At 74.4% G+C, this 57,041-nt stretch carries 47 protein-coding genes and 1 riboswitch (1 of these 48 only partly in view); of the genes, 27 read left to right on the top strand and 20 right to left on the bottom strand.

All coding sequences use genetic code 11. From position 1 onward, the window contains the following. From GD880_RS13665 to GD880_RS13655, 3 genes are all read left to right on the top strand, one after another. On the top strand, positions 1–370 hold the 3' end of the coding sequence (locus GD880_RS13665; RefSeq protein WP_405002755.1) for an ATP-dependent DNA helicase RecG. The gene continues 1,928 nt to the left of window position 1, outside the view; only the last 370 of its 2,298 coding nucleotides appear in the window; its start codon lies beyond the left edge, outside the window; its stop codon occupies positions 368–370. A gap of 101 nt (positions 371–471) precedes the next feature. Further along, positions 472–1,164: an ABC transporter ATP-binding protein gene (locus tag GD880_RS13660; RefSeq protein WP_152232167.1), complete on the top strand. Its 693-nt coding sequence runs from the start codon at positions 472–474 to the stop codon at positions 1,162–1,164. Continuing rightward, entirely contained in the window at positions 1,161–2,687 is a 1,527-nt protein-coding gene (locus GD880_RS13655; protein ID WP_152232166.1) for a DUF6297 family protein, read from the top strand. The genes GD880_RS13660 and GD880_RS13655 overlap by 4 nt, the downstream gene beginning before the upstream one ends. Before the next feature lie 188 nt (positions 2,688–2,875). Here the strand turns inward: GD880_RS13655 and GD880_RS13650 are convergent, their stop codons facing one another. After that, entirely contained in the window at positions 2,876–3,859 is a 984-nt protein-coding gene (locus GD880_RS13650; RefSeq protein WP_152232165.1) for an LLM class flavin-dependent oxidoreductase, read from the bottom strand. Positions 3,860–4,079: 220 nt separating this feature from the next. Here GD880_RS13650 and rsmD point away from each other — a divergent pair, with 220 nt between their 5' ends. The 7 genes from rsmD (at position 4,080) to GD880_RS13615 (ending at position 9,210) form a co-directional block, all read left to right on the top strand. Then, positions 4,080–4,712: a 16S rRNA (guanine(966)-N(2))-methyltransferase RsmD gene (gene rsmD, locus GD880_RS13645; protein ID WP_152232164.1), complete on the top strand. Its 633-nt coding sequence runs from the start codon at positions 4,080–4,082 to the stop codon at positions 4,710–4,712. A 33-nt stretch (positions 4,713–4,745) separates the two neighbouring features. Beyond that, a complete protein-coding gene (gene coaD / locus GD880_RS13640; protein ID WP_152232163.1) occupies positions 4,746–5,240 on the top strand; it encodes a pantetheine-phosphate adenylyltransferase in 495 nt (164 codons plus the stop codon). Further along, a complete protein-coding gene (locus GD880_RS13635; protein WP_152232162.1) occupies positions 5,237–5,746 on the top strand; it encodes a hypothetical protein in 510 nt (169 codons plus the stop codon). Before coaD ends, GD880_RS13635 begins: the two co-directional genes overlap by 4 nt. A 152-nt stretch (positions 5,747–5,898) precedes the next feature. Then, positions 5,899–6,465 (top strand): YceD family protein, encoded by a 567-nt coding sequence (locus GD880_RS13630; protein ID WP_152232161.1) that lies wholly within the window; start codon positions 5,899–5,901, stop codon positions 6,463–6,465. Positions 6,466–6,490: 25 nt separating this feature from the next. Further along, positions 6,491–7,327 (top strand): ribonuclease III, encoded by an 837-nt coding sequence (rnc, locus tag GD880_RS13625; RefSeq protein ID WP_152232160.1) that lies wholly within the window; start codon positions 6,491–6,493, stop codon positions 7,325–7,327. Positions 7,328–7,335: 8 nt separating this feature from the next. Next, entirely contained in the window at positions 7,336–8,361 is a 1,026-nt protein-coding gene (gene mutM / locus GD880_RS13620; protein WP_152232159.1) for a bifunctional DNA-formamidopyrimidine glycosylase/DNA-(apurinic or apyrimidinic site) lyase, read from the top strand. 234 nt (positions 8,362–8,595) lie between these two features. Then, positions 8,596–9,210, top strand: a complete 615-nt coding sequence (locus GD880_RS13615; protein WP_152232195.1) for a response regulator — start codon at positions 8,596–8,598, stop codon at positions 9,208–9,210. Between the two features lie 36 nt (positions 9,211–9,246). Here the strand turns inward: GD880_RS13615 and GD880_RS13610 are convergent, their stop codons facing one another. Genes GD880_RS13610 through GD880_RS13590 form a run of 5 tightly spaced genes read right to left on the bottom strand, consistent with a single transcriptional unit; the run spans position 9,247 to position 17,570 of the window. Further along, positions 9,247–11,235 (bottom strand): GAF domain-containing protein, encoded by a 1,989-nt coding sequence (locus GD880_RS13610; RefSeq protein ID WP_226909655.1) that lies wholly within the window; start codon positions 11,233–11,235, stop codon positions 9,247–9,249. Next, entirely contained in the window at positions 11,232–13,190 is a 1,959-nt protein-coding gene (cydC, locus tag GD880_RS13605; protein WP_152232158.1) for a thiol reductant ABC exporter subunit CydC, read from the bottom strand. Before cydC ends, GD880_RS13610 begins: the two co-directional genes overlap by 4 nt. Beyond that, complete coding sequence (gene cydD / locus GD880_RS13600) at positions 13,187–14,980, bottom strand: thiol reductant ABC exporter subunit CydD (RefSeq protein ID WP_152232157.1); 1,794 nt, start codon at positions 14,978–14,980, stop codon at positions 13,187–13,189. The genes cydC and cydD overlap by 4 nt, the downstream gene beginning before the upstream one ends. Positions 14,981–14,984: 4 nt before the next feature. Then, positions 14,985–16,043, bottom strand: coding sequence for a cytochrome d ubiquinol oxidase subunit II (cydB, locus tag GD880_RS13595; protein WP_152232156.1), 1,059 nt, complete (start codon positions 16,041–16,043; stop codon positions 14,985–14,987). A gap of 21 nt (positions 16,044–16,064) precedes the next feature. Beyond that, entirely contained in the window at positions 16,065–17,570 is a 1,506-nt protein-coding gene (locus tag GD880_RS13590) for a cytochrome ubiquinol oxidase subunit I (protein WP_152232155.1), read from the bottom strand. Between the two features lie 473 nt (positions 17,571–18,043). Between GD880_RS13590 and GD880_RS13585 the strand changes: the two genes are divergently transcribed. From GD880_RS13585 to GD880_RS13575, 3 genes are all read left to right on the top strand, one after another. Further along, on the top strand, positions 18,044–21,670 hold the full coding sequence (locus GD880_RS13585; protein ID WP_226909654.1) for an Rne/Rng family ribonuclease: 3,627 nt from the start codon (positions 18,044–18,046) through the stop codon (positions 21,668–21,670). A gap of 136 nt (positions 21,671–21,806) precedes the next feature. Further along, positions 21,807–22,409, top strand: a complete 603-nt coding sequence (locus GD880_RS13580) for a DUF6318 family protein (RefSeq protein WP_152232153.1) — start codon at positions 21,807–21,809, stop codon at positions 22,407–22,409. Continuing rightward, positions 22,390–23,184, top strand: coding sequence for a hypothetical protein (locus tag GD880_RS13575; RefSeq protein ID WP_152232152.1), 795 nt, complete (start codon positions 22,390–22,392; stop codon positions 23,182–23,184). The genes GD880_RS13580 and GD880_RS13575 overlap by 20 nt, the downstream gene beginning before the upstream one ends. Before the next feature lie 107 nt (positions 23,185–23,291). On the opposite strand, the gene GD880_RS13570 is transcribed toward GD880_RS13575, so the two are convergent. Together GD880_RS13570 and GD880_RS13565 are read right to left on the bottom strand one after the other, a co-directional pair. Then, positions 23,292–24,335, bottom strand: a complete 1,044-nt coding sequence (locus GD880_RS13570) for an L-idonate 5-dehydrogenase (RefSeq protein WP_152232151.1) — start codon at positions 24,333–24,335, stop codon at positions 23,292–23,294. Positions 24,336–24,367: 32 nt separating this feature from the next. After that, a complete protein-coding gene (locus GD880_RS13565) occupies positions 24,368–25,795 on the bottom strand; it encodes an Nramp family divalent metal transporter (RefSeq protein ID WP_152232150.1) in 1,428 nt (475 codons plus the stop codon). 456 nt (positions 25,796–26,251) lie between these two features. Here GD880_RS13565 and GD880_RS13560 point away from each other — a divergent pair, with 456 nt between their 5' ends. From GD880_RS13560 to GD880_RS13545, 4 genes are all read left to right on the top strand, one after another. Continuing rightward, positions 26,252–27,634: an extracellular solute-binding protein gene (locus GD880_RS13560; RefSeq protein ID WP_152232149.1), complete on the top strand. Its 1,383-nt coding sequence runs from the start codon at positions 26,252–26,254 to the stop codon at positions 27,632–27,634. Then, on the top strand, positions 27,606–28,547 hold the full coding sequence (locus tag GD880_RS13555) for a carbohydrate ABC transporter permease (RefSeq protein ID WP_152232148.1): 942 nt from the start codon (positions 27,606–27,608) through the stop codon (positions 28,545–28,547). The genes GD880_RS13560 and GD880_RS13555 overlap by 29 nt, the downstream gene beginning before the upstream one ends. Continuing rightward, positions 28,544–29,362, top strand: a complete 819-nt coding sequence (locus GD880_RS13550; protein ID WP_152232147.1) for a carbohydrate ABC transporter permease — start codon at positions 28,544–28,546, stop codon at positions 29,360–29,362. The genes GD880_RS13555 and GD880_RS13550 overlap by 4 nt, the downstream gene beginning before the upstream one ends. A gap of 125 nt (positions 29,363–29,487) precedes the next feature. Further along, positions 29,488–30,144: an SDR family oxidoreductase gene (locus tag GD880_RS13545; RefSeq protein WP_152232146.1), complete on the top strand. Its 657-nt coding sequence runs from the start codon at positions 29,488–29,490 to the stop codon at positions 30,142–30,144. Here GD880_RS13545 and GD880_RS13540 read toward each other — a convergent pair. Then, on the bottom strand, positions 30,092–30,592 hold the full coding sequence (locus GD880_RS13540) for a hypothetical protein (protein WP_152232145.1): 501 nt from the start codon (positions 30,590–30,592) through the stop codon (positions 30,092–30,094). The genes GD880_RS13545 and GD880_RS13540 overlap by 53 nt on opposite strands. A gap of 266 nt (positions 30,593–30,858) precedes the next feature. Here GD880_RS13540 and rplU point away from each other — a divergent pair, with 266 nt between their 5' ends. The 7 genes from rplU (at position 30,859) to GD880_RS13500 (ending at position 37,580) form a co-directional block, all read left to right on the top strand. Next, positions 30,859–31,179, top strand: a complete 321-nt coding sequence (gene rplU / locus GD880_RS13535) for a 50S ribosomal protein L21 (RefSeq protein WP_152204231.1) — start codon at positions 30,859–30,861, stop codon at positions 31,177–31,179. 58 nt (positions 31,180–31,237) lie between these two features. After that, a complete protein-coding gene (rpmA, locus tag GD880_RS13530) occupies positions 31,238–31,495 on the top strand; it encodes a 50S ribosomal protein L27 (RefSeq protein WP_152204232.1) in 258 nt (85 codons plus the stop codon). A gap of 212 nt (positions 31,496–31,707) precedes the next feature. Further along, positions 31,708–33,231, top strand: coding sequence for a GTPase ObgE (gene obgE / locus GD880_RS13525; protein WP_152232144.1), 1,524 nt, complete (start codon positions 31,708–31,710; stop codon positions 33,229–33,231). 156 nt (positions 33,232–33,387) lie between these two features. Beyond that, positions 33,388–34,800, top strand: coding sequence for an ABC transporter permease (locus GD880_RS13515; RefSeq protein ID WP_193314511.1), 1,413 nt, complete (start codon positions 33,388–33,390; stop codon positions 34,798–34,800). Positions 34,801–34,931: 131 nt separating this feature from the next. Beyond that, entirely contained in the window at positions 34,932–35,132 is a 201-nt protein-coding gene (locus GD880_RS13510; protein ID WP_152232141.1) for a hypothetical protein, read from the top strand. Between the two features lie 91 nt (positions 35,133–35,223). Then, positions 35,224–36,573, top strand: a complete 1,350-nt coding sequence (locus GD880_RS13505; RefSeq protein WP_152232140.1) for a cytochrome ubiquinol oxidase subunit I — start codon at positions 35,224–35,226, stop codon at positions 36,571–36,573. Further along, positions 36,570–37,580: a cytochrome d ubiquinol oxidase subunit II gene (locus GD880_RS13500; protein WP_152232139.1), complete on the top strand. Its 1,011-nt coding sequence runs from the start codon at positions 36,570–36,572 to the stop codon at positions 37,578–37,580. The genes GD880_RS13505 and GD880_RS13500 overlap by 4 nt, the downstream gene beginning before the upstream one ends. A gap of 91 nt (positions 37,581–37,671) precedes the next feature. Here GD880_RS13500 and GD880_RS13495 read toward each other — a convergent pair whose 3' ends face one another. Continuing rightward, positions 37,672–39,093, bottom strand: coding sequence for an FAD-binding oxidoreductase (locus tag GD880_RS13495; protein ID WP_226909653.1), 1,422 nt, complete (start codon positions 39,091–39,093; stop codon positions 37,672–37,674). Between the two features lie 356 nt (positions 39,094–39,449). Between GD880_RS13495 and proB the strand changes: the two genes are divergently transcribed. Both proB and GD880_RS13485 read left to right on the top strand, forming a co-directional pair. Beyond that, positions 39,450–40,595, top strand: a complete 1,146-nt coding sequence (gene proB / locus GD880_RS13490; RefSeq protein WP_152232138.1) for a glutamate 5-kinase — start codon at positions 39,450–39,452, stop codon at positions 40,593–40,595. Positions 40,596–40,710: 115 nt separating this feature from the next. After that, a riboswitch (SAM riboswitch) is annotated at positions 40,711–40,836 on the top strand. Between the two features lie 291 nt (positions 40,837–41,127). Then, positions 41,128–42,210 carry an LLM class flavin-dependent oxidoreductase gene (locus tag GD880_RS13485; protein WP_152232137.1) on the top strand — a complete coding sequence of 361 codons (1,083 nt, stop codon included), beginning with the start codon at positions 41,128–41,130 and terminating at the stop codon, positions 42,208–42,210. 111 nt (positions 42,211–42,321) lie between these two features. Here GD880_RS13485 and GD880_RS13480 read toward each other — a convergent pair whose 3' ends face one another. Together GD880_RS13480 and GD880_RS13475 are read right to left on the bottom strand one after the other, a co-directional pair. Further along, complete coding sequence (locus GD880_RS13480) at positions 42,322–43,689, bottom strand: HNH endonuclease signature motif containing protein (protein ID WP_193314510.1); 1,368 nt, start codon at positions 43,687–43,689, stop codon at positions 42,322–42,324. A gap of 238 nt (positions 43,690–43,927) precedes the next feature. Further along, on the bottom strand, positions 43,928–45,922 hold the full coding sequence (locus tag GD880_RS13475) for an ABC1 kinase family protein (protein WP_152232135.1): 1,995 nt from the start codon (positions 45,920–45,922) through the stop codon (positions 43,928–43,930). A gap of 155 nt (positions 45,923–46,077) precedes the next feature. Between GD880_RS13475 and GD880_RS13470 the strand changes: the two genes are divergently transcribed. Continuing rightward, complete coding sequence (locus GD880_RS13470; RefSeq protein WP_152232134.1) at positions 46,078–47,073, top strand: TIGR03557 family F420-dependent LLM class oxidoreductase; 996 nt, start codon at positions 46,078–46,080, stop codon at positions 47,071–47,073. 204 nt (positions 47,074–47,277) lie between these two features. Here GD880_RS13470 and ku read toward each other — a convergent pair whose 3' ends face one another. The 8 genes from ku to GD880_RS13430 all read right to left on the bottom strand — a co-directional run bounded on the left by ku (position 47,278) and on the right by GD880_RS13430 (position 56,964). Further along, positions 47,278–48,465: a non-homologous end joining protein Ku gene (gene ku, locus GD880_RS13465; protein ID WP_152232133.1), complete on the bottom strand. Its 1,188-nt coding sequence runs from the start codon at positions 48,463–48,465 to the stop codon at positions 47,278–47,280. A gap of 415 nt (positions 48,466–48,880) precedes the next feature. Beyond that, a complete protein-coding gene (locus GD880_RS13460; protein WP_152232132.1) occupies positions 48,881–49,378 on the bottom strand; it encodes a CoA-binding protein in 498 nt (165 codons plus the stop codon). After that, positions 49,375–50,853: an O-acetylhomoserine aminocarboxypropyltransferase/cysteine synthase family protein gene (locus GD880_RS13455; RefSeq protein WP_152232131.1), complete on the bottom strand. Its 1,479-nt coding sequence runs from the start codon at positions 50,851–50,853 to the stop codon at positions 49,375–49,377. The genes GD880_RS13460 and GD880_RS13455 overlap by 4 nt, the downstream gene beginning before the upstream one ends. Then, positions 50,853–52,064 carry a dimethylsulfone monooxygenase SfnG gene (gene sfnG, locus GD880_RS13450; protein WP_152232130.1) on the bottom strand — a complete coding sequence of 404 codons (1,212 nt, stop codon included), beginning with the start codon at positions 52,062–52,064 and terminating at the stop codon, positions 50,853–50,855. The genes GD880_RS13455 and sfnG overlap by 1 nt, the downstream gene beginning before the upstream one ends. Next, the gene (locus tag GD880_RS13445) at positions 52,061–54,097 is read right to left on the bottom strand and encodes an AMP-binding protein (protein ID WP_152232192.1); all 2,037 of its coding nucleotides are present in this window, start codon (positions 54,095–54,097) and stop codon (positions 52,061–52,063) included. Before GD880_RS13445 ends, sfnG begins: the two co-directional genes overlap by 4 nt. An 8-nt stretch (positions 54,098–54,105) precedes the next feature. Then, a complete protein-coding gene (locus GD880_RS13440; protein WP_226909652.1) occupies positions 54,106–55,023 on the bottom strand; it encodes an ABC transporter permease in 918 nt (305 codons plus the stop codon). After that, positions 55,020–56,048, bottom strand: coding sequence for an aliphatic sulfonate ABC transporter substrate-binding protein (locus GD880_RS13435; RefSeq protein WP_405002753.1), 1,029 nt, complete (start codon positions 56,046–56,048; stop codon positions 55,020–55,022). Before GD880_RS13435 ends, GD880_RS13440 begins: the two co-directional genes overlap by 4 nt. Positions 56,049–56,139: 91 nt before the next feature. Next, entirely contained in the window at positions 56,140–56,964 is an 825-nt protein-coding gene (locus GD880_RS13430) for an ABC transporter ATP-binding protein (protein WP_152232129.1), read from the bottom strand. Positions 56,965–57,041 lie beyond the last annotated feature (77 nt).

Genomic DNA, 57,041 nt, shown 5'->3' with positions numbered 1-57,041 from the left:
CCAGCTGCGCGGGCGCATCGGGCGCGGCGCCAAGCCCGGGGTGTGCCTGGCGGTGACCACCGCCGAGCCGGGCTCCCGGGCGATCGAGCGCGTCGAGGCCTTCGCCGGCACCACGGACGGCTTCCGCCTCGCCGAGCTCGACCTGGAGCAGCGCCGGGAGGGCGACATCCTCGGCGCCGCGCAGGCCGGCCGGGGCTCTTCGCTGCGGCTGCTGCGGGTGACCAAGGACCTCGACATCATCGCCGACGCCCGGGCCGCCGCCCGCGAGCTCGTCGCCCGCGACCCCGCCCTGACCACCGAGCCCGACCTCGCCGAGGTCCTCGCCGAGAGCCTCGACGAGGAGACGGCGGAGTACCTCCAGCGCTTCTGAGCCGGAGCCGCCGCCTGGGCCGCCGCCCCGTCCGGCAGGCCGCCGCCCCGTCCGGCGGGGCGGCGGAGGGCGCCCCGGCCACGGCGCCTAGGCTCGTCGGCGTGACCCGTGCCGCGGCCCAGCCGCTCGTGCGCGCCGCCGGACTCGCCGTCGGCTACGGCGCCGCCGTGTGCCCACCGCTGACCTTCACCGTGCGCGCGGGGCAGGTCCTCGCCGTCGTCGGCGCCAACGGCACGGGCAAGTCCACCCTGTTGCGCACCGTCGCCGGGCAGCTCGAGCCGGTCAAAGGCCGCGTCGAGGTGCTCGGCCGGCCGGTGGACGAGCGCAGCGCGGAGTTTCGCGCCGCGGTGGCCGCCGACCTGGGCGACGACGTGTTCTTCCCCGCGCTCACCGCCCGCGAGCACCTGCTGCTGACCTGCCTGGGCCACGGCGTCGCCGAGGCGCCCGACGTCGTCGAGGACCTGCTCGAGGAGTTCGGGCTCACCGCCCGCGCCGACGCGCTGCCCCAGGCGCTGTCCTCCGGGCAGCGGCGCCGCCTGCTGCTGGCGGCCGCGTTCAGCCGGCCGCGCTCGCTGCTGCTGCTCGACGAGCCCGAGCAGCGCCTCGATACCCGGATGCGCGCGCACCTGGCCGGGCGGCTGGTCGAGGAGCGCGAGAGCGGCGGGGCGGTGCTCCTCGCCACCCACGACCCCGGCCTCGTCGCCCGGGTGGCCACCGCGGTGCTCCTGATCACCGAGGAGGCGGTGCGCCTGCTCGCGGCCGCCGACGGCGCGGACGCCGTCGCGCGGCTGTGAGGACCGGGCGGGCGGTACGCCGCTGGACCCGGCTCCGCACGGGCGGCCGCGCCGCGGGCAGCGTCACCGACCTGCTCGCCGACGTCTACACCGCGGCGCTGGCGCTCGTCATGACGGTGGCGGTCGCCCTGACGGCGGCCACGCACCTCGGGGCCGAGCTCGCCGCGGCGCCCCCGACGGTCAGCGCCGGCGTCGCCCTGGCCCCCGGGTGGCTGGCGGTGCTCGCCGCCGTCGCGGCGCTCGGCGGGCTCGCCGGGCTCGCCGCCCGGCTCGGGCCGGTCGCACTGTCGGGCCCGCAGGCCCGCTGGTGGCTGCCGCTGCCGGTGGACCGGCGCTCCCTGCTCCGCCCCGCCGCCGCGCGCTGGCCCCTGCTCGCCGTCGTGCCCGGGGCGCTGCTCGGGGCGGCGGTCGCCCTCGTCGTCCGGCCGCGGCTGGGCGCCGGCGCGCTGGCGGCGGCGGCCGTGCTCGGCGCGGCGGCGGCGGTCGTCGCGGTGCTGGCCACCGCGCTGGCGCAGGTCTCCGCCGCGGCCCACCGGCGCGCCCGCCGCGCGGCGGACCTGCTCGTCGCGGCCGTGCCGGTCCTCGGCCTGCTCCTGGCCGTGGCCGCCCCCGCCGCGCCGCGGCTGCCCACCGCGCTGCCGGCCCTCGCGGCCGCCGTCGTCGCGCTCGCGGTGGCCGCCGCCCTGAGCCTGGACGCCCGGCTCGGGCGCCTGCGCGACGCCGTCGTGCGCGAGCGGGGCGCCGCGGCGGGCGAGGCACTGGGCGCGCTGCTCGCCCTCGACACCCGCGCCCTCGGCCGGGCGCTGGGGCAGGCCGCCGCGCCGGCGGCCCGGGCCCGCTCATCGCCCATGCGGTGGCTCGTCCGGGTCCCGGTGCGCCGCCGCGCCGCGGCCGCGCTGGTCACCGCCGACGCCCTGCTGCTGGCCCGCAGCCCGCGCCACCTGGTCCAGCTGCTCGCGGCCGCGTGCCTGCCGCTGCTCGCGCTCGCCGTTCCCCAGCCCGTCCCCGTGGTCACCATCGTCCTGCTCGTGGTCGGGGCCTACGTCGCGGCCCTGGCGACGGCGGACGGCGCTCGCCAGGCCCACGTCGCCCCGGCGCTGGACGCCCTGCTCCCGCTGGCCCAGAAGCACGTCCGCCTGCTGCGCCTGGCGGTGCCGACCGGGGTGCTGGTGGCGTGGTCGCTGGTGGTCTTCGCAGCCCTGGGATGGCGGTACGGCGACGCGGGGTCGTGGCTGGTCCTCGGCGTGCTTGGGGCGCCGGTGTGGGCGGCGGCGGTGGTGCGGGCGGCCTACCGGCCGCTGCCGGACTTCTCCGGCCCCCTGGTCCACACGCCCATGGGCGCGCTGCCGCCAGGCATGACCTCCGTGGTGGCCAAGGGCCCCGACATCGCGAGCCTCGGCGCCATCCCGGTGCTCGTCGCGCTGCTGCTGGGCGCGGTGCCGCCGGCGCTGCTCGCCGCCCAGGCGGTGCTCGCCGTCATCGCCGTGGCGGTCGCGGCCCGGCCGGGCCGGGCGGCGACCTAGTCGCGGATCGCGCCGCAAAGTCCGGCGCCACCTGAGCGACACGCCGACGACACGCCGTCCCCGATGCGCGCCCGGAGGGTGGCGGGCCGACTTTGTGGCGCGTTTCCGCAAGGGCGCCGACCGCGCGGCGGGTTGCGCGAGACGCTGCGCCCGCCGGCCGGGAGCACACCGGCGTCGGCCGGCGCTGATCAGCCGGTCAGCTCCCAGGCCCGGGCGAGCAGCTCGTACGAGCGCAGCCGCTGCGCCGGGGCGGCCGAGGTGGCGATGATGAGCTCGTCCGCGTCGGCGTGCTGGGCGAACTCCGCCACCCGGGCGCGGACCTTCTCGGGGGTGCCCACCGCGGAGTGGCGCAGCATCTGGCGCACCTGCTGGCCGGCGGGGGAGGCGAGCAGCGCGTCGGCGTCCTGCGGCGAGACCGACGCCCCGGGGCGGACCAGCCCGATGACGCGCTGGCGCAGCGTGTCCTCGAACACCGCCTGCGCCGCCGCGTCGGTGTCCGCGGCGAAGACGTTCATCGCGGCGATGACGTACGGCTCCGGGTGGTCCTCGGAGGGCCGGTACTCGCGGCGGTAGGCCCGCACCGCGTCCTCGAGCGCGGCGGGCGCGAAGTGCGAGGCGAACGAGTACGGCAGGCCGAGGGCCGCAGCCAGCTTCGCCCCGAACAGGGAGGAGCCGAGGATGATCAGCGGCACCCGGGTGCCCTCGCCGGGGATGGCGCGGACCAGCTGGTGCGGCGCCGGGTCCCCGAGCAGTGCCTGCAGCTCGACGACGTCCTGCGGGAAGCGCTCGGCGGACGCCCGGTCGCGGCGCAGGGCGACCATGACGTTGGGGTCCCCGCCCGGGGCGCGGCCCAGCCCCAGGTCGATGCGGCCGGGGTAGAGGCTGGCCAGCGTGCCGAACTGCTCGGCGATGACCAGCGGGGAGTGGTTGGGCAGCATGACGCCGCCGGCGCCCACCCGGATCGTGCTCGTCGCCCCGGCGATGTGCCCGATGAGCACGCTCGTCGCGGAGGAGGCGATGCTCGGCATGTTGTGGTGCTCGGCGAACCAGTACCGCGTGTACCCCCACCGCTCGGCGTGCCGGGCGAGGTCGACGCTGGCGGCGAAGGTGTCGGCGGCTGAGCCGCCGGGGGCGATGGTGGCCAGGTCGAGGATGGACAGGGGGACGGGCATGGCGCTCCCTCGGGGACGACGGCGACGCCGCCTTGCGGACGGCAGGATGACCTATCCCCACCGTACGTCGTGCGCGGAGCGGCCGGGATGTCGGAGGTGTCACCCCGGGCCCTGGGTGAGGTCGCGACGGCCCGGCCGGGTCGGGTCCCGCTGAGGCCCCGGGCAGGGCCCGCGCCCGCCCGGGTCGGGGCCCGCGCCGGCGGCTGTCTACGCTGGCCCCGTGACCAGGATCGTCGCCGGGAGCGCCGGCGGGCGCACCCTCCAGGTGCCGCGCAACGGGACCCGCCCCACCTCCGAGCGCGTCCGCGAGGCGCTGTTCTCCCGCCTCGAGCACCTCGGGGTCGTGAGCGGCGCGCGCGTGCTCGACCTCTACGCCGGCTCCGGGGCGCTCGGTCTCGAGGCCGCCTCGCGCGGGGCCGCCCGGGTCACCCTCGTCGAGTCCGCCAAGGCCGCCGCCCAGCTGTGCCGCCGCAACGCCGGGGCCCTGGGGCTGGGCGAGCGGGTCGACGTCGTCGCCGCGAAGGTGCACACCTACCTCGCCGCCCCGCCCCCGGCGGGCACCGCACCGGCGGACCTGGTCCTGCTCGACCCGCCCTACGACGTCACCGAGGAGGACCTCGCCGCCGTCCTCGCCCTCCTCGCCGGGGACGCCGGCACGGCGGGGACTGCGCCGCCCGCCGGCGCCGCCGGCACGGCCGGCGCCGGGTGGCTGGCCCCGGACGCCGTCGTCGTCGTCGAGCGCTCCAAGCGCAGCCCCGAGCCCACCTGGCCGGCCGGCCTCGCCCCGGTCGACGACCGCGGCTACGGCGACACCGCGGTGTGGTTCGCCGAGGCCGTGGAGAACCGGGGCTAACGTGTCGGCCATGCGCAGCGAGGAAGGACCGGCATGAGCCTGGCCGTCTGCCCGGGCTCGTTCGACCCCATCACCTACGGGCACGTCGACGTGGTCCGCCGGGCCCGCGCGATGTTCGACGAGGTGGTGGTCGTCGTCGCGCACAACCCCGCCAAGCGGTACCTCTTCGACGCGGAGCAGCGCGTGGCCCTGGCGCGCGCCGCGCTCGCGGACCTGCCCGGGGTGCGCGTCGAGCTCGTCGACGGCCTGCTCGCGCGCTACTGCGCCGACGTGGGCGCGGTGGCGATCGTCAAGGGCCTGCGCGGCGCCGCCGACTTCGACTCCGAGCAGGCGATGGCGCTGATGAACCGCCACCTGGTGGGCATCGAGACGGTCTTCGTCATGGGGGACCCCACCCTCGGGCACATCGCCTCGTCCATGGTCAAGGACGTCGCCGGCCACGGCGGCCCCATCGACGACCTCGTGCCGCCCGCCGTCGCCGCCGCGCTGCACCAGGCCCTGTCCACACCCGCAGGAGAACAGAGATGACGGCACCCACCACGCAGCAGCGCGCCGACGACGGCGCCTCGCTGATCTCCATCCTCGACGAGCTCGCCGCGATGCTCGAGCGCGCCCGGGCGATGCCGATGTCCGCCTCAGTGCTGGTCAACAAGGCCGAGGCGCTCGACCTGCTCGACGCCGCCCGCGCCGTCGTGCCCGCGGAGATCCACGCCGCGGACGACATCGTGGCCGACGCCGACGCCGTCCTGCGGCGCGCCCGCGAGCAGGCCGAGCGGATCGTCGCCGACGCCGAGGCGGAGGCCGAGCGGCTCGTCGCCGGCGAGCGGGTGGTGGCGCTGGCCAACGAGCGCGCCGAGCGGATCGTCGCCGAGGCCGAGGAGCAGGCGGCCAAGCTCGCCGCCGACGCCGACGACTACTGCGACCGCCGGCTCGCCCAGTTCGAGATCGACCTCGGCGCGATCACCGCCCAGGTGCGCGCCGGGCGCGAGGCGCTGGCCGCCCGCGGCGACCGTTCGCCGGGCGGGCAGGGGTAGCACCCCGGCGTTCGCCCAGAGGGAGCACGCACGCTGCCCGCGCCGGGGCGCGGGTAGCATCGAAGGCCGGTCCCGACCACGGGCGCGCCGCGGCCGGCGACCACCCGGCCGGCGCCCCCACCGGGCGACCCCACCCCACCCAAGGAGCCTTGATGGACCCGCGATCCCCCCTGGTGATCAGCACGCACGACCTCGGCCGTCGGGCCGGGGCGCTGCGCGAACTGACCCGCACCATGCCCGCCCCGGCGGACATGGGCACCGAGGTCATCGGGGTGCCCGCCAGCAGCGACATGGACCTGGACCTGCGCCTGGAGGCGGTGTCCGACGGCGTGCTCGTCACCGGCACGGTCGGCGTCGGCCTCCACGGGGAGTGCTCGCGCTGCCTGCGCGAGGTCGACGACGACCTCAGCGTGGGCGTCTCGGAGCTGTACTACTACCCGGGCAAGCGCGCCGAGCTGGCCGCCGACGGCGACGAGGAGGCCGAGGACCTGCCCGAGCTCGCCGGCGAGCTGCTCGACCTCGAGCCGACCCTGCGCGACGCCGTCGTGCTGGCCCTGCCGTTCCGGCCGCTGTGCCGGCCCGACTGCCCCGGGCTGTGCCCCGAGTGCGGCGTGCGGCTCGACGACGCCGAGCCGGGCCACCACCACGAGCAGCTCGACCCGCGCTGGTCCGCCCTCGGCTCGCTGTTCCCCGACGCGGAGAAGCAGGCGGAGCAGTGACGGCGGGCACGACGGGGGGAGCGGCATGAGCAAGAAGAAGCGCGGCCAGGTCGCCGAGGCGCCGGCCCGCCAGGACGTCGAGGCGCTGCTGCAGGCCCTGGGGACGACGATCGACCCCGAGCTGCTGGTCCTCGCCCTGACCCACCGGTCCTTCGCCCACGAGGCCGGCGGCATCCCCACCAACGAGCGGCTGGAGTTCCTCGGCGACTCCGTCCTCGGCGTCATCGTCACCGAGTACCTCTACCGCCACCACCCCGGCGTGCCCGAGGGCGACCTCGCCCGCATGCGCGCGGCCACGGTCAGCCAGCGCGCGCTGGCCGAGGTGGCCCGCGACCTCGCGCTGGGGGAGTTCATCCTCCTCGGGCGCGGCGAGCTCGTCACCGGCGGGCGGGAGAAGGACTCCATCCTCTCCGACACCGTCGAGGCCCTCATCGGCGCCACCTACCTGTGCCACGGCCTCGAGCACACCCGCGCCGTCGTCGAGCGCCTCGTCGGGCACCTGCTCAGCCAGGCCGAGCGGCTCGGTGCCGGGCTGGACTGGAAGACCTCCCTGCAGGAGCTCGCCGCCGCGCGCGGCCTGGGCGGCCCCGCCTACGTCGTCACCGGCACCGGGCCCGACCACGCCCGCACGTTCACCGCCGTGGTCGAGCTGGCGGGGGCCGAGGCCGGCTCGGGCGTGGGCAGCTCGAAGAAGGTCGCCGAGCAGAACGCCGCCGAGGACGCCTACGCCCGGCTCGAGGCCGCGGGCGTCGAGGCCGCGGCCGCCGCTCCCGCCGACGGTGCGCCCGGCGCCGGTGCGGACGACGGCGGGCCTGCCGCCGCGACCGGCGCGCCCGACGACGCGGCCGCCGCACAGGCCTGACCGCGCCGATGCCGGAGCTGCCCGAGGTCGAGACCGTCCGCCGTGGCCTGGCCGCCCGCGTGGTGGGCCGCACCATCGCCGACGTCGACGTGCTGCACCCGCGCGGCGTGCGGCGCCAGCCCGGGGGAGCGGCCGAGCTCGTCGCCCGCACCCGCGGCCGCGCGGTCACCGGCGCCGTCCGCCGCGGCAAGTACCTCTGGCTCACCCTCGGCGACGGCGCCGACGACGCCCCGCACGAGGCGCTGCTCGCCCACCTCGGCATGAGCGGCCAGCTGCTCGTCCAGGAGCCCGACGAGGCGCGGCGGAACGTCGCCGAGGACCTCGGCGGCCCCGCGGAGCCCTTCCTCGCCCCGGCCGGGGACCGCCCGGCCGACCTCACCGCGCTGCGCCCGCCCAGCCTCGTGCGCACCGTCCCGGCCACCACCGCCCACCTGCGCGTCCGGCTGCGCCTCGCCGACGGCGGGCAGCTGTGGTTCGTCGACCAGCGCACCTTCGGCCACCTCATGGCGGTCGACACCGTGCCCACCGACGACGGCGCCCCCGGCGGGCAGGGGTCCGACGCGCCGGTGCTGCCCGCGCCCGTGGCGCACATCGCCCGCGACGTGCTCGACCCGGCGCTGGACCGGCCCGCCCTCGTGCGCCGCCTCCGGGCCCGGCGCACCGAGGTCAAGCGGGCGCTGCTGGACCAGTCCCTGGTCTCCGGGGTCGGGAACATCTACGCCGACGAGGCGCTGTGGCGCGCGCGGCTGCACGGCACCCGCCGCACCGACCGGCTCCGCCCGGCCGCGGTCCGCGAGCTGCTCGACGCCGCCGCGGAGGTCATGGGCGAGGCCCTCGCCGTCGGCGGGACGAGCTTCGACGCCCTGTACGTCGACGTCGAGGGCGCCGCCGGATACTTCGCCCGCTCCCTGGCAGTCTACGGCCGCGCCGGCCGGCCGTGCCCCCGCTGCGGCGCGCCCGTGCGGCGCGAGCAGTTCATGAACCGCGGGTCGTTCTCGTGCCCGCGCTGCCAGCGCCGCCCCGCCGCCCGCTGACGCCGCACCCGCCCGGGCGACGTGGTCTGGCCGGGCGACGTGGTCTGGCCGGGCGTCGTGGTCTGGCCGGGCGTCGTGGTCTGGCCGGGCGTCGCGGTGCCGGCCGCCACGGAACCGGGCGCCGTCGTCCTGGAAACGCCGAAATCGCCGGAATCGTCCCACCCGCGCCGCGGGTGCCTTCGATAGGCTCGGGCCGTGTCGTACGAACAGCAGACCGGACGCGACATCCGCGTCATGATCATCGATGACCACGAGATCGTCCGGCGGGGGATCGCCGAGATCGTCGACCGCGCCGACGGGCTGACCGTCGTCGCCGAGGCGGGGTCCGTGGCCGAGGCCGTGCGCCGCGGGGAGCTGGTGCGCCCCGACGTCCTCCTCGTCGACCTCCAGCTGCCCGACGGCACCGGCATCGACATCATCACCACCCTGCGCGAGAAGATCCCGGACGCCCGTTCCGTCGTGCTGACCTCCTTCGACGACGACGACGCCCTGGCCGCCGCGCTCAACGCCGGCGCCAAGGCCTACCTGCTCAAGACCGTCCGCGGCGCGGAGATCGCCGACGTCGTCAAGGCCGTGGCCGCCGGCCGCACGCTCCTCGACGAGCGCACCGTCACCCGCCGGCGCGCCGACCACGACGACCCGACGGCGGAGCTCACCCCCTCCGAGCGCAAGGTTCTCGATCTCATCGGCGACGGGCTGTCCAACCGGGAGATCGGCGAGAAGCTCGGCGTCGCCGAGAAGACGGTGAAGAACCACATCACCGCGCTGCTGAGCAAGATGGGCCTGCAGCGGCGCACCCAGGTCGCCGCCTGGGTGGCGGGCCAGCGCGCCGCCGGCTGGCGCCAGTAGCGAGCGAGGACGCGGCGGGCGTCGCGGGGGCCCCGGTCAGCTCAGCGGCGCCTGCCAGCTCATCAGGCTGCCCTGGCCGCGCTCGTTCGCGCCCAGGGCGAAGGTGCCGCCGTGGCGGCGCGCCCGCGCGGCGAGGTTGGACAGGCCGGAGCTGCGGGTGACGCTCGGGTCCACGCCGGTGCCGTCGTCCTCCACGTCCACGACCACCCGCCCGGTCGGCCCGTGGCCGAGCACGCTCACGCGCACCTGCACCGAGGACGCCTTGGCGTGGCGGGCGGCGTTGGACATGCCCTCGCGCACCACGGCGACGACGTCGTCGGCGATGTCGGCGTCCACGCGGTTGTCGACCGTGTCGACGAGGTCGCTGTCGTCGTCGTCCCCGGCGATGACCACGCCGTCGACGTCGATGAGGAGCGAGGGGGCGTAGCCCAGCGCGGTGCGGGCCAGCGAGGCCTCGCGGCGCAGCCGCTCGACGAGGACGACGGCGGTGTCCGGCTGGCGCAGGGAGTGCACGATGGCGCGGATCTGCTTGACGGACTCGTCGACGCTGCCCAGCGACTGCTCGAAGAGGGTCGCCAGGGCCGCCTCGCCGCGCTCGGCCAGGTGCGCGCGGGCCGACTCCAGCTGCATGCCGGTGGCGAACAGCTGCTGGATGGCGAGGTCGTGCAGGTCCCGGCCGATGCGGGCGCGCTCGTCCAGGAGAGAGGCGACGTCCTGGGCGTGGCGGGCGGCGGCCAGCTCGAGGGCGAGCGCGGCCTGCCCGGCCACCGACTCGGCCATGGCGAGGTCGGACAGGTCGAACTCCTCGGCGCCGATGCGTCGCAGCAGGAGGATGACGCCGCGGCCCTCCCCGCGCAGCATCATCGGGGCGTACAGCGCCGGGCCGAAGCGGGCGAGCTCGCGCAGCCGGAGGGTCCGCAGCCGGGTGAGGGAGTCGACGATCATGCCGGACCCCTCCTTGAGCACCGTCATGGCACGCCCGTCCGGCGGGAAGACCAGCCCGATGAGCTCGTGGGCGTCCACGCCGTCGGCGATCTCGCAGGCCCACGCGTCGCCCACGGAGGGCAGGACGATGAGCGCGGTGTCGGCCTCGGCGACCTCGCGCAACCGCGCGGCGATCATCTCGAGGGCCTCCTCCTCCTCGGTGCCCTCGAGCAAGGTGGTGGTGATGTCCTGGCTGACGGCGATCCACCGCTCGCGGTTGCGCGCCTCGGCGTACAGGCGCGAGTTCTCGATCGACACCGCGGCCGCCTCGGCCAGGCTCATCATGTCCTCGGCGTCGTGCTGCGAGAAGCCGCCGGGCTTCTCGGAGAGGTACAGGCGGCCGAAGACCTGGTCGCGCACCCGCACCGGCACCCCCAGGAAGGAGTACATCGGCGGGTGGCCGGGCGGGAAGCCGCCGAAGTCGGGGTGCTGGGTGAGGTCGTCGAGGAGCAGCGGGCCGTCGACGGGGATGGCGCCGAGCACGCCGTGCCCGCGCGGCGGGTGGCCGAGGATCTCGACCTCCTCCTCGGTCACGCCCACCTGGACGAAGGCGGTGGTGTTGCCGCGGCTGTCGAGGACGCCGAGGGCGGCGTAGCGGGCGCCGGTGAGGCGGGCGGCGCGGTCGACGAAGTTGCGCAGCGCGTCGGTCGTGTTGAGGTGCGAGGCGACGTTGATGGCCGCGCCGAGCAGCGAGGAGGTGTCGGTGGCGATGGTGTGCCGGTCGCCGTCGGCGTGGGTGGGGCCCGTGCCCGCGTGCGGGTTGACCAGGCGGGGGTAGGTGAGGGCGTCGTGGAGGTCGGCGAGGTCGACGCCGTCGGTGGGTGTGCCGTGCGGGTCGGTGCGGCCGACCCCGGCCGGTGTGCCGTGCGGGTCGGTGCGGCCGACCCCGGCCGGTGTGCCGTGCGGGTCGGGGCGGCCCATCCCGCCGGCGGCGCGCGCGCCGTCGCCGTGCCCGGCCGTCTCGCCGTCGCCCGCGCCCGGCGTCATGCCGTGGGGGAACGGGCACCCGGGTGCCGTGCCGCGCTGGCCCTCGTCCGTCATCGTCGCTCTTCCTGCTCTGCCGCCCACCGGTAGGCGGGCATGGTGGCCAGGAGCTCCCGGTGCGAGCCCCTGGCCAGCACGGTAGCCGGTGCGCGCGCCGGGCCGGGTGCGACGTCGTCGTTCACCTCCTCGGGCCTGCCGAGCACGATCACCTCGTCGGCGGCGTCCAGCGCCGCCAGCCGGTGGGTGACGAGGACGACGCCGCGCCCCGGCCCGGACTCTGCGTCGCGGCCGGCCCGCAGCAGGTCGGTGACGAGCCGGTCGGCGGTGGCGGGGTCGAGGTGTTCGCCGGGCTCGTCGAGCAACAGCAGCGGCGCGGGGCTGGCCAGCGCGCGGGCGAGCAGGATACGGCGCCGCTCGCCGCCGGAGATGGTCGTGGCGTCCGTGCCGAGCATGGTGTCCAGGCCCTGGGGCAGGCGGGCGAGCCAGTCGCCCAGGCCGGCGCGGCCGAGCAGCGCGGCGGCCTCCGCCCGGGTCACGCTGCCGCGGGCCACGCGCAGGTTCTCCAGCACCGTGGTCGCGAAGACGTGCGCGTCCTCGGCGGTGAGCACCACCTGGTCGCTGACCGCGCCCCGGTCCATGCCCCACGCCGGCGCGCCGTCGAGGGTGGCGGCGCCGGCGCGCGGGGGCAGCAGCCCGGCGAGGGTGAGCAGCAGCGTCGTCTTGCCGATGCCGCTGGGGCCGACGACGGCGACCGCCCGGCCGGGGGAGAGGTCGAGGTCGAGCCCGGCGGCCACCACGGCTCCGCCCGGCCAGCCCACCGCGAGGTTCCGGGCGCCCAGGTGCGGGCGCGGGCCGGGGGTGACCTCGGCCGCCGGGATCGACGGCCCAGCGGCGGGGGCCGGGACCGCGTTGGCGGGTGCGGGAGCCGGCGTCTCGCGACGACCGGGACGGCCCGCGGCGACGGTGACGTCTCGCTGAGCTGACCTCTCGCCGCCGGGAGCGGCGGCGTCGAGCAGCTCCATGATCCGCAGCGCCGACCCGCCCGAGCGGACCAGCTGGATCGCGGCCGGGCCGAGCAGCGCCGTGCCCTCGAACGCCGCCAGCGGGGTGAGCACCACCACGGCGAGCTCGACCGGCGCCAGCGCCCCGGCGGTGGCGGCCGGGATGCCGAGCACCAGCGCCCCGAGGACGGCGACGCCCATCGCCAGGTTGTCCACCCCGGCGGCCAGCGCGGCCGGCCGGGCCGCGGCGTCCTTGGCGCGGGCCAGCGTGGCCTCGGTGCGGCCCAGGTGCGCGAGCAGCCGGGTCAGCCGGCCCGAGACGGTCAGCTCGGCGGCGCCGTCGACCAGGGTCTGCGCCGTCGCGGACAGGTCCGCCCGGGCGAGGAGCTGGGCACGCTCGGACAGCCGCGCCGCCCGCATGCTCAGCCACGGGCCCACCAGCCCGGCCACCAGCAGGCACACCGCGAGCAGCGCGCCGATTCCCGGGTGCAGCCAGCCCACGAGCGCCACCGAGCCGACGCCGACGACCGCCGCGACGGCGGCGGGCAGCAGGGCGCGCACGACGACGTCGCCGACCGCGTCGACGTCGGCGCCGGTGCGCGCGAGCAGGTCGCCGCGGCGCAGCCCGGCGACGGCGTCGACCGGCCCGGCGGCGAGGGTCTGGTAGACGTGCTGGCGCAGCGAGGCCATGCCGCGCAGGGCGACCTCGTGGGAGGCGAGGCGCTCGAGGTAGCGCATGAGCGCCCGGGAGATGCCGAAGGTGCGCACCGCCACCGAGGCGACGCCGAGCTCGAGGATCGGGGGCATCTGCGAGGCGCGGGCGATGAGCCAGGCGGCGGTCGCGCTCAGGGCGACCGCGCTGCCCAGGCCCGCGCTGCCGGCGAGCACCGCCCACAGCAGGCGCACCCGGTCGAGGTCGAGCAGGGCGACGGCGCGGCGCAGCGCCCGCCGTTCGGCGGCCGGCAGCACGCCGGCGCCGGGGCGGACGGGCGCGGCGGTGGTCGCGGTCACCGGGCCACCTCCTCGGGGGTCGCGGCGGCGTCCTGCGCGGGCGCCGCCGGCCCGCGGGCCGGCGCGTCGGCGGCGGTCGCGGCGGCGGCGGTCGCGGCTGCGTCCAGCGCGGCCGCCTCGGCCGCGGTGGCCGTGCGCGCGCGGACCGCCACGACGTCGTCGGCCAGGGCCACCACCGCCTCCCGATGGGCGATGACCAGCACGGTGCGCCCCGCGGCGCGCAGCGCGGCGAGGGAGTCGAGCACCTGGCGCTCGGCCGCGGCGTCCAGGTGCGCGGTGGGCTCGTCCAGGACCACCAGCGGCTCGGCGCCCAGCAGGGTGCGGGTCAGGGCCAGGCGCTGACGCTGGCCCACGGACAGCCCCGCGCCGCCGTGACCGAGGACGGCGTCCCAGCCCTCGGGCAGCGCGGCGAGCACCCGGTCGAACCCGGTGGCCGCCGCGGCCGCCTCCGCGCGGGCGTCGACCGGGGCGTCGGCGGCCCCGAGCACGTTCGCGCGCACCGTGCCGGGCAGGATGATCGGGCGCTGGGGCACCCAGGCGACCTGGGCGCGGTAGGCCGCGGGGTCGACGTCGGCCAGGTCGAGCGGCGCGCCCGCGGCCGGCTCGAGCCGCACCGCGCCGGCGTCCGGGCGCAGCAGCCCCAGGACGACGGCGGCGGCGGTGGTCTTGCCCGCCCCGGACGGGCCCGCCAGGGCCACCAGCCGGCCGGGCCGGACCCGGGCGTCCAGGCCCGAGGGCGCCCAGGTGGCCCGCCCCGGCGCGGCGACGCTCACGCCGTCGAGCACCAGCGTGGTGCGGCGCAGGTCGGGGGCGGGGGCGCTCCCGGCCGGCGGGGCCGGCCGCTCGAGGACCGCGAAGGCCTGCTCGGCGGCGGCCACCCCGTCGGCGGAGGCGTGGAACTGCGAGCCGACCTCGCGCAGCGGCTTGTAGATCTCCGGGGCGAGCATGAGCACGGCCAGCCCGGTGGTGAGGTCCAGGTCGCCGGCCACGAGGCGGGTGCCGATGACCACCGCGACCAGCGCGACGGAGATGGAGGCCAGGAACTCCAGCACCGCGCCGGAGAGGAACGCCACCCGCAGGGTCGCCATGGTGGTGGCCGCGTAGGCGCGGCCGAGCTCGCCCACCCGCCGGCCCGGGCCGCGCTCGCGGCCGAGCGCCTTGAGGGTGCTCAGCCCGGCGAGCAGGTCGAGCAGCTGGGCGCCGAGCCGGGTCATGACCTCGAGCTTCTCGGCGGCGTACTTCTGCGTGAGCAGCCCGATGAGCCACATGAACACCGGGATGAGGGGCAGCGTGGCCGCGATGATCAGCGCCGAGACGAGGTCGAGGCCGACCACGACCACCAGCGCCGCCGGGGTGACGGTCGCCGCGAGCAGCAGCTGGGGCAGGTAGCGCACGAAGTACGGCTCGAGGTCGTCCAGGCCGCGGGTGGCCAGGGTGACCACCTGCTGCCCGTGGCCCGCGGCGAGCCAGCGCGGCCCCTGGGCGACGGCGGCGGTGAGCACCTGCGCGCGCAGGTCGGCCACGACGTCGCGCGCGGCGCGGTGGGCGAAGGCCTCCTGGACCACCAGCACCAGGAACCGGCCCGCCACCACCGCCGCGAACGCCCACACCAGGCCCGCGACGTCGGCCCAGGCGGCCCGGCCCTCGATGACGGGGGCGACGGCGTGGGAGATCAGCAGCGCCTGAGCGACCACGAGGGCCGCGGTCGTGAAGCCCGTCGCGGCCGTCAGGGCGATGTAGCGGCGGGCGGCGCGGGCGTGACGGAGGAGGCGGGGGTCGAGCGGCTTCACCTGATCAGTGTGCGGTGGGCTCGAGCGGCCGGCCCTCGGTGGGCAGCAGGCCCTCGTCGCCGCCGATCTGGTCGGTGGTGATGCGCTTGCGGAACACCCAGTACGTCCAGCCCTGGTAGGCCAGCACGACCGGGACGATGAGCAGCGCGACCACGCTCATGACCTGCAGCGTCGCCTGGGAGGAGGCGGCGGCGTCGATCGAGAGGGAGAAGGCGGGGTCGATCGAGGACGGCATGACGTTGGGGTACATCACCCCGAAGATCAGCACGACGGCGGCCACGATCGCCACGGCGTTGAGCGTGAAGGCCCAACCCTCGCGCCGGGCCCGGGTGGCCACGACGACGCCCACCAGCGCCAGGGCCGCGGCGGCCAGCGGCACCCAGGTCAGGGTGTGCGCGGAGAAGGCCAGCTGGGCCCACACCGCCCAGGCGCCGGCCACCACGAGGGAGACCACCGACAGCCGGGCGGCCAGCTTCCCGGCCCGCTCGCGCACCTCCCCGCCGGTCTTCAGCGCCAGGAAGACCGCGCCGTGGGTGAGGAAGACGACGGCGGTCATCACCCCGCCGAGCAGGGTGAACGGCGTGAGCAGGGAGAAGAACCCGCCCACGAGCTGGTGGCGGCCGTCGACGAGCCGGATCTCGGTGCCCTGGACGAGGTTGGCGAAGGCCACGCCCCACAGCACCGCGGGCACCCAGGACCCCACGGTGTGCGCCCAGTCCCAGCGGTTGCGCCACGCCGGGTCGTTGATCTTCGCGCGCCACTCGATGGCGCAGACCCGCACGATGAGCGCGAGCAGGATGAGCAGCAGCGGCAGGTAGAAGCCCGAGAACATGGTGGCGTACCACTCGGGGAAGGCGGCGAAGGTGGCGCCGCCGGCGGTGAGCAGCCATACCTCGTTGCCGTCCCACACCGGGCCGATCGAGCGCAGCAGCACCCGGCGCTCCTTCTCGTCGCGGGCGAAGGGCTTGAGCAGCATCCCCACGCCGAAGTCGAAGCCCTCGAGGACGAGGTACCCCGTCCACAGGACGGCGATGAGGAGGAACCACAGCAGGGGGAGATCCATGGGGACGTCTCCAAAACTCGGTCAGTAGGCGAAGGACAGGGTGGGCTCGAGCTCGCCCGGCGCGCCGGTGTCGGTGGGGCCGGCGGCGCCGTCCCCGGGCAGGGGCTCGATGCCCTCGCGGACGTAGCGGCGGATGAGCAGGAACCACACCACGCCCAGCGCGGCGTAGAGCAGCGTGAAGATGACGAGGGAGGTGATCACCGAGCCGGCTGAGACGACGGTGGAGACGCCGTGCTGGGTGAGCAGGTAGACCTGGTCCACCGGGTTGGCGGGGTTGGGGTGGACCACCCAGGGCTGGCGGCCCATCTCGGTGAAGATCCAGCCGAAGGACGAGGCGAGGAACGGCATCGGCAGCGCGACCAGGCACAGCCGGGAGAACCACACCGAGTCCGTGACCCGGCCCCTGCGCAGCACCCACAGCCCGGCCAGGGCCAGGGCGGCGGAGAAGCCGGCCAGCCCGATCATGAGCCGGAAGCTCCAGTACGTCACGGCGAGGTTGGGCACGTAGTCCACGTCGGGGCCGAACTGGTCGGCGTAGCGCTCGGTGTACTCGCGCTGGACGTCGTTGACGCCCGGCAGGTAGCTGTCCGCGCCGGCGAAGTGGCCGGTGCCGAGGAAGGAGGTCAGGCCCGGGATCTGGAGGACGTGGTGCACGCCCTCGCAGGAGTTGGACAGGTCCCCGATGGTCAACAGGGAGAACGCGGCGCCCTCCTCGCCCTCGCACAGCGCCTCGGCGGCGGACATCTTCGCGGGCTGCTGCTCGTACATGAGCTTGCCCTGGAAGTCGCCGGAGATCCCGACGCCGACGCCGGCGATGAGCATCGTGATCAGGCCGACGTAGGCGCCGCGCCGCCACACCTGCCCGGCCTCGTGCTCGCGCCCGGCGCGCACCGAGCGCACGATCCACCAGCCGCAGATGCCGGCGACGAAGGTGCCGCCGACCAGGAACGCGGCGCTCACGGTGTGGGAGTAGGCGGCGATGAGGGTGTTGTTGGTCATCACCTCGAAGAAGCCGCGCACGCCGTCGAGCTCCGCGCGGCCGGTCTCGGGGTTGTACACCGCCCCGACCGGGTGCTGCATCCAGGAGTTCGCCGCCAGGATCCAGTAGGCGGAGAGGTTCGTGCCGATCGCCACCAGCCAGATGCAGGCGCTGTGCAGCCACTTGGGCAGCTTGCCCTCGCCGAAGATCCACAGGCCCAGGAACGTCGACTCGAGGAAGAACGCGGCCAGGGCCTCGATGGCCAGCGGGGCGCCGAAGATGTCGCCCACGAACCGGGAGTACTCCGACCAGTTCATCCCGAACTGGAACTCCTGCACGATGCCCGTGGCCACGCCGAGGGCGAAGTTGATGAGCAGGACCTTGCCGAAGAACTTCGTCAGCCGGTGCCAGCGCTCGTTGCCGGTGCGCACCCACGCGGTGTGCATGATCGCCACCAGGGGGGACAGGCCGATCGTGAGCGGCACGAGGATGAAGTGGTAGACGGTCGTGATGCCGAACTGCCACCGAGCGAGGTCGAGGGATTCCACCGGGGCGCCCTTCGTGATGAGAAGCGTGCGAGCAGCCGAAAACCGCGGCTGTCGTGCAGCCAACGTACGAGCGGCGTCTCGGGGCGGGCCGGGACCAACGTCCCGGAAGATGACGGCCCGTCACGATCGCCGGCGCGTCCGCGGGGCCGGTCGCGAGGCACTGTGAGATACTTCTTCCGGCCGGAGGGCAGCACCACACCCCGTTCTCCGGTCCGACGACGTCGCGACCGCACCGGTCCTGGCTCACCTCGCGCCGCCCCGCCTCACGGTGGGTGCGCTGCAGCAGGGGTCAGGGTGCCCGTGGCCGAGCAGCCATGAGGGCAGGTCGGCAGGCCGACCGCCGTCGGCGTCAGGTTTGCGCTTCACGGCGCGCCGGGCGTACCACATGGACTTCCGTCCGCCTCGTGCGGACGACTGAACCGCCCGCGGGCGCCGTGGGTGTGGGCGGCGGCCGGGGGCAAGGGGAGTACCCCGTGAACGACGAGACGATCGACTCCGGCGCGGAGACCGCAGCGGAAGACCAGAAGCCGGCGCGTCGCACCCGCTCGCGCCGCGCGACGAGCCCGGCGACGGGGCCTCAGGCGTCCGGCGAGGGCGCGCCCGAGACCGCCGGCACGCCGGCGGACCAGGGCACGTCCGAGGCAGCGCCCGCGCCCAAGGCGGGCACCGCGCCCGAGGCGGAGTCTGCGAAGGCGGACGCCGCCGAGACGGCCCCCAAGAAGCGGGCCACCCGTGCCCGCAAGGCGCCGGCGAAGAAGGCCGCGCCGGCCGACGGGCAGGCCCCCGCCGGCCAGGAGGCCCCGGCCGCGGCGGCCCAGGAGGCCCCGGATGCGGCCCCGGCCCAGGAAGCGGCGGCGAAGAAGGCGCCGGCCCGGCGCACCGCCACGCGCCGCGCCACCACGAAGAAGACCGACAAGACCGCCCAGGCCGCGGAGAGCGCCACGGCCGAGAACGCCGGCGCACCGGCCGAGGCCGCTGATTCCGCGGCCGCACCCGCCGACGCCGACCGGACGACGCCCACCGAGGCCGCCGGGGCGGCACCCGCCGCGACCGAGCCCGCCGAGGCGCCCGCGCCGAAGAAGACCCGCACGCGGCGCACCACCAAGAAGTCCATCGAGGAGCAGGTGGCCGGCCCGTCCACGGGCACCGGCAAGGAGATCCCCGGCCCGGCGCTCACCGGCGACACCGGCGAGGTCAAGGCCGAGGACACGACGGCCACCGCCGCCGAGGACAGCGCGCCGGAGACCCCCGCCCGCGAGCTCCAGGGTCCGGCGCTCGGGGAGGACACCACCGGCCTGGCCGTCGAGGACGCCTCCGACGGTGCCGGCGAGGCGGAGCAGGCCTCCAAGCGGCCCGCCCGTCGCAGCCGCCGCGCCACCGCCCCCGTCCGGTCTCCCGAGCAGAAGCTCGACGTCCTGGCCGAGCTCGGCGTCCGCCCTGCCGCCGAGGCCGCGGGGGAGCCCGAGGAGGAGGCGGAGGAGGAGCCGACCGACGAGGAGCTGGCCGAGGCCGCCTTCGAGGACGTCGCGGCCGCCGGTGGCGAGCAGCCCCAGGCGCCGGAGGAGGAGGGCGGGCCCCGGCTGCCTGCCACGGCGCTGTTGTTCCAGGCGCCCGACGCCACCAAGGCCCGCCGCCGCCGGCGGGCACAGGCCCCGGCCGGTGCGCCCGCCCCCGCCGAGGAGGCGCCCGAGACCGCCGAGCCCACCGAGCCCGAGGAGCAGCCGGCCGAGACCGCCGAGGGCGAGGAGGAGCACGCCGGCGGGCGTCGTCGTCGCCGTCGCGGCGGGCGCGGACGCCGCAACCGCAACCAGCACGAGGGCGGCGAGGAGGCCGCGGAGGAGGAGTCCGCCGCGACTCCCTCCGAGACCGAGGACGAGAGCGCCGAGGAGGCGGAGGCCACCGAGGCCGACGCCGACGCCGACGCCGAGGTCGAGGCCGAGGGCGAGGAGGGCACGTCGAGCTCGCGCCGTCGCCGTCGTCGCCGCCGCAGCCGCACCGGCGAGGCCGAGACCGGCGGGCGCAGCGCCCGCGACGAGGTCACCGCACTCAAGGGCTCCACCCGGCTGGAGGCCAAGCGTCAGCGCCGCCGGGAGGGTCGCGAGGCCGGCCGCCGTCGTCCGACGATCACCGAGTCCGAGTTCCTGGCGCGCCGCGAGGCGGTCAAGCGCTCGATGGTGGTGCGCGAGAAGGACGGGCTCAACCAGATCGGCGTCCTCGAGGACGGGATCCTCGTCGAGCACTACGTCGCCCGCCACACGCAGACCTCGATGGTCGGCAACGTCTACCTCGGCCGCGTGCAGAACGTGCTGCCCTCGATGGAGGCCGCGTTCGTCGACCTCGGCAAGGGCCGCAACGCAGTGCTCTACGCCGGCGAGGTCAACTGGGACGCCGCCGGCATGGAGGGCCAGCCCCGCCGCATCGAGCAGGCGCTGAAGTCCGGGGACTCGGTGCTCGTGCAGGTCACCAAGGACCCGATCGGGCACAAGGGCGCCCGGCTGACCTCCCAGATCACCCTGGCCGGGCGGCACCTGGTGCTGGTGCCGTCGGGGGCCATGACCGGCATCTCCCGCAAGCTGCCGGAGAACGAGCGCGCGCGGCTGAAGAAGCTGCTCAAGCAGATCGTGCCCGACGGCGCCGGCGTCATCGTCCGCACCGCCGCCGAGGGGGCCACCGAGGAGCAGCTGCGCGCCGACGTCGAGCGGCTCACCAAGCAGTGGGCGGACATCGAGGCCAAGGCCAAGAACGCCAAGAGCGCGCCGGTGCTGCTCAAGGGCGAGCCCGAGCTCGCCGTGCGGGTGGTGCGCGACGTGTTCAACGAGGACTTCGAGAACCTCGTCGTCGCCGGCGACACCGCGTGGCAGACGATCTCGCAGTACGTCCGCGAGCTCTCGCCCGACCTGGCCGACCGGCTTCACCACTGGACGGACCGCAAGGACGTCTTCAGCGAGTACCGGGTCGACGAGCAGCTCGCCAAGGGCATGGACCGCAAGGTCTGGCTGCCCTCGGGCGGGTCCCTCATCATCGACCGCACCGAGGCGATGACCGTCATCGACGTCAACACCGGGAAGTTCACCGGTTCCGGCGGCACGCTGGAGGAGACGGTCACCCGGAACAACATCGAGGCGGCCGAGGAGATCGTCCGGCAGCTCCGGCTGCGGGACATCGGCGGCATCATCGTCATCGACTTCATCGACATGGTGCTCGAGTCGAACCGCGACCTCGTCATGCGCCGGCTGCTCGAGTGCCTGGGCCGGGACCGCACCCGCCACCAGGTGGCCGAGGTGACCTCGCTCGGCCTGGTGCAGATGACCCGCAAGCGGGTGGGGCAGGGCCTCGTCGAGGCGTTCTCCACCCCGTGCGAGTGCTGCAACGGGCGCGGGTTCATCGTGCACGAGGAGCCGGTGGAGAAGACCGGCTCGGGCGACGGCCACGCGCACGCCGAGGAGTCCGGTTCCGGTTCCGGCTCGCGCCGACGGGGACGGCGCGGCGCGCAGCCGGCCGCCGAGCCCGCCCCCGAGGCGGAGGCGCCCGTGGAGGACGAGGCGGCGGTGGCCGCGCGAGAGGCCGTCAAGGCCACGCTCGCGACGATCGCCGCCGCGGCCGCGAACGCCCACCAGGAGAGCCACGGCACCAAGAAGGAGGCGCCCGCCTCCGCGCCCGCGTCGGCAGGTGAGCCCGCGGCGACCGGGGGGGGCTCCGACGAGGCCGGGGCCTCCGACGAGGCCGCGCCGGCGGCGCCGGAGAAGGTGGCCGAGGCCGCTCCTCAGGTCGCGGCCGCTGAGGTGGCGCCCGCCTCGTCTGCGCCCGCTGCGCCGCTGAAGACGGGCGTGATCGGCGCCCACGCGGCGGTGCCGCCCGCCGGTGAGGCGACGACCTCGCGGATGGCCCACGCGGATGTGACCGGTGCGGAGCGGACCGACGAGGGGCAGGGCGACGTGGTGGTCGAGCCGCCCGCGATCGCGGCACCGGTGCCGTCCACGGTCGAGACGACGACGGAGCCGGCGCCGAAGCGTCGGCGCAGCCGCCGGGCCGTCGCCAGCGGCGTGGTGACGCCGGGGGAGACGAAGATCGTCACGCTCGACCTGCCCGAGAAGAAGTAGGCAGCGCACGACAGTGGAGGGCCGGCACCCACGGGTGCCGGCCCTCCGCCGTCGTGCACCCCATTCCTCAGGGGTTCGCATCCACAGTTTCGCGAATCCCTAGCCGCTCGCCCGTGGCTGCCACTACCGTCGCCGCATGGCTCTGGGGGTGGAGCGTGGCGCGTCGGCCGGTGGCCTCGGAATGCTGGCCGCCACGGCGCTGCTCGCCGGGTGCACGGCAGACGCGGACCCGCAGCCCACGGCCGACCCGACGACGGCGTCAGCGGCTCCGTCGCCCACCGCGGCGGAGGGTCCCGAGGCCGAGAAGCCCGTGCCGCCCGACGCGATGCGCAGAGACGACGTGGCCGGCGCCGAGGCGGCCGCCCAGTACTTCCTGCAGCTGTACCCCTACGTGTATGCCACCGGTGACCTCACCGAGTGGAAGGCGATGTCGCACCCGGAGTGCGTGTTCTGTGCGGGTGTCGTTGAGAGCGTCGCGGCTTTGTACGGTTCCGGCGGCCATGCAGTCGGCGGAGAAATGTCCGTGGAGAAGATTGTGAGCCGCCCTCCCCGTGAAGGGAACGACTATTTTCGCGTCGATATCCGCGCCCGTGAGGCACCATCGAAATCTTTCGCGGGAACCAGCCTAGTTGACGAGCATCAAGGTGGTGTGAACGTGATCGTGTTCGCCGTCGGCCGTGACGGAGACGGGTGGAGGATCCGTGAGGGCCAGGTCGAAGATGAAACTTTCTCTAAGTGAAGCCGTCGCCACAGCTGTTGCGCTGGTCTTTATTGGCATGCTTGCTGCACAGCCGGCTTTTGCCGCGGATGGAACCCGTATCGGGGCAGAAGCAGGGGGCAGCGCCGTCACCGTTGTAGGCGACGAAAAGGTAAACGTGCGCGGGGCCGTGAACGCGAGGCCTAGATCGGAAGTTGACTGGAAGCGGGCGTTCAACCAAGCGGCCTGCGGTCAGTATGTGCAGATCGGCCCACACACCCATCGATACAAGCCCTGCGAAAACGAGATCGCCCTCAATCTTCCCGACGTCACCGCCATTCCTCCACCGGGTGACCCCAGCCAGCAAACGCCACCCGTCGTCGTGACGGCGCAGGACATCCAGCGCCTCCCGATCGCACCCGGCGGCCTTACCGTCCAGCCGGACCAGGGCTGGGTGCTCGTCAACATCGACACCATCGTCTGGACCGAGGCGGCGGCGCAGAGCTTCAGCACGGTCGTGCTCGACACGCCCGTTGATGTCCGGGTCAGGCCTGCCGACTTCACCTGGGACTTCGGCGACGGTGCGGGCCCTGTCCGGACCACCGACCCCGGCGCGCCCTACCCGAACCACACGGTGAGCCACGTCTACACCGGGGCCGCCGAGGGCCGGACGGTGACTGTGACGACGCGATGGGCCGGCGAGTTCCGGGTCGCCGGCTCGGGCGTGTGGCAGCCGGTGCAGGGGTTCGCCGTCACCACGGAGAGCTCCGCGCCCTTCGAGGTCCGCACTGCAAGGACGGCGCTGACCCGCGGCTGACCGCGCACAGTTCACAAGAGCGGGGCGCCGTCGTCCACGCGTCCGGTCCCGCAACGCAAGGCGCCCCTCGCCGGAGAGCTCCGGTGAGGGGCGCCTTGCGTGGCCGGTCAGGAGAGCTTGAGCATGACCTTCGACGAGCCCGTGCTGCGGTCGGCGGCGAGCCCAAAGCCGTGGGCCGCCTCGACGAGCTCCACCTCGTGGGTCATCAGCGGCGAGACGTCGACGCCGTCGGCCATGAGGCGCAGGGCGTCGGAGATCTCGTCGACGAAGCGGTAGGACCCGCGGTAGTCGATCTCGCGCGTGACGAGGTTGCCCAGCGCCGCCGAGACCTCACCGGCGGGCAGGTTGCCCACCTGGACGATGACGCCGCCGCGGCGCACCGCGGCGATGACCCCGCCCAGCGCCTTGGGGGCGCCGGAGGCCTCGAAGGCGACCTCGACGTCTTGCGGCAGCGCGTCGCCCGAGGCCGGGTTGACCGTGTGGTCGGCGCCCATCTTGCGGGCGATCTCCAGGGCGGCGGGGGACAGGTCGGAGGCGTAGATCGTGCCGGCCCCCTTCGCTCGCGCCGCGGCCACCACCAGCGCCCCGATCGGGCCGGACCCGTTCACCAGGACGGAGCGACCCGACAGGTCCCCGGCCCGGGCGACCGCGTGCAGCGCAACGCCGAAGGGCTCGGCGAGGGCCGCCTCCTTGGTGGAGACCCTGTCCGGGACGACCCGCAGCTGGTCCGGCCGGACGGTGCGCAGCCGGGCGAACCCGCCGTGCTCGTGCGGGCTGAACGCCGCGGAGCCGAAGTAGCGGACCTCGGGCCAGAGGTTGGTGCGCTCGGCGAGGTCGGCGGGCATCGCGTGGTCCCCGACCGGCGTCGCCGGGTGGATGGTCACGCGGGTGCCCTCCCGGACGCCGAGCCGCTCGGCCTCAGCGGCCGCACCGGCGCCGATCTCGACGACGTGCCCGGCCACCTCGTGACCGAGGATCAGCGGGTCCTTGAGCACCGCGGTGCCCGAGGCGCCGTGCTTCCAGTACGACACGTCCGAGCCGCAGATCCCGCCCCACTCCATCTCGACGAGGACGTCGTCGGGGTCGGTGACCGGGTCGGGCACCTCCTCCACGCGCAGGTCGTCCTTGCCGTGGACCACGACTGCCTTCATGACCAGTTCCTTTCTCGCGGTGCGGTGTCGTCTCAGCCGATCGAAACGCCGAGGAGGTCCAGCAGCGAGAGCAGCCCGACGGCGAAGACGGCGATCGAGGAGATGACGAGGTAGAAGGTGAAGCCCTTCCCGTCCTTGACCCGGGGGTCGGTCTGCGTGCGGCCCAGATACCAGACGGCGGCGACGATGGCCATGAGGTAGACCGCGTTGCCGATGCCGGCGAGGACGATCATCAGGACGGGGGACTGCACGAACAGGTAGAACACGCCCCACACGACGGGCAGCAGCACCATGAGCGTGCGCAGCCACTTGTTGCGGACGGTGAGGTTGTTCCAGTCGAAGGCGCCGAAGAGGGCGAGGGTGTTGGAGACCTGCCGGGCGAAGCCGGGGACGTTGGCGAGGATGGTCTTGATCAGGGCGGCGGCGGCGCCGACCAGGAAGATGACCTTGGTCCAGTCGCCCGCGACGTCGGTGAACATGCGGGAGAGGACCTCGAGGACCTCGGTGCCCTGGGGCACGAGCCCCTGCGGGTGCAGGACGGCGGCGCCCAGGATGTAGAAGGCGGCGGTCGAGACGGTGTAGATGATCCAGGAGAGGAAGGCGTCCTTCTTCATGACCGAGATCCAGCCGCGGGCGCGGTCGACCCACGCCTGGGAGCCGTCGTTCGGGCCGGCGAAGCGGGCGTAGCCCTTCTCGACCACCCAGTAGCTGTAGGCGGTGATCTCGCCGCCGCCCACGCCGGTCATGCCGAACATGGCCAGGGCCACGCCCATGGTGCCGACCTGGATCTTGAACTGCATGCCCTCGGCGATGTCAGTCGCGGTCCACGCGAAGGGCGTGAACTGCAGGCCGACGACCATGGCGATGACGCCGAGGGTGACCAGGGCGACCAGGATCGTGGAGACCCGCTCGATGACGCCGTACCGGTTGGTCAGGTGCACCGCGACGGCGAGCACGACGATGACCGTCACCCAGGTGGCGATGGAGACGAGCGAGAACGGGTCGCCCCCGACGGGCATGACCATGCTCAGCGCGAGCGCGCCGGTGCCCAGGACACCGCCCTGCCCGACGACGATCTGCAGGATCATCAGCAGGCCGATGTAGGAGATCCAGCCGCGGCCGGCAATCTTCGGGGTGACGTCGTCGTAGCCCGTGACCGAGGTCTTCCCCGTCGAGATGGACCAGCGGGCCAGCTCGATCTGCACGGCGACCTTGACGAACGTCGAGACGAGGACGAGCCACAGCAGAAGGAAGCCGACCTCGGCGCCCAGCGCCGTGGCGGTGATGAGCTCACCGGAGCCGACGACGGCGGCGCTGGTCACGAACCCGGGGCCGAAGAACTTCCAGCTCGCCCGCCACCCGCGCGGGGGATCGAGGATGTCCGCGGGATCGAGCTTGTAGGGGTCGCGTAGCGCCGCGGTCGCGGGCTCCGCGCCGTGGGGGCTTGTCGTCACTGACATCGCTGGTGGTCCTCTCAGGGATGAGCGCGCTGGAACGGGTCGGCGACGCGCGTCGTCGCTGAACGGCTCCCGGGCGGTGGAAGGAAGGGCGGTGGCGGTCGACGTTGAGACCACCATCACTCAATAAGCATGCTAATTACTCCGAATCATCCGTCCGCATGGTTGCAGGTTGTTGCCGCGGCGACGCCGAGACGCGAGGTCGGCGCGGTGGGTCCGCGCACGTGCGGGGGGAGAGGCGTGGCGGCCGAGGGACCGTCGGCGGGGGTCGGTGAGGCGCAAGGCGGCGGGCGAAGGGCCGACGGCGAGGGGTGGATCAGGGCAAGGTCGGCGCTGCCGCGGTGGCGGCGCGCGGGGATCGACGACGCCCCACGCCGGTCGAGATCCGGGCGCGTGGCACGGGGAGGGTGGATGCTCGGCCAGAATGAGTGCCTTGGCACCAGACAGGAGAACCGCATCATGAGCAGATCCGTGCGTCCCAAGCGCGTCGCCACCGGCGCCGCCGTGCTCGCGACCGCCGCGCTCGCGCTGGCGGCATGCACTCCGGGATCCAACACGGCCTCGGACCAGACCAGCGCCGGTCGGTCGCCCAGCGAGGTGGTCACCGACATCTCGAAGGTCGGCGACCAGACCCTCACCGTGTGGGACCAGGAGGTCCGCGGCGGCCAGAACGAGCAGATGGAGCGGCTCAACGCCGCGTTCGAGGAGAAGTACCCGAACATCACCGTCAAGCGCGTCAAGCAGTCCACCGACGACCTCAACACCACCCTGCGGCTGGCCCTGACCGGCAACGACGCTCCGGACGTCACGCAGGCCAACAACTCCCGCTCGCAGATGGGCCAGTACGTGGCCGCCGGGCAGCTCGTCTCGCTCGACGCCTACGCCGACGCCTACGGGTGGAAGGACCGCTTCTCGCCCAGCGTGCTGCAGTACACGAGCTTCAGCCCCGACGGGAAGACCTGGGGCGAGGGCTCGGTCTACGGCCTGCCGCAGGTGGGGGAGGTCGTCGGCGTCTTCTACTCCAAGAGCAAGCTCGCCGAGCTCGGCCTGGAGGTGCCCCAGACGTGGGCCGACTTCCAGGGCCAGCTGCAGACGATCAAGGACGCCGGACAGACCCCGCTGCTGCTGGGCAACATCGAGCAGTGGCCGGCGCTGCACGTCTTCGGCCCGATCCAGGGCGCGACCGTGCCCGCCGACAAGATCCGCACCCTCGGCTTCGGCAACACGGGGGCGAGCTGGACCTCGCCGGAGAACGTCAAGGCGGCGACGACGATCCAGGACTGGGCGAAGAAGGGCTACTTCAACGAGGGCTTCAACGGCACCGACTACGACGCCGCGTGGAAGTCACTGACCGAGGGCAAAGGCGTCTACCTCATGGGCGGATCCTGGCTGGCCGCCGACCTGCAGGCCGCCATGGGCGACGACGTCGGCTTCTTCGCGCCGCCGCCTGTCGAGGCCGGGCAGGGACCGGTGACCACCGGCGGGACCGGCATCCCGTTCGCGGTGACCGCGAAGGCCAAGGACCGCGACGTCGCCGCGGCCTACGTCAACTTCATCACGAGCGACGACGCCATGAAGGTGCTGGCCGAGACGGGCAACATGCCCGTGGTCAACACCGCCGCGCACACCCCGCCGTCGGGCGTGCAGGCCGACGTCTTCCAGGCCTACGGTGACGCTACCGAGAAGGGCCAGCTGGTGCCCTACCTCGACAACGCGACGCCGACGATGAACACCACGATCGGCCAGGCGCTGCAGGCCCTGATGGCCGGGCAGTCCACGCCGCAGCAGTTCACCGAGACCGTCGAAAAGGACTATGCGGACTTCGTCGCGTCCAACGGCTGACGTGCGGGAGCGGGGCGCCGCGGTGCGCCCCGCTCCGCCGGCGCGCCGGCGCAGCCGGTACGGCCTCACGCCGTACGCCTTCCTGCTGCCCGGCCTCGCCGTCTATGCGGTGTTCCTGCTCTACCCCCTGGGTCGGGCGGTGCAGATCTCGTTGTACGACTGGGACGGGCTGACGCTGGCGACGTTCGTCGGCCTGGACAACTATGCCCAGGTCGTCGCCGACGCCCAGCTGCGGGCCGCCTTCGGCCATGCCCTGGTGCTGATCTTCTTCTTCGCCGTCCTGCCCCTCGCGCTCGGGCTGGTCCTGGCCGCCGTCCTCACCCGCGGCCAGGTGCGCGGCCTGGGCTTCTTCCGCACGGTGGTGTTCCTGCCGCAGGTCATCGCCATGGTGGTCGTCGCGGTCGCCTGGCGGCAGATCTACGCCCCGGACGGCCTGCTCAACCAGACGCTGCGCGCCGTCGGTCTGGACGGATGGACCCGCACCTGGCTCGGGGACTTCACCCTGACGCTGCCCGCCGTGGGCCTCATCGGCACCTGGGTCTCGACCGGGCTGGTCACCGTGCTGCTCATGGCCGGGATGTCCCGGGTGCCGGCGGAGCTGTACGAGGCCGCGACGCTCGACGGCGCCGGGGCGGTGCGCCAGTTCTTCGCCATCACCCTGCCGTCGGTGCGCGCCGAGATCGTCGTCGCCCTGACCCTGACGATCATCGCGGCGCTGAAGACGTTCGACCTCGTCTACGTCACCACCTCGGGCGGCCCGGGCAACACCACCACGGTGCCCAGCTTCGAGGTCTACCGCCGGGCGTTCGAGCTCGGCCAGGTCGGGAGCGCGGCGGCCGTCGCCGTCGTGCTCACCGTCCTCATCTTCGCCATCAACCTCGCCGTCACCCGCATCGGGGAGCGGGAGCGATGAGGATCTCCGCCACCGAGCGGGCCGCGAACTACGCCATCCTGCTGCTCTTCGCCGTCGTCGCGCTAACGCCGGTGCTGACCATCCTGCGGACGGCGCTGGCCCCGGAGACGCCGCAGGACGCGGCGACCGGCGCCCCGGTGCACCTGGAGAACTTCGGCCGCGCCTGGCAGCAGGGGCACTTCGGCCAGTACATGCTCAACTCCGCGGTCGTGGCCGTCGTGGTCGTGGTGCTCGCGACCGTCTGCTCGATCATGGCCGGCTACGCGCTGGGCGCCTTCGCGTTCCGGGGCTCGCAGGCGATCTTCTACCTTTTCCTCCTGGGGCTCATGGTGCCCACCGAGGCGATCGTGGTGCCGCTGTTCTTCGACTTCCAGGCGGTGGGCCTGACGAACACCATCTGGGCCATCGCGCTGCCCCAGGTGGCCCAGTCGGTCGCGTTCGGCACCTTCTGGATGCGGGCGTACTTCCGCGGCGCCAACCGGTCGATCATCGAGGCCGCCCGCCTCGACGGCGCCGGGCACCACCGGGTGCTGTGGCAGGTGCTCGTGCCGGTCGCCCGCCCGGCGGTGGTCACCCTGGTGCTGCTGACGTTCATGTGGACGTGGAACGAGTTCCTCATCCCGCTGGTGATGTCGCCCAACGCCCAGCTGCGCACCGCCCCGCTCGGCCTGGCCCTCTTCCAGGGCCAGTACGTCCAGGGCACCACCCTGCTGGCCGCGGGCGCGGTGCTGGTGGCGTTGCCGGTGGTGGTCCTCTACCTGTTCCTCCAGCGGCACTTCATCCAGGGCATGCTCGAGGGTGCGGTCCGCGAGTGACCCGGTCGGGCGGCGCGGTCCCGGGCGGCCGCGCGGTGCCGCGGGTCCGCGGGAGCGCGCCGGCCGAGGCCGCCCGCGTGCCCGCCGATGGCCCGCGGGCGGTCTGAGGTCGTAACGTCGCGGGCATGAGAGTCGTCATCGCCGGAGGCCACGGCAAGATCGCCCGCATCCTCGAGCGCCAGCTCGCCGGCCGCGGGGACGAGGTGGTGGGCCTGATCCGCAACCCGGACCACGCCGACGACGTGCGGGCGGCCGGGGCCGAACCGGTCGTCTTCGACCTCGAGCGGGACAGCGCGGACGAGCTCGCGGAGCTCATCGCCGGTGCCGACGCCGTCGTCTTCGCGGCGGGCGCGGGCCCGGGCAGCGGCGCGGCACGCAAGGACACCGTGGACCGGGGTGGCGCGGTGCTCCTCGCCGACGCCGCCGAGCGCGCCGGCGTGCGGCGCTACGTCATGGTCTCCTCCATGGGTGCGGGCCGGGGCGGGGCCGGCATCGAGGACGAGGTCTTCGCCGCCTACCAGGACGCCAAGAAGGCCGCCGACGAGGACCTCATGCGCCGCGAGCTGGACTGGACCATCGTCCGGCCCGGCGGCCTGACGGACGAGCCGGGCACCGGCGAGGTCACCATGGGCGCAGAGACCGGCCGCGGCAGCATCCCGCGCGAGGACGTCGCCCGGGTCATCTGCGCGGCCCTGGACGACCCCGCCACCGCGGGTCTGGTCACCGAGGTCATCTCCGGTCCGACCCGGGTGGCGGTCGCTCTGGCGGAGCTGACCGACTGACCGGCGGGCCCGGCCCGGCCGCCAGCCGCGCCGCGGCCCGGGCCAGCGCCGCCCGCACCGCCAGCACCGGGTAGGCCATGCCGTCCACCAGGCCCGCGTGCTCGAGCCAGCGCACCAGCTCGGCGACGACGAGCAGCTGGATCCGGGCCGCGGGCGCGGTGGGGATGAGCCAGGCGGGGTCGAGGAAGCCGGGCAGGGCGGCGACGAGCACGGCCGGGCCGGTCACCCGGGCCACCGCCCCGGCCGGATCCACCTCCCGCTCGGCGGCGACGAGGACGCGGTCGTCCGGGCCGAGCCACCGCTCGCCCTCGGTGTCGAGGTACGTCTCGAGGTGACGGCGCACGAGCGCCGCGGTGTCGCGCACCGCCGGGCGACGCAGCACCCGGGCGTGCGCGAAGAAGCCGCTGATCGCCGCCGCGGCAGATACGGGCACGGTGGTGGGCTCCATGGCCGGAGACTGCCACCCGCCACTGACACCGAGGTCTACCCGGTACCATGGGGAAGCCGCGGATCTCGCGCGGCGCTGTGCCCGATCCCACACCGTCCGGGGCGGCCCGCCGGGCCGCGGACATTTGCCCCGGGGCGCGCCAGACCGTAACCTAGAGCGTCGGTGCGCCGCAGAGCAGCGCGCCGGACCCCAAGTCTTGCGCGTCCCCCCGACCGCCGTGTGGCCGGGCGCGGGTGCGTGAACAGTCAAGAGCCGAAACGACAGAGATGAGCAGCAACGTGGTGTACGCGATCGTCAAGGCCGGCGGCCGTCAGGAGAAGGTGTCCGTCGGCGACGTCGTCGTCGTCGACAAGCTGACCGGTGAGGTCGGCGAGACCGTCGAGCTCGAGCCGATCATGCTCGTCGACGGTGACAAGGTCACCACGGCCGCCGGCGACCTGGACAAGGTCAAGGTGACTGCCGAGATCGTGCGGGCCGAGAAGGGCCCGAAGATCTCGATCGTGAAGTACAAGAACAAGACCGGTTACCGCAAGCGCCAGGGCTACCGCTCCAAGCTGACCCGCCTCAAGGTCACCGGCATCAAGTAAGTTGCGGCCCGCACGGGCCCGTTCCTGACACGAAGACGAGAACGAAAGCAGGTTCGAGATGGCACACAAGAAGGGCGCCAGCTCCTCCCGGAACGGCCGCGACTCCAACGCCCAGCGCCTCGGTGTGAAGCGCTTCGGCGGTCAGGTCGTCAAGGCCGGCGAGATCATCGTCCGCCAGCGCGGCACTCACTTCCACCCCGGCCTGAACGTCGGCCGTGGCAAGGACGACACCCTGTTCGCCCTCGAGGCCGGCGCCGTGGCCTTCGGCACCCGCCGCGGGCGCAAGGTCGTCGACGTGGTGCTGGCCGAGGCCTGACCCACCGCGAACGCAGCCACAGGGGCGGACGGCGTGATGCCGTCCGCCCCTGCCGCATGTCCGGCCCGGGCCGGGGCCGCGGGGCACACTGGACTGGCGGGCCTCCCCGCCGGACGGGTCTCCGCATCGGACGGGCACAGGACGGCGGCCCCCGGCAGGGCCGGTAGCAGCAATCGGTAGTGCAGCAAGCAGCAGGGAAGAGGACGACGGCGATGGCCACCTTCGTAGACCGCGTGGTGCTCCACGTGGCCGCGGGCGACGGCGGGAACGGGTGCGCGTCCATCCGCCGCGAGAAGTTCAAGCCCCTCGCCGGCCCCGACGGGGCCAACGGCGGCAGGGGCGGCGACGTCGTCCTCGTCGTCGACCCGCAGACCACGACGCTGCTGGCCTACCACCACGCCCCGCACCAGCGGGCCACCTCCGGCACCCAGGGGGCCGGCGACATGCGCGCGGGCCGCAACGGCGAGGACCTCGTCCTCCCCGTGCCGGACGGCACCGTCGTGAAGACACCGGACGGCGAGGTGCTCGCGGACCTCGTCGGCGCCGGCACCCGCTTCGTCGCGGCCACCGGCGGGCACGGCGGGCTGGGCAACGCCGCGCTGGCCTCGCCGCGCCGCAAGGCCCCCGGCTTCGCCCTGCTCGGCGAGGAGGGCGAGCAGATCGACCTCGTGCTGGAGCTGAAGTCGGTCGCCGACGTCGCGCTCGTCGGCTTCCCCAGCGCCGGGAAGTCCTCGCTCATCGCCGCGATGTCGGCCGCCCGCCCGAAGATCGCCGACTACCCCTTCACCACGCTGGTGCCGAACCTCGGCGTCGTGCAGGCCGGCGGCGAGCGCTACACCGTCGCCGACGTGCCGGGCCTCATCCCCGGCGCCTCTCAGGGCAAGGGCCTGGGGCTGGAGTTCCTGCGCCACATCGAGCGGTGCGCGGTGATCGTGCACGTTCTCGACTGCGCCACCCTCGAGCCCGGCCGCGACCCGATCAGCGATCTCGACACCATCGAGGCGGAGCTGGGCGCCTACGCCGGCGACCTGGACATCGCCGGCGGGCGGGTGCCGCTCATGGACCGGCCGCGCATCGTGGTGCTCAACAAGATCGATGTCCCCGAGGCCCGCGACCTGGCCGAGCTCGTCCGCCCGGACCTCGAGGCCCGGGGCCTGCCCGTCTTCGAGATCTCGACGGCCTCCCACGAGGGCCTGCGCCCGCTGTCCTTCGCGCTCGCCGAGATCGTCGCCCGGGCCCGCGCCGAGGCCCCGACGCCGGAGGCCACGCGCGTCATCCTGCGGCCCAAGGCGGTCGACGACGTCGGCTTCAACGTCAGCCGGCGCACCGGCCCCGACGGGGTCTTCTACCAGGTGCGCGGCACGAAGCCGGAGCGCTGGGTGCGCCAGACCGACTTCAACAACGACGAGGCCGTCGGCTACCTCGCCGACCGGCTCGCCAAGGTCGGCATCGAGGAACAGCTCTACAAGGTCGGGGCCGTCGCGGGCGACACCGTCGTCATCGGACCCGTCGAGGGTGGCGTCGTGTTCGACTGGGAGCCGACCCTGCAGGCCGGCGCGGAGCTGCTCGGCCCGCGCGGCACCGACCTGCGCCTGGAGGAGAGCGCCCGGCCCACCCGCGCCGAGAAGCGCCGCGGCTACCACGACCTCATGGACGCCAAGGCGGCGACCCGCGAGGAGCTGTGGACCGAGCGCGACTCGGGCCGCTGGACCGACCCGACCGCCGACGAGGAGTAGCCCGCCGCCGGGCCGCTGGACCGACCGCCGCCGTCGAGTCGCAGTCGCCGGGCCGTTGAGCTCGCCCGGCGGGACGCTCCCAGGCCGCTCCCAGGGTGTGCGTCGTAGGGTGGATGGCCGCGGTGGAAAGGCTCTGCCGTGCACGGCAGGAGGCACATGTCCCAGGACCCGCGCGCCGCAGGCGGCGCCGACGCGACCAACGAGCCGGACCCCGACGTGACGATGCCGGACGGCGCCGGACCCGCCGAGGCGGAGCAGTCCGCCGCCCCGCGCACCGAAGCCGCGACGGCGGGTGGGGCGTCCGGACGCGCGGACGGGGCCGAGCCTGCCGGTGCAGCACGGGCCGGTGAGGCGCCGGCACTGGGTGATCAGGCTCAACCCGCTGGCGCGGCCGAGCCGGGCGGTGCGGCCGCGCCGGACGAGACGGCCGAGCCGGGCGGGACAACCGAGCCGGGCGAGGCGGCGGAGACGAGCGCGGAGGACGGCGGGGCCGCACCGGCCCCCGAGCACACGGGTGTCGGCCGGCTCGTCGCCGTCGCGCTGGTGACCGCCATCGCCGCCGTGTTCGCCATCGTCGCGCTCGTCGCGCCCTTCCTGGGCACCGTCCCGCGCAACGTGCCCGTCGGCGTGGCGGGGGAGAAGACCTCCACGAGCCAGATCGAGCAGCTGCTCACGACGCTCCAGCCCGGGGCCTTTCACGTGAAGACCTACGGTGACGCCGACGCGCTGCGCGCCGCGACCCTGCACCGCGAGGTCTACGGCGGGTTCGCCGTCGACAGCTCGAGCGCGACCGCCGTCGTCGCCACCGGCGCCAGCCCCGTCCTCGGGCAATTCCTCGGCAACATCGGCACCTCCCTGGGCGCCACCGTCGACGACGTCGCGCCCGGCTCGAAGGCCGACACCTCCGGGTACGGCCTGCAGGTGGCTGCCACGATCGCGACCCTGGCCGCCGTCGCCGGCGCCTGCGTCATCGCGCGAACGGCCGGTCGGCGCCTGTCGGCGCAGCTGACCGGGGCGCTCGCCCTGGCGGTCGTCCTCGGCATCGGGGTGGCGGCCGCGCTCCAGCTGCTCGGCTCCGTCGCGGGGGCCTTCCTCCAGGTGGCGGCGGTGACGGCGTTCGCGGTCCTCGCGGTCGAGGCCGTCGTCCTGGCGCTCGTCCGCCTCGGTGGCCTCGTGGCCGCCGGTCTGTTCACGCTGCTCATCGTCATTCCCGGGATCGGCCTGTCCGGGCTGACCTCGGCCCCGGAGATGCTCCCGAGCCCGTTCGGTGCCATCGGCCAGCTCCTCCCACAGGGCGCCTACGGCCGGCTCGTGCAGTCGGTGGCGTACCTCGGCGGCGGTGGCGCGCTGCGCCCGCTGCTGGTCCTGCTGGGCTGGCTGCTGCTCGGCGCCCTGCTGCTCTGGCTCGCCCGGGCGCGTGAGGTCGCCGCCGGCCGCAGCCGGGACACCGAGGCGCAGATCGCCTCCCTCGAGGCGGAGGCGGCCGAGGACGACGACGTCGACGCGGCGTCGGCCCCCAAGGGGACCGCGACGGGGACGACGGCGGACTCCGGACCTGCCACCTCCTGACCCTGCGCCGCGCGCGGGCGCAGCTCCGGCAAAAGGCGGTCGGTCCGCGACGGCGTCGCGGGTTGCCGATTCGCGACGGCGTCGCGCCGGCTCGGGCTGCCGGATGCCCCCACCGGTGCCACGGTGGAGCCATGACGGAGAAGGACGAGAAGAGAAGGCCCGGCGCCGCCGACCTCACCTTCGGCGGCGCGGATGAGGAGTCCGCGCTCGAGGACGACCTCGGCCGTTCGCCGAGCGTGCACGGCGACGAGGGCGGGGGAGACCCGGCCGCCGGCGCCTACCAGGACACGCACGAGGGCAACCGGGGTCGCACCAAGCGGCTCGAGCCCTGACGCGCGGTGCGGGCGGCCCGGCCCGGGCCACGCCCCGCTGAACCCTCCGGCGCCGTGACGACGCCCCGTCGGCCCGAGATCAGGTGGTCCCATGACGGCCCTCGGCGATCTGCTCGCGGCGCGGATGCAGATGGCCATGTCGCTGGGGTGGCACATCGTCCTCGCCTGCCTGGGCGTCGGCTTCCCGGCGCTGGTGCTGCTGGCCGAGTGGCGCGGGCTGCGCACCCGCGACGAGACGTGGACGCTCATCGCGCGCCGCTGGGCCAAGGCGCTCGCCGTGGTCTTCGCCGTCGGCGCGGTCTCCGGGACCATCCTGTCGTTCGAGATGGGCCTGCTGTGGCCCGGCCTCATGGGCACCTACGGCGAGGTCATCGGGCTGCCCTTCGCCATCGAGGGGATCGCGTTCTTCATCGAGGCGATCTTCCTGGGGATCTACCTCTACGCCTGGGGCCGCCTGCCGCCCCGGGCGCACCTGCTCGCCGGCCTGCCGATCATCGTCGCCGGGATCGCGTCGGCGTTCTTCGTGGTGACCGCCAACGCCTGGATGCAGACCCCCGTCGGCTTCCGGGTCGAGGACGGGCGGGTGGTCGCGGCCTCGCCGTGGCGGGCGATGTTCAACCCGGCCATGCCGCACGAGACCGTGCACATGATCGTCGCCGCCCTCATGGTCAGCGGGTTCCTCGTCGCCTGCGTGTACGCGGTGGCGCTGCTGCGCGGCCGCCGGGACGTCTATCACCGACGGGCGTTCGGCCTGGCATTCACCCTCGGCGCGATCGCGGCCCCCGTCCAGGTGGTCGTCGGCGACGTGGCGGCCCGCGCCGTGGCCGATCTGGAGCCGATCAAGCTCGCCGCCATGGAGGCGCTGCTGCGCAGCGAGCAGGGCGCGCCGCTGCAGGTGGGCGGGGTGCTCAGCGACGGGGAGCTGCGGTACGCCCTCACCATCCCGCACGGGTTGTCGCTGCTGGTCAGCGGCGACCCGAACTCGACCGTCCCCGGGCTGGAGACGGTGCCGCCGGTGCTGCGGCCACCGGTCATGATGGTGCACTGGAGCTTCGACATCATGGTTGGGCTGGCGTTCGTGCTGCTCGGCCTGTCGCTGTGGTTCGCCGTCGCCGCGTGGCGCCGGCGCGCGCTGCCCGCCTCATCGTGGTTCTACCGCCTGGCCGTGCTCGCCGGGCCGGCCGCCGTCGTCGCCCTGGAGTGCGGGTGGGTGGTGACCGAGGTGGGCCGCCAGCCGTGGATCGTCTACGGCTACCTCCTTACCGCGCACGCCGTTAACCCGGTGGCCGGCCTGCGCCTCGGCTTCTACGGGCTCATCCCGGTCTACGTCTTCCTCACCATCGCCGCGATCTACGTGCTGCGCCGGCTCGCCCGCACGCCCCTCCCGACCGGGGTGGCCGAGCACGTCGCGGACTACCGCGCCGTCGGCGGCCGGTCATGACCCTCGCCGACGTCGCCCTGGCGGTGCTGTGGCTCGCCGTCGTCGCCTACCTGCTCTTCGGCGGGGCGGACTTCGGCGCCGGCACCTGGGACCTGCTGGCCGGCCGCGGGGAGCGCGGCCGACCCGTCCGTGAGCTCATCGAGCACATCATCGGTCCGGTGTGGGAGGCCAACCACGTCTGGCTCATCTTCGCCATCGTCATGGCGTGGACCGCCTTCCCCCTCGCCTTCGCGTCGGCGGCGGCGACGCTCATCATCCCGCTCACGCTCGTGGCGGTCGGCATCATCTTCCGGGGCTCGGCCTTCGTGTTCCGCAAGTCGGTGCCGCCCGGACGGCTGGAGGAGCTGTTCGGGGTGCTGTTCGCGGCGTCCTCGGTGCTCACCCCGTTCTTCCTCGGCACCGTCGCCGGCGCGCTGGCCTCCGGCCAGGTGCCGTACGGCAGGTTGGGCGACGTGGTGGGCAGCTGGGTCAACCCGGTCAGCCTGTTCAGCGGCCTGATGGCGGTGCTCGTGTGCGCCTACCTGGCCGCCGTCTACCTCACCGGGGACGCCCGGCGCACCGGCGAGGACACGCTGGCCGAGTACTTCCGGACCCGGGCGCTGGTGTCCGGGGTCGTGACCGGCGTGGTGGCCGTGACCGGGCTGATCGTCATCGCCCAGTTCGCCGACCAGCTGTTCATCGGGTTGGTCGGCGTGGCGCTGCCGTTCGCCGTCGCCTCGGCCGCCGCGGGGCTCGCGAGTCTCGTGCTCCTGGCGCTGCGCCGCTACGGCGCCGTGCGGCTGACGGCGGCCGCCGCCGTGGCGCTCGTCCTGGTGGCCTGGGCCGCGGCGCAGTACCCACACCTCCTCCAGGCCAACGTGACCGTGCAGCAGGCGGCCGCGACCGACGCGGTGCTGCGCGCGGTGCTCATCAGCCTCGCCGTAGGCGCGCTCCTCCTGGTCCCGTCGCTCGTGTGGCTGTACTCGCTGTTCCAGCGCGAGGGGCGACGGCAGCGCGCGGACGTGTGAGTCTGGGAGGCGGCGGAGGAGAGGCGGCGTCGGAGATCGCGACCTCGTCCGAGACCTGCGGCCGGTGAGCAGCGCCTGAGAAGCGGCGCGGCTACGTCGGCGGGATGTTGTGGTTGAGGTGGAAGAGGTTGCCCGGGTCGTACCGGCGCTTGAGCGCGACCAGGCGCTCGAGCGCGTCCGGGCCCCACACCGCCGCCGCCTGCGCCCGGCGGTCGACCTGCTGCGCCCGGCGTTCGTCCGGCCCCGGGGCCTCGGCGCCGAGGAAGTTCGTGTACGTCCCGCCCGTGGCGAACGGTTCCATGTCGGTGGCGAGTCCGCGCACGAAGGCCACCCGGGCGCCGTCGTCGGCGGCGTCCTGCCAGTAGCCGTAGACGTTGAGCCAGAACCTCGCGGCGCGGGTGGGGAACGCCGTGGCGTCCTCGGGCACGCGGCCGTAGGCGCCGCCCATGTGGTGGATGTCGAACCCGGTGCCGCGCCAGCGCTGCTCGCCGGCGCGGAGCACGAGGGTCTCCACGACGTCGTCGGCCATCCGGTCGAAGGACGTGTTCTTCCAGTAGGCGCGCGAGCCGCGCGGAAAGAGCTCGTCCGCGACCGACTGCCAGGCGGTCCACGCCATCGGCCCGACCACCTCGCCGTCCGGCCGCGCCGCCGCGCGCAGTTGCGCCAGCACTGCGGCGCCCTCCGCGTGGTCCGGGCCGGCCCACGCGAACCGCACGACCATGAGCGGCTCGGACCCAAGCTCCCAGCTCGGCGGCGGCACGAAGAAGGTGACGATGGACTGCATGGCGTCGGGCAGCGCCCGGGTCCACTCCTCCCACGCCAGCAGCGCGTCGAGCCAGCGCTCCTCGCCGTAGACGAGGTTGCCGGCGAGCACCTCGTGCGGCAGCGGGTCGGCACGGAAGGTGAAGGCCGAGACGACGCCGAAGTTGCCGCCCCCGCCGCGGATGCCCCAGAAGAGGTCCGGGTTCTCCTCGGCGCTGGCGTGCAGCGTCCCACCCCCGGCGGTGACGACGTCGGCAGCCAGGAGGTTGTCGATGCTCAGGCCGTGGGCGCGGGTGAGCCACCCGATGCCGCCGCCGAGCGTGAGGCCGGCGATGCCGGTCGTCGAGACCACGCCGAGCGGGACCGCGAGGTCGTGGACGGCGGTGGCGGCGTCGACGTCGGCGATGGTGGCGCCCGGCTCGGCCCGGACCGTGCCGGACCCGGGGTCGACGCTGACGAAGTCGAGGCTGCCCAAGTCCAGGACGATGCCGCCGTCGACCGTGCCGTTGCCGGCCACGCCGTGCCCGCCGCCGCGCACGGCCAGCGGCAGCCCGGTCTCCTTGGCGAACTCGACGACGGCGCCGATGTCGCCCGCCGTGGCGGCGCGGACGACGGCGAGTGGCCGCCGGTCGACCATGCCGTTCCAGACCCGGCGGGCCTCCTCGTAGCCGGGGTCGCCGGCCCGGCACACCGCTCCACCCACGCGCCGGGTGAGGGCCTCGAGCTTCGGCCCGGGTGCTGACGTGCTCACGGCGACCACCGCCCTCGGTCCGCCCGCGGGTGTCGTACCCGCGTGGCGGCCGCCGATCGGTCCGTCTTCCTCGCCGGCCCCGCGACGACCGCCCGGCTGCTGTCGCGGCCGATTCTTCCCCGGGGACCAAAGGGGGACAAGAGATCCGAGCGGGGTGAGGAGGCGGTGCGACGTGGGGTCGGAGCGGGTGGCCGGTGTAGCGCCTGGACGCCGGGCGCGGACCCCGCGGGGGTGCCGCGCCTGGATGGCCGGCGCCGACCACGCCCGGGGGTGCCGCACCGGGACGGCCGGCGCCGACCATGCCGCAGGCGCCGCACCTGGACGCCCGGCGCGGACCACGCCGCGCGTGCGGGATGATGAGAGCCGTGAACCTGCCGCTGACCAGCCGTTCCGAGCTGCCGACCGCCGCGCGGATCGTCGTGAAGGTGGGGTCGTCCTCGCTCACGGCCCCGGACGGCCGCCTCGACCTGTCCGCCGTCCACCACCTCGTGCAGGTGCTGGCCGAGCGGCGCGCCGCCGGGCAGCAGGTCGTCCTCGTCTCCTCCGGCGCGATCGCGGCGGGCATCATGCCGCTCGGCCTGCCGGGCAAGCCCAAGGACCTGGCGACGGCGCAGGCCACCGCCAGCGTCGGGCAGGGCCTGCTCGTGGCGCGGTACACCGAGGCGTTCGCCTACCACGGCCGCCGGGTCGGGCAGGTGCTGCTCACCGCCGAGGACCTCATCCGCCGGACCAACTATGCCAACGCCCAGCGGGCGCTCGAGCGTCTGCTCACCCTCGGCGTCGTGCCGATCGTCAACGAGAACGACACCGTCGCCACGGACGAGATCCGCTTCGGCGACAACGACCGGCTCGCCGCGCTCGTCTCCCACCTCGTCCGCGCCGACGCGCTCGTGCTGCTCACCGACGTCGACGGCCTCTACGACGGGCCGCCCTCCCGGCCCGGCACCCGGCTCATCCGCGAGGTCCGCGGCAGCGCCGACCTCGCCGGGGTGGAGGTGACCGGGCGCGGCAGCGACATCGGCACCGGCGGCATGGTCACCAAGCTCGACGCCGCCTCCATCGCCACGGGGGCCGGCATCCCCGTGGTGCTCACCTCCGCGGCCAACATTTCGCCCGCGCTCGCGGGGGAGCAGGTGGGCACCTGGTTCGCGGCCACCGGTCGGCGCAAATCCGCCCGGCGGCTGTGGCTGGCGCACGCGGCGCAGGTGCGCGGCCGGCTGCACCTCGACGCCGGGGCGGCCCGCGCCGTGACCGACGGCAAGCGGTCCCTGCTGGCCGCGGGTGTCGTCGGCGTCGACGGCGACTTCGAGGCCGGCGACGTCGTGGAGCTGGTGGGGCCCGACGGCGTCGTCGCTCGCGGGCTGACCGCCTACGGCGCCGCCGAGATCCCGCACATCATGGGCAAGTCCAGCCACCAGCTCGCCGACAACTTCGACCAGCACCCGCGCGCCGTCGTCCACCGCGACGACCTCGCGCAGGTGCGGCCGCGCCGGCGCCGCTAGGAGGGCCGGGCTCGGCCCGCGGGTGGCCGCACGAGCCCCGGCCCGGACCACCACGCGAGACGCGCGGTCCGGATTGTTGACACGTGAACTTCGCCTCGCCTAGCGTCGGCCACAAGGTTCAGAGCACCAGTGCGCACCACGTGCGCTAAGCCCCGGCTTGCTGGTCGGCAACCCCCCACGTGCTGGGGGTGCCCCGGGTGATGACCTGGCCCCACGGTCCTCGTGGGGCAACGCACGGCACCTCCAGGTGCATGAGCACGAAGGAACCAGAACGACGATGAACACGCACCCGAGCCCCAGGCAGATCGCCCTCTCGCCTCGCCGCTCCATGTGCATGTCCATGTGCTGTCGTTCGCGAATGTCCGCCTGACGACGTTCTCCGCGATGCCCCGGCGCTGAGCCGCCGACGCATCACCCCTGCCCAGAGCCCCCTCGCCGGGTGCGTGACACACCGCGGCCTGGGACCGGCCGGGCAGGCCTCCTTCCTTGCTTCACCGCGCATCGCGCGACGACACCTTCTGGATGTGCACCCATGTCTATCTCCCTGCTGCCCACCCGCACCGCTCGCCCCTCCGCCGCCAAGGCCACCATCGGCCTCGACCTCACCGGTCTCGGCGTGAGCGGCGCGACCGACGGCTTCTCCGCCGACCTGCCCGTCGAGAAGGCCGACCTGGCCCGGCTGGCCTCGTACACCCGCTCCGCCCACCGCGGCGGGGTCTCCTTCGTCTCTCTCGGCGAGCAGTTCCGCCTGCGCAGCGACCGCGCGGTGCGGCACGACTCCTGGCTCGACCCGGTGGTCGCCGCCCGCCGCATCAGCCCCCACGCGGCCGCCGGCCTGGTGCCCAGCGTCCCGGTGCGCGGCGCCGACCTGTCCCTCGTCGCCGGTGAGCTGGCCCAGATCAGCTCGACCGGCGGTGCCTGGGCGGGCCTGCAGGTCAGCGACCACAACGGCGACACCGACGCGCTGGCCCGTACCCTCTCGGGCGTGACCGGCACGCTGCCGCGCCGGGCGGGCGCCGCGAAGGCGGCGCGCCCCCGCGTCTGTGTCCCGGTGAGCACCGAGTCCGAGGTGGAGCTCGCCGGGTCCTTCGCCGACGTCGTGCGCATCCGCGAGCAGGACCTGGAGTGGGCCCGCGAGCTGCGCTACGCCGTCCGCGCCGCGGCCCGGGCCGCGGGCCGTGAGGACGTGCGGGTCCTCGTCGACCTCCACGCTGTGATCTCCGCCGACCGGGCCAGCGCCGAGGCGCGGGCCGAGCTCGTCGCCGACATCGACGGCGACGACGCGCCCTGGCGGGGCGCGTTGAGCGCGGTGGGCACCCCCGGCGACGTCGCCGACCTCATCCAGACCTGGGTGCAGGGCGGAGCGGCCGACGGGTTCGTCGTCCTGCCCGGGTCCCTTCCCGCCGACGTCGTGGGCCTGCTGCGCGGGGTCCTGCCCGAGCTGCGCACCCGGGGTCTGGTGGCAGAGCAGGCGGTGGCGAACGCGCCGACGGCGCAGCGCCCCGCGGTCCGCGCCGCCGCCGCCACCCGTGGCGCGGGGGCGGACGCCGCCCGGCGCGGGCCGGTCACCGGCGCCCGCTGGACCGGCCAGCTCGCCGCCGTGCCCGTCGCCTGAGCCCGCCAGACCCGCGCGTCCGTCCCTCCGGCAGGAGGAGGGGACGGACGCGCGGCCGCGCCGCCCGCGGTGGGCCGCGGCATGGCGGGCGCGTGGTGCCGTGGGAGCGGCTCAGGCGGCCACGCCGGTCTCGCCGATGACGCTGCCGTCGGGACGCACGAAGCGCCAGCGGTCGAGGAATCGGTGGATCGCGATGCGATGCAGGTGCACGTAGTCGTGGTGGTACCAGCAGAGCAGGACGCCCTTGCCCACGTCGGTCGGTCCGTCGTGCGCGTACCAGTACAGGCTGTGGTGGATCTCGCCCTCGTACGGCGGGGCGTTGCAGCCGGGGTACTGACATCGACGGTCCCGGGCGATGATGGCGCGGGCCTGGGCGGCGGTGTAGAGGCGTTCCTCCCGTCCGAGGTCGAGGACCTCGGAGTCGGGGCCGAAGATCACGCGGTGAAGTTGGCTCTGGCAGGCCAGGCGGGCCAGCTCGGCGTGCGGGATCGGCGTGCCGTCCTCCAGCGTGGCTGGCTCGGCGCCGGCGAGGGCCTCCGGGTCCAGCTCGGCGGGGATGACGTCGAGCGGCTGCGGCTCCAGCGGCCCTGCCCCGAAGGCTGTCCCCGGCCGGCTTGGGGCTCCGTCGCAGTCGTCGGGCCGCGAGGCGGTGACCATGCGCAGCAGGGTGTCGATCGGCACGTGCACCGCCAGGTGCGGCCGGATCCGGGCGCCGGGCTTGAGCGTGCCGCCGTCGAGGGCGAGGCGGGCGAGGGAGCCCAGGGCGGCGGCGCGGCGCTGGGCGACGGTGCGGGTGTCGTCCGCGGCCGGCACGCCCACGCGCGCGTCCAGGGCCGTCACGAGGGCCATCCCGTCGATCTTGGAGAGCCAGCCGGCCAGGTGGTAGCCGCCGGTGGTCTCGGCGATGGTCAGCTCGGCGCGGTCGCCGTCGTCCTTCCACGCCCGGTCCGCGGCGTCGGGGTCGGTGCGGACGGCCCAGTGCTTGACGATGTGCAGGAAGTCCGCGGCGTCGAGCTCCCTGGCGCGCGCGACGAGGAACTCCTCGCCCATCTCCTCGTCGCCGAGCTGGTCCCGGCGGAGGGGGCTGTTCGTGGTGTGCCGGACCAGGGCGGCGACGTGGTCCGGTCCGATCTCGCCCTGGGCGAGGGCCTTCGCCGCGGCCGGGAGCCGGTCACGCAACACCCGGGCCTGGCGCACCTGCCGCCGCGCGGTGCTGGTGTGCCGGCCGCTGACGTTGCGGTACCAGGCGGCGAACGACCGGGCGCCGGTGGTGGCCCAGAGCCCGTCCGCCTCGGCCGCGGCGAGGGCCTTCGCGTTGAGCCCCTCGAGCTGGCGCTGCAGCGTCTCGATCCGACCGACGGTGTCGAGCAGCGCCTGGGACGGCAGGGCTTGGAGGTCGACGGCGTTCAGGTCGGTCAGGAGGGCGCCCACCTGGTCCAGCGTGGCGGCGACGGCGGCGGAGGGGGCAGAACCAGACATGGTGGCCACACCTCCCGTCGCCGTCGACGTGTCGAAACTGTGTTCGACGATGGGTCCAAACCTATCCGCGGCCGGGGACACCGCCAAACAGGTCTGCCACAGGTGTGGATAACACGGCGTGAGGGTCGTGCCGGCGGAGCTGCTCAGCGTTCCTGTGCCGTGGAGGTGCTCACGGTTTCCTCGGCGGAGGCGCTCAAGACCCCTCGGCGGGGCGCTCATGACCCCTCGGCGGAGGCCCTCACGGTTCCTCGCGGCGCAGCACGATGATGAGGACGCGCAGCACGAGCACCACCGACACGAGGAACAGGCTCGTGCCGAGCACGGTGAACAGGCTCGTCTCCGCCGTCACCATCGGACCGCCCTTGATGGTGAACAGGACCACGGACATCATCCCCGCAGTCGCCGCCAGCACCGTCAGGAGCGTGCGGTGCACGAGGTTGGTGACGATGCGCCGGTCGCGGGCGTCGGCGAACAGGCGCACGTTGGCGCTCAGGCGCCCGTGCTCGACGGCGTCGGCGATGCGGTCCACCCGATGCGGCAGGCGCCGGAGGATCGGCAGCAGGGCGCCGAGCTCCTGCTCCATCGTGTCCTTGAGGTGGGTCGGGCCAAGCATCGCCGTCACCCGCTTGCGGCCCATCGCCTTGGCCTCGGTGACCAGGTCGTAGCCCGGGTCGATCGCCCGGAGCGTGCCCTCGAGCGTGGCCATGGCGCGGAAGACGGCCGCGACCTCGGGCGGCACGCCCAGCCGGAAGTCGTTGATGAGACCGAACAGCGAGGTGAACGCGGCGGCGCCGTCGACGCCGCCGCCGGCCGTGAACCGGAGGATGAGGACGCCCAGGGCCTGCTCCAGGCCGCGCTCGTCCACGGCCTCGGGCCGCTCGACGAGCTCGAGGAGCGCGTCGGTCGCCGCCATGGAGTCGCCGGTGCCGATGGCGGCGAGGAACTGGCTCATCGCGCGGCGGGTCTTCGCGCCGAGCCGGCCCACCGAGCCGAGGTCGAGCATGCCCAGACTGCCCTCCGCGCCGACGAGGACGTTGCCGGGGTGGAGGTCGACGTGGAAGATGCCGGTCTGCAGCAGCTGGTCGACGACGGTCTGGAGCAAGGTGTCGGCGATGCGCCGTCGTTCCTGCTCGCCGAGCCGGGCGAGCACGTGCTGTGCCGCGCCGAGGGGGACGCCGTCGAGCCGCTCCATGACCAGCACCTGGCTGCCGCTGAGCGGGGCGACGGGGACGGGCACGCGGATGTGCCCGCCGTTGCCGTCGGCCAGCCCGGCGGCGACGCCGATCATGTTGTCGCGCTCGATGCGGAAGTCCAGCTCCTCGCGCAGGGCGGCCGCGAAGCCGGCGGCGAGCTCGCGCACACCGAGCGCCCGCGCCCAGTCGGTGCGCGCGTCGAGCGTGGCCGCCAGCCGGCTGACGATGTCGAGGTCGCGGTCGACGTCGCGGGCGATCTCGGGCCGCTGCACCTTGACCACGACCCGTTCGCCGGTGCGCAGCCGGGCGGCGTGGACCTGCCCGATGGACGCCGAGGCGAGCGGGGTGGGCTCGACGTCGGCGAAGAGCTCCTCCGGGTCCCGCCCGGTCTCGCGGCGGATCTGCCCGCGGACCTCTTCCCAGGGGATCGGGGCGGCGCCGTCCTGCAGCTGCGCCAGCTCGGCGGTGAACTCGGCGGGCAGCAGGTCGTGACGGGTGGACAGCTGCTGGCCGAGCTTGACGAAGGTGACCCCGCCGTCCTCCAGGGCCCGGCGCAGCGCCCGGGCCAGCTCCCGGCGTTCGGCGCTCGTGCCCAGCGCCAGGTGGCGCCGCCCGCGGAGGAACCGTGCCAGGCCGTGGCGGGTGGCGATGCGCAGGATCTCGACGTACCGCCCCGAGCGGCCGAGCCGGGCCCGCCAGCTGCGCCACAGGTCCAGCGGGCCGGGGACGGAACCGTCCGGGACGAGCACCTCGGCGATCACGAGCAGCACCATGGCCACGACGAACGCGAACACGGTGAGCAGGGCGAGGTAGAGCAGCACCTCCGTCGTCGCGGCGCCGCTCGGCGCCTCCTCGGTGACCACCGGCTCGTCGACGAGGGAGTCGAGCAGCGGCCGGGCGATGAGCAGCGCCACGACGGCCGCCACCGCGGAGCGGAGGAACGACACGCGCACGCCGAGCAGGCGGCGCACGATCGCGACGAGGACGACGACGCCGACGACGTAGCTGACCGCGGCGAGGAGCCAGATGACGAAGCCCATGGGCGCAGTGTGGCAGCGAGGCCAGCCTGCGTCGTCCGGAAATCCGGTTTGAGGCCGACCCGCACGTCGCCGACGGCGCGACCGTCGCGAGCGGGGCCGGGGCAGCGCCGGGGCCCGGGGTGCCGCCCCACGAGGCCCGTGTCAGCCTGGGACCCATGGTGCGATTTGGGTACACGCTCATGACCGAGCAGAGCGGGCCGAAAGAGCTCGTGCGCTACGCCGTCGCCGCCGAGCGCGCGGGCTTCGACTTCGAGGTCTCCTCCGACCACTACTTCCCCTGGCTCGACGAGATGGGCCACTCGCCCTACGCCTGGACCGTGCTCGGCGCGGTCGCGCAGGCCACCGAGCGGGTCGAGCTCATGACGTACGTGACGTGCCCGACCATGCGCTACCACCCCGCCGTCGTCGCGCAGAAGGCGGCCACCCTGGCGGTGCTCTCCGACGAGCGGTTCGTCCTCGGTCTGGGCGCGGGGGAGAACCTCAACGAGCACGTGGTCGGCGAGCGCTGGCCGGCGGTGGGGGAGCGTCACGACATGCTCGAGGAGGCGCTGGTCATCATTCGGCACCTGCTCGACGGCGACCACCTCACCTTCGACGGCGACCACTTCCGGGTGGACTCGGCGGAGCTGTGGGACGTGCCCGAGCGCCCGGTGGAGATCGGCGTCGCCGTGTCGGGGGAGCAGTCGGTCCACCGGTTCTCCTCCCTGGCCGACCACCTGATCAGCACCCAGCCGGAGCCCGAGCCGCTGAAGCTGTGGCGCCAGCTGCGCGCCGACGACGACCTGCCCGCGTCCCGGGCCATCGGCCAGATCCCCATCTGCTGGGACCGCGACGCCGACGCGGCCGTCGAGCGCGCGCACCGGACGTTTCGGTGGTTCGGCGGCGGGTGGGGCGTCAATGCCGACCTGCCCACCACCCGGTCCTTCACGGACGCCACGCAGTTCGTCAGGCCGGAGGACGTCGCCGCCTCCATCCCGTGCGGGCCCGACCTGGACGCAGTGGTCGAGGCGGTCAAGGCGTTCTGGGAGGCCGGGTTCACGGACATCGCCCTGGTCCAGATCGGCGACGAGGGGCAGCAGGCGTTCCTCGACGAGGCCGCCGGGCCGCTGTTGGAGAAGCTGCGGGCGGCCGCGCCGGTCGAGCAGGGCTGAGTGGGCGGGGCGGCGCCGGGCAGGCCTGAGCGGGCGGGCGCGTCGGCCGAGCAGGGCTGAGTGGGCGGGCGCGTCGCCGGGCCAGGTTGACCGTCGAGCAACGTTGACGGCTCAAGGCTGAAGACCGGAGCCCGAGGGCTGTGAGAGACGGAGTCCGAGGCGGGCGCGGTGACCCGGCGCCGTCCCCGAACCCCCGGCGGCAGGTCAGGCGGTCTTCTTGGCCGGGGTCTTCTTCGTGCGGCTCGTGGTCTTCTTCGCGGCCGGCTTCTCCTCCGCCGTCTCCGCACTCGCCCGCTTGGCGGTGCTCCGCCGTGCCGGGGCCTTCTCGTCGGCGGTCTTGCTTGCCGTGGTCTTGTGTGCCGGGGCCTTCTCGGCTGCCGTCCTCCGGGCCGGCGCCTTCTCGGCTGCCGTCCTCCGGGCCGGCGCCTTCTCGGCCGCCGTCCTCCGGGCCGGCGCCTTCTCGCCCGCCGTCGCGGTCTTCTCCCCGGCGCTCTTCCGTGCGGGCCTCTTCGTCCCGGCGCTCTTGCCTGCCGGCTTCTCCTCATCGGCCTGGTCCGCGGGGGCCTCGTCGTCGGTGCCGGTGCGCCGCCCCTTGGCGCCGGTCTTCTTGCCGCGCGACGCCTCGACCGACCGGCGCAGGGCCTCCATGAGGTCGAGCACCTCCGCGCCCTCCTCCTCGCCGGTCTCGCCGAACGTCTTCTCGGTGTCGACGGCCTCGCCCTGCTCGAGCTTGGCCTGGATGAGCTGGCGCAGCTCGACCTGGTACTCGTCCTCGAACTCGTCGGGGTTGAAGTCGGACTCGAAGCTGGAGACGAGCGCGGAGGCCATCTCCATCTCCTTCGAGCTGAGCGTGACGCTCTGCTCGAGCTCGGGGAAGTTCGCCTCGCGGACCTCGTCCTCCCACAGCAGCGACTGCAGCACGAGGACGTCACCGCGCACCCGCAGCGCCCCCAGCCGCGTCTTCTCCCGCAGCGTGAAGTTCACGATCGCCGTGCGGTCCGTCTCCTCGAGGGTCCGGCGCAGCAGCACGTAGGACTTCGTCGACTTCGAGTCCGGCGCCAGGTAGTACGGCTTCTGGAACATGATCGGGTCGAGCTGGTCCGAGGGGACGAACTCCAGCACGCTGATCTCGCGGGACTTCTCCACCGGCAGGGCGTCGAAGTCCTCGTCGGTGAGGACCACCGTGCGGTCGCCGTCGTCGTAGGCCTTGGCGATGTCCTGGTAGTCGACCACCTTGCCGCACACCTCGCAGCGGCGCTGGTACCGGATGCGGCCGCCGTCGGCGTTGTGTACCTGGTGCAGCTCGACATCGTGGCTCTCCGTGGCGCTGAAGAGCTTGATGGGCACGTTGACCAGGCCGAAGCTGATCGACCCCTTCCAGATCGCGCGCATCTCGACGCTCCTCGTCCTCGACGCCTGTACCTCGTCCCAGTCAACCGGGCGGGCCGGGGCGGTGCCACCGGAATCGGGACGATTTGCGCGGAAGGGCGCGGCCTGCGGCGGGCCGCGAGGTCCTGCTCGCGGTGACGCGCCGATCGGCTGGTAGCAGCGCACGTTCGATCGGGCTCAACCGGCGGCGCCTGGACGACGGTGGAAGCGACGCGGGGCCCGAGGACGGCCGAGGCCCCGGCGCGCACGCAATGGTGTACATCCGTCCGGCTATATGCCTGACGAAGGTGACACCACAGCGACCTGCGGGGCCTTCACCGCCACCGGAAGGCGAAGCTGACGCCGGCGCGCGCCACTGCCGAACCGGCCCCGGCGCCACAGGGGCGCCGGGGCCGGCCGGGACAAAGGGCAGCGCGCGTCAGGCGCGCACCTGGCGCCGCGAGGAGATCACCCCGGTGTTGAAGCCCGCCAGGTGCAGCCCGCCGTGGAAGCGGGCGTGCTCGATCTTCACGCAGCGGTCCATGACCACCTCCAGGCCGGCCGCCTCGCCGCCGCGGGCGACGTCCTCGTGCCAGGACCCCAGCTGCAGCCACAACGTCTTGGCCCCGGCGGCGATGGTCTCCTCGAGCACCTGCGGCAGGTCGTCGTGGCGGCGGAAGACGTCGACGAGGTCGGGCGCCTCGGGCAGGTCCGCCAGCGAGGGGTAGACGGGCTGTCCCAGGATCTCCTTGGCGACCGGGTTGACGAAGTACACCCGGTACGGCGTGGAGGAGAGCAGGTAGGTCGCCACGAAGTACGACGCCCGGGAGGGCTTGTCCGACGCCCCGACGATCGCGATCGAGCGGGTGCGGCGCAGGATGGCGAGCCGTTCGGGGGCGGAGGGCCCCACCCAGGTGCGTTCGGCGGTGGCGGTCATGCGCGGGCTCCTTCTCCGATGGTGCAGGCGGCGCCCGCCTGGATGGACGCGGCGCCCGCCTGGACGGACGCGGCCTCGACGGGCACCGCGACACCCGCCGGCTCCCCGGCAGCCCCCGCCGGCCCCGCGTCGTCCCAGTCGGCGACGACGTCGGCCGGCGCGCCCTCGCGGGTGCGTCCGGTGGCCCGGGTCAGTGCCTGGTCGAGGTCCCACAGGATGTCCTCGAGGTCCTCGAGCCCGACGGAGAGCCGGATGAGGTCCCCGCGCACCCCGGCGGCGTCCAGCTGCTCGGCGCTCAGCTGCCGGTGCGTGGTCGAGGCCGGGTGCAGCACGAGGGTCTTGGCGTCCCCGACGTTGGCCAGGTGGCTGGCCAGCTGCAGCGACTCGATGAACCGCTCGCCCACGGCCCGCGCGTCCTGGCCGTCGGGCGCGGCCACGCCGAAGGCGAAGACCGACCCGGCGCCCAGCGGCAGATACCTGCGGGCCCGCTCGTGGTGCGGGTGCCCGGGCAGCCCGGCGTAGTTGACGTAGGCCACGCGCGGGTCGGCGTCGAGCCAGGCCGCCACCTCGGCCGCGTTGGCCAGGTGGGCGTCCATGCGCTGGGGGAGGGTCTCGATGCCCTGCAGCAGCTGGAACGCCGCCTGCGGGGAGAGCGAGGGCCCGATGTCGCGCAGCTGCTCCGAGCGCAGCTTGGTGAGGAAGCCGTACTCGCCGAAGTTCCCCCACCAGGAGATGTTGCCGTAGGAGGGCACCGGCTCGGTCATGGTGGGGAAGTTGCCGTTGCCCCAGTCGAACCGGCCGGACTCGACGACGACGCCGCCCAGGGTGGTGCCGTGCCCGCCGAGGAACTTCGTGGCCGAGTGGATGACGATGTCCGCGCCGTGCTCGAACGGGCGGATGAGGTACGGCGTCGACAAGGTGGCGTCGACGACGAGCGGGACGCCCGCCCCGTGGGCGACGGCGGCCAGCCCCGCGAGGTCGGCGACCTCCCCGGACGGGTTGGCGACGATCTCGGTGTAGATCGCCTTCGTCTCCGGGCGCAGCGCGGCGGCGAAGTCGGCCGGGTCGGTCCCGGCCACGAACGTCGTCTCCACCCCGAAGCGGCGCAGCGTCACGTCCAGCTGGGTCACCGTGCCGCCGTAGAGCTGGGCCGAGGCGACGATGTGGTCGCCGGCCTGCACCAGCGCGGCGAAGGTGATGAACTCCGCGGCCATGCCCGACGACGTCGCCACCGCCCCGATGCCGCCCTCCAGCGAGGCCACCCGCTCCTCGAGCGCGGCGACCGTGGGGTTGGAGATGCGCGAGTAGATGTTGCCGTACTTCTGCAGCGCGAAGAGGTTCGCGGCGTCGTCGGCGTTGTTGAACACGAACGACGTCGACTGGTAGATGGGCACCGCCCGGGCGCCGTGCTCGGCGTCGGGCGTGCCGCCGGCGTGCAGGGCGCGGGTGCGGAACCCGAACTGGTGCTCACTCATCAGGCGCTCACCTCCGTGAGGGTCGGGGCGGGTGTGGTTGTGGTCACGGCCGCCGCGGCGCGGTCGAGGTCGACGGCGGGCAGCAGGCCGGTGTCGAGCTCGGTGCCGTGCTTGCGGGCCAGGTCGGCCTCGAGCTCGCGGACGATCGGCAGGACGTCGCGGCCGAACGCGACGATCTCCTCCTGGAAGTGTAGGTAGCAGGTGAGGAAGAGGTTCACCCCGATCGCCTTGTAGGCCACGATCCGCTCGGCGATCTGCTCCGGGGTGCCGATGAGCTGGGTGCGGAAGCCGTCGTTGTACTGCACGAGGTCCTCGAAGGTCGAGTCCTCCCACATGCCCTTGCCGTCCTTCGTGGACTGGCCGGCCTCCTTCACGGCGGCAGCGAAGCCCTCGACGGCGGGGCGGTGCGCCTTGGCGACGATCTCGCGCAGCGTCTCGCGCGCCTCGCGCTCGCTGTCGCGGGCGATGACGAAGCCGTTGAGGCCGAAGCGCGGGTGCCGGCCGGCCTCGGCGGCCGCCCGGGTGACCCCGGCGATGTTCTCCTTGAACCCCTCGAGGTCGCGGCCGTTGGAGAAGTACCAGTCGGCGACGTGCCCGGCGGCACGCTGCGCGGCGGTGGAGTTGCCGCCGAAGAAGACCTCCGGGTGCGGCCGGCCCGGCACGGCCACCGGCGGCGGGTTGAGGGTGAAGTCGGTGATGTCGTAGTACTTCCCGGACTGGGAGTAGCCGGCTTCGGTCCACAGCCCGCGCAGCACCCGGATGAACTCCTCGGTGCGCACGTAGCGCTCGTCGTGCTCGAGCCAGGGCAGCCCGAAGCCCGTGAACTCGTCCTTGAGCCAGCCGGAGACGATGTTCACCGCGGCGCGGCCGTGCGAGAGCTGGTCGGCGGTGATGATGAACTTCGCCAGCACGCCGGGGTGCCACATCCCGGGGTGGACGGCGGCGATCACCTTCAGCCGCTGGGTGGCCAGCAGCAGCGCGAGGGAGAAGCTCGTCGCCTCGTGCTGCTTGTCCGCGCCGTAGCTCGCCGCGTAGCGGGTCTGGGTCAGGGCGTACTCGAAGCCGCTGTCCTCGGCGATGCGGGCGAGGGTGGCGTTGTAGTCGTAGTCCCAGCTGGTGCGCTGCTCGATGGTGGAGACGACCAGGCCGCCCGAGACGTTGGGGACCCAGTACGCGAACTTCAGCGGGGTCGCGTAGTCGATGGTGCTCATGAGTTGTCCTTCCAGCTGGTCACCGCCGCGGCGATGGCAGGGATGGCGGGCGCGTTCTGCAGGGAGGTGGTGTCGCCCAGCTCGGTGCCCTCGAAGAGCTGGGTGAGGAGGCGGCGCATGATCTTCCCGGACCGGGTCTTGGGCAGGTCCGGGACGATCACGACGTGCGCGGGCTTGGCGATGGGACCGATCTCGCGGCTGACGTGGGCCCGCAGCGCGGGCGCGACGTCGGTGAGGGGCACGCCGTCGTGCAGCACGACGAACGCCGTGATGGCGTGCCCGGTGCGCGCGTCCGCCGTCGGGGCGACGCCCGCCTCGACGACCCACGGGTGGGCCACGAGCGCGGACTCGATCTCGATGGTGGACAGGCGGTGGCCGGAGACGTTGATGACGTCGTCGACCCGGCCGAGGATCCAGATGTCGCCGTCGGCGTCGACCTTCGCGCCGTCGCCGGCGAGGAACCAGCCCTGGGCGGCGAAGGCGCGCCAGTAGGAGTCGAGGTAGCGCTGCGGGTCGCCCCACACGGTGCGGGCCATCGACGGGCCGATCTTGTCGACGACGGCGAGGCCGTGCTCCCCGGGCGCGACGGCGGCGCCGTGCTCGTCGACCACCCGCACGCTCACCCCGGGCACCGGCCGGGTGGCGCAACCGGGCTTGGGTGCGGCGCCGTCGTCGAACTGGGCGTCGCCGGGGCGCGGGGAGAGGATGGTCGCCCCCGTCTCGGACTGCCACCAGGTGTCCACCACGGGCGCGGTGCCGGCGCCGACCTGGGCCCGCAGCCACCGCCACGCCTCGGGGTTGATCGCCTCGCCGACGGAGCCGAGCAGGCGGACGGAGGAGAGGTCGTAGGTGGCAGGGACGCCGTCGAAGAAGGCGGCCATGAGCGAGCGCACCAGCGTGGGGGCGGTGTAGTAGGTCGTCACCCCGTAGCGCTCGATGATCTCGAAGTGCCGGCCCGGGTGCGGGGTGGTCGGCGTGCCCTCGTAGAGGACCTCCGACACGCCGTTGGCCAGCGGCCCGTAGATCTCGTAGGTGTGCGCGGTGACCCAGGCCAGGTCGGCGGTGCACCAGTGGACGGTGCGGTCGACCTTGACCGGATCGTTGACGGCGGCGAGCTCGTCGGGGCGGGCCACACCGTCATCGCCTGTCGTCTCGGGCAGCAGGTCGAACAGCAGGGCGTGGGTGTAGGCCGCCTGGACGAGGTAGCCGCCCATGGTGTGCACCAGTCCCTTGGGCCGCCCGGTGGTGCCGGAGGTGTAGATGATGAACAGCGGCGCCTCGGCGTCGAAGGGCTGCGGGACGTGGACGTCGCTCTGCCCGGCGAGGACGTCGTGCCACCAGAGGTCCCGGCCCGGAGTCCAGGGGATGTCCGTCTCGCCGGTGCGGCGCACCACGAGCACGTGCTCGATGGCGTTGTCGCCCGAGACGGCCTCGTCCGCGGCGGCCTTGACCGGCACGGCGGCCCCGCGGCGGAACTGCCCGTCGGTGGTGACCAGCACCTTGGCGCCGGTGTCCTCGACCCGGAAGCGCAGCGCCTCGGCGGAGAAGCCGCCGAAGACCAGGGAGTGGACGGCGCCGATGCGGGCGCAGGCGAGGGTCGCGATCACGGTCTCGGGGATCACCGGCAGGTAGATGACCACCCGGTCGCCCGCCTCCACGCCCAGGCTGAGCAGGGCGTTGGCGGCGCGGGCGACCTCCCGCTGGAGCTCGGCGTAGGTGTAGGTGCGCCGGTCGCCCGGTTCGCCCTCGACGTACAGGGCCACGTGGTCGCCGCGTCCGGCCTCGACGTGCCGGTCGACGCAGTTGTAGGCGACGTTGAGGGTGCCGCCCTCGAACCAGCCGATCTCCGGCACGCTCCAGCGCACCGTGCCGTCGGGCTCGGTGCCGACGGCGGTTGGCGGCTGCCAGCGGTGGGTGGTGTGCCAGGGCGTGGACCAGTCCAGGCGGCCGGCCTGGCGGGCCCAGAAGTCGATGCGGGCCTCGTCGGAGACGAGGGCGGGGTTGGGGGCGGGTGCGGTCGCGGTGGTTGTCATGGTGTCGGTCACGCCCACTTCTTGATCGCCCAGCGCTCGAAGACGCCGAGGACGGCGTCGGAGAGCTTGCCGAGCACGGCCAGCAGCACGATCGCGAGGAGCAGGCGGTCGGTGCGGCCGTTGTTCTGGGAGTCGGTGAGGAGGAAGCCCAGGCCCATCGACGCCGCGATGAGCTCGGCGGCCACGAGGAACAGCCACCCCTGGGCCAGGGCCAGGCGCAGGCCCGAGATGATCGCGGGGAGGACGGCGGGCAGCTGCACCGTGGTGAGCAGGGACAGCCCCCGCAGCCCGAAGGCCCGCCCGGCCTCGACCAGGTGGCGGTCGACGTGGCGCAGGGCCCCCGAGACGGTGGTGAACACCGGGAAGAACGCGCCGATGGCCACGAGGGTGACCTTGGAGTCCTCCCCGATGCCGATCCAGATCAGCAGCAGCGGCACCCACGCCAGCGACGGGACGGCGCGGAACGCGCCGACGGTCGGGCCGAGCAGCACCTCGGCCCAGCGGGACAGGCCCAGCAGCGCCCCGAGGGCCAGGCCCAGCGAGCCGCCGATGGCGAAGCCGAGGAGCACCCGCTGGGTGGAGATCTGCACGTGGGTCCACAGCTCGCCGCGGGCGAGCAGATCGGCGCCGGCCTCGAGCACCCGCAGCGGGGCGGGCAGCTCGACGGCGCTGAACACCCCGGCGGTGGACAGCACGTGCCAGGCGGCGACGAGCGCGACCGGCAGGAGCAGCCCGGCCAGGGCGACCGGTCCGCGGCGCGGACGGCGTCCGGCGTCCGCCGCGCCGGGGCCGTCCGGCCCGCCCGTGCCCGCCACGCTCGCCTCGCCCGCCGGGCCGGTGCCCGGGGCCGCGACGACCGCGGCGCCGGTGGCGTAGGACCCGCTGCCGGTGCCGGCGATGACGGTCTCGCGGGGCTCCGCGCTCACTGCTTCTCCAGCGCGCCGGCCACCCGGGATGCGTCGGCATGCTCGGCGAGGTCGGCGTGGACGATGGTGCCGAGGGCGTCGTCGACCTGTGCCTGGTTCTTGACGTCGCCGTTGGCGACGAAGAACGGGCCGATGCCGCGCAGGACGTCCAGCTGCTTCTGCCCCGGGACGTTGTCGATGTCGAGGTGGGTCCGCTGAAGCACCGCCGTGGCGACCTCCGGGTCGATGTCGGCCTCGGTGGCGAGGATCTGCGCCGTCTCCTCCGGGTGCTCCAGCGCCCACTGGCGGGCGTACTCGTAGACGTCCACGACGGTCTGGGCCACCTCGGGCTGGTTCTCCAGGAAGTCCTCGGTGGCGTTGAGGAAGCCGTAGGAGTTGAAGTCGACGTTGCGGTAGAACAGCACGTCCCCGCCGCGCTCGGCGTCGGCCATGATCGGGTCGAGGCCCGCCCAGGCGTCGACGTCGCCGTTGTCGAGGGCCCGGCGGCCGTCGGCGTGCTGGAGGTTCTGCACCGTGACGTCGCCCGGGGCGACGCCGGCCTCGTCGAGGGCCTGCAGGAGCACGAAGTAGGGGTCGGTGCCCTTGGTGGCCGCGACGGACCTGCCGGCGAGGTCGTCGACGCCGGCGACGCCCGAGTCCGGCCGGGTGACCAGCGCGGACCACTCCGGCTGCGAGAACAGGTCGATGACCTGGATCGGGCTGCCGTTCGAGCGGGCGAGCAGCGCCGCCGAGCCCGCGGTGGAGCCGACGTCGACGGCGCCGGCGCGCAAGGACTCGTTGGCCTTGTTCGAGCCGGCCGAGAAGACCCAGGTGACCTTGACGTCCTCGCCGAGCGCCTGCTCGAGCCAGCCCTTGTCCTTGATGACCAGGGACAGCGGGTTGTAGGTGGCGTAGTCGATCTCGAGGGTCTGGGCCTTGGTCGTGGTCCCGGACGCCTTGGCGTCCTCCCCGGCGGAGCAGCCCGCCATCATGGCGCCGACGGCGGCGAGGGCGGCGACGGCGGACACGGTGCGGGTGCGGGACACGGGTGGGCCTTTCGGGTGGGGGAGAGCCGGGCGGTGGCACCGCGCGGCGGTCGACGGCGCCGGGGCGGCGCCGTCGGGGGATCGGTGGGGGTCAGTGGTGGGCGCGCTCGACGCCCAGGGCGGCGAGGAGGTCGCCGCGCAGCGCGGCGAGGGCGGCCGAGGAACGGTCGCGCGGCCGGGCGCCGGGGACGGTGACCACGGAGTGGACGCCGGCCGGTCCGGCGGCGTCCTCACGGCCCAGCACGAGGATGCGGTCGGCGAGCTGGAGCGCCTCGTCGACGTCGTGGGTGACGAGCAGGACCGTGGTGGGCTCGGCGGCGTGGACGTCGAGGAGGAGGTCCTGCATCTTTAGGCGCGTGAGGGCGTCGAGGGCGCCGAACGGCTCGTCCAGGAGCAGGACGCCGGGGGTGCGGGCCAGGGCCCGGGCCAGCGAGGCGCGCTGGGCCATGCCGCCGGAGACCTCCCGCGGCCGGTGGCCGGCGTGGCCGGCGAGGCCGACGAGCTCGAGGAGGCGGTCGACGACGGCGCCGCCCGCCCGCCGCCCGGTGCCGCGGGGTAGGCCGAGGGCGACGTTGTCGCGCAGGTTGCGCCACGGCAGCAGCCGCGGCTCCTGGAAGGCGACGGCGCAGCGGGGGTCGATCCCGCTCACGGGCGTGCCGTCGACGCGGACGGCGCCGGCGCTCGCCGTCTCCAGCCCGGCGGCGATGCGCAGGAGGGTGGACTTGCCGCAGCCGCTGGGGCCCAGGATCGCGACGACCTCGCCGGGGGCGACGGCGAAGGAGACGTCGGCCAGGACGGTGCGGTCGACGCCGCCGCTGCGGAAGGTCTTCCCGGCGCGCTCGAAGCGGACCTCGAGGGCGCGCATGCCGGCGGTGCGCTCCTGGGCCGCGGGGGGCGTGAGCACGCTGGCGGTCATGGTCACCTCCGGACACCGGGCACGGCGCCGGGTGCGACGTGCATCGGTGGTGATCATGTCGTCGCTGACAGGGCTGG

This window comes from Georgenia ruanii (assembly GCF_009193175.1).
Taxonomy (GTDB): Bacteria; Actinomycetota; Actinomycetes; order Actinomycetales; family Actinomycetaceae; genus Georgenia; species Georgenia ruanii.
This window is presented reverse-complemented; position numbering and strand designations above follow the sequence as displayed.

What these genes read in the sequence shown, in the direction of transcription:
- GD880_RS13650 (WP_152232165.1), bottom strand. Translation starts at nt 3,859, where the DNA reads ATGCCCGTCCCCCTGTCCATCCTCGACCTGGCCACCATCGCCCCCGGC.
- coaD (WP_152232163.1), top strand. Translation starts at nt 4,746, where the DNA reads ATGAGCCTGGCCGTCTGCCCGGGCTCGTTCGACCCCATCACCTACGGG.
- GD880_RS13635 (WP_152232162.1), top strand. Translation starts at nt 5,237, where the DNA reads ATGACGGCACCCACCACGCAGCAGCGCGCCGACGACGGCGCCTCGCTG.
- GD880_RS13630 (WP_152232161.1), top strand. Translation starts at nt 5,899, where the DNA reads ATGGACCCGCGATCCCCCCTGGTGATCAGCACGCACGACCTCGGCCGT.
- rnc (WP_152232160.1), top strand. Translation starts at nt 6,491, where the DNA reads ATGAGCAAGAAGAAGCGCGGCCAGGTCGCCGAGGCGCCGGCCCGCCAG.
- mutM (WP_152232159.1), top strand. Translation starts at nt 7,336, where the DNA reads ATGCCGGAGCTGCCCGAGGTCGAGACCGTCCGCCGTGGCCTGGCCGCC.
- GD880_RS13615 (WP_152232195.1), top strand. Translation starts at nt 8,596, where the DNA reads ATGATCATCGATGACCACGAGATCGTCCGGCGGGGGATCGCCGAGATC.
- GD880_RS13610 (WP_226909655.1), bottom strand. Translation starts at nt 11,235, where the DNA reads ATGACGGACGAGGGCCAGCGCGGCACGGCACCCGGGTGCCCGTTCCCC.
- cydB (WP_152232156.1), bottom strand. Translation starts at nt 16,043, where the DNA reads ATGGATCTCCCCCTGCTGTGGTTCCTCCTCATCGCCGTCCTGTGGACG.
- GD880_RS13580 (WP_152232153.1), top strand. Translation starts at nt 21,807, where the DNA reads ATGGCTCTGGGGGTGGAGCGTGGCGCGTCGGCCGGTGGCCTCGGAATG.
- GD880_RS13575 (WP_152232152.1), top strand. Translation starts at nt 22,390, where the DNA reads ATGAAACTTTCTCTAAGTGAAGCCGTCGCCACAGCTGTTGCGCTGGTC.
- GD880_RS13570 (WP_152232151.1), bottom strand. Translation starts at nt 24,335, where the DNA reads ATGAAGGCAGTCGTGGTCCACGGCAAGGACGACCTGCGCGTGGAGGAG.
- GD880_RS13565 (WP_152232150.1), bottom strand. Translation starts at nt 25,795, where the DNA reads ATGTCAGTGACGACAAGCCCCCACGGCGCGGAGCCCGCGACCGCGGCG.
- GD880_RS13560 (WP_152232149.1), top strand. Translation starts at nt 26,252, where the DNA reads ATGAGCAGATCCGTGCGTCCCAAGCGCGTCGCCACCGGCGCCGCCGTG.
- GD880_RS13555 (WP_152232148.1), top strand. Translation starts at nt 27,606, where the DNA reads ATGCGGACTTCGTCGCGTCCAACGGCTGACGTGCGGGAGCGGGGCGCC.
- GD880_RS13550 (WP_152232147.1), top strand. Translation starts at nt 28,544, where the DNA reads ATGAGGATCTCCGCCACCGAGCGGGCCGCGAACTACGCCATCCTGCTG.
- GD880_RS13545 (WP_152232146.1), top strand. Translation starts at nt 29,488, where the DNA reads ATGAGAGTCGTCATCGCCGGAGGCCACGGCAAGATCGCCCGCATCCTC.
- GD880_RS13540 (WP_152232145.1), bottom strand. Translation starts at nt 30,592, where the DNA reads ATGGAGCCCACCACCGTGCCCGTATCTGCCGCGGCGGCGATCAGCGGC.
- rplU (WP_152204231.1), top strand. Translation starts at nt 30,859, where the DNA reads ATGAGCAGCAACGTGGTGTACGCGATCGTCAAGGCCGGCGGCCGTCAG.
- rpmA (WP_152204232.1), top strand. Translation starts at nt 31,238, where the DNA reads ATGGCACACAAGAAGGGCGCCAGCTCCTCCCGGAACGGCCGCGACTCC.
- obgE (WP_152232144.1), top strand. Translation starts at nt 31,708, where the DNA reads ATGGCCACCTTCGTAGACCGCGTGGTGCTCCACGTGGCCGCGGGCGAC.
- GD880_RS13515 (WP_193314511.1), top strand. Translation starts at nt 33,388, where the DNA reads ATGTCCCAGGACCCGCGCGCCGCAGGCGGCGCCGACGCGACCAACGAG.
- GD880_RS13510 (WP_152232141.1), top strand. Translation starts at nt 34,932, where the DNA reads ATGACGGAGAAGGACGAGAAGAGAAGGCCCGGCGCCGCCGACCTCACC.
- GD880_RS13505 (WP_152232140.1), top strand. Translation starts at nt 35,224, where the DNA reads ATGACGGCCCTCGGCGATCTGCTCGCGGCGCGGATGCAGATGGCCATG.
- GD880_RS13500 (WP_152232139.1), top strand. Translation starts at nt 36,570, where the DNA reads ATGACCCTCGCCGACGTCGCCCTGGCGGTGCTGTGGCTCGCCGTCGTC.
- proB (WP_152232138.1), top strand. Translation starts at nt 39,450, where the DNA reads ATGAGAGCCGTGAACCTGCCGCTGACCAGCCGTTCCGAGCTGCCGACC.
- GD880_RS13485 (WP_152232137.1), top strand. Translation starts at nt 41,128, where the DNA reads ATGTCTATCTCCCTGCTGCCCACCCGCACCGCTCGCCCCTCCGCCGCC.
- GD880_RS13480 (WP_193314510.1), bottom strand. Translation starts at nt 43,689, where the DNA reads ATGTCTGGTTCTGCCCCCTCCGCCGCCGTCGCCGCCACGCTGGACCAG.
- GD880_RS13475 (WP_152232135.1), bottom strand. Translation starts at nt 45,922, where the DNA reads ATGGGCTTCGTCATCTGGCTCCTCGCCGCGGTCAGCTACGTCGTCGGC.
- GD880_RS13470 (WP_152232134.1), top strand. Translation starts at nt 46,078, where the DNA reads ATGGTGCGATTTGGGTACACGCTCATGACCGAGCAGAGCGGGCCGAAA.
- ku (WP_152232133.1), bottom strand. Translation starts at nt 48,465, where the DNA reads ATGCGCGCGATCTGGAAGGGGTCGATCAGCTTCGGCCTGGTCAACGTG.
- GD880_RS13460 (WP_152232132.1), bottom strand. Translation starts at nt 49,378, where the DNA reads ATGACCGCCACCGCCGAACGCACCTGGGTGGGGCCCTCCGCCCCCGAA.
- GD880_RS13455 (WP_152232131.1), bottom strand. Translation starts at nt 50,853, where the DNA reads ATGAGTGAGCACCAGTTCGGGTTCCGCACCCGCGCCCTGCACGCCGGC.
- sfnG (WP_152232130.1), bottom strand. Translation starts at nt 52,064, where the DNA reads ATGAGCACCATCGACTACGCGACCCCGCTGAAGTTCGCGTACTGGGTC.
- GD880_RS13445 (WP_152232192.1), bottom strand. Translation starts at nt 54,097, where the DNA reads ATGACAACCACCGCGACCGCACCCGCCCCCAACCCCGCCCTCGTCTCC.
- GD880_RS13430 (WP_152232129.1), bottom strand. Translation starts at nt 56,964, where the DNA reads ATGACCGCCAGCGTGCTCACGCCCCCCGCGGCCCAGGAGCGCACCGCC.